At 48.7% G+C, this 57671-nt stretch carries 57 protein-coding genes, 1 tRNA gene and 1 other annotated feature (2 of these 59 cut by a window edge); of the genes, 29 read left to right on the plus strand and 29 right to left on the minus strand.

The features are described from left to right. Positions 1–96: the end of an alanyl-tRNA editing protein gene (locus tag C7E00_RS01450; protein ID WP_105302587.1), read on the plus strand. It extends 1068 nt beyond the left edge of the window; 96 of the gene's 1164 nt are visible here — the last part of the coding sequence; the start codon falls outside the window, past its left edge; it ends in the stop codon at positions 94–96. Next, positions 93–461, plus strand: a complete 369-nt coding sequence (locus tag C7E00_RS01455; RefSeq protein WP_105302588.1) for a hypothetical protein — start codon at positions 93–95, stop codon at positions 459–461. Before C7E00_RS01450 ends, C7E00_RS01455 begins: the two co-directional genes overlap by 4 nt. Here the strand turns inward: C7E00_RS01455 and C7E00_RS01460 are convergent. The 4 genes from C7E00_RS01460 to C7E00_RS01475 form a co-directional block, all read right to left on the minus strand. Next, positions 452–1678 (minus strand): MFS transporter, encoded by a 1227-nt coding sequence (locus tag C7E00_RS01460; RefSeq protein WP_105302589.1) that lies wholly within the window; start codon positions 1676–1678, stop codon positions 452–454. The two genes, C7E00_RS01455 and C7E00_RS01460, sit on opposite strands and share 10 nt — an antisense overlap. Before the next feature lie 309 nt (positions 1679–1987). Next, positions 1988–3103, minus strand: a complete 1116-nt coding sequence (locus C7E00_RS01465) for a cation diffusion facilitator family transporter (RefSeq protein ID WP_204378534.1) — start codon at positions 3101–3103, stop codon at positions 1988–1990. Continuing rightward, positions 3096–3533: a MarR family winged helix-turn-helix transcriptional regulator gene (locus C7E00_RS01470; RefSeq protein WP_105302590.1), complete on the minus strand. Its 438-nt coding sequence runs from the start codon at positions 3531–3533 to the stop codon at positions 3096–3098. The genes C7E00_RS01465 and C7E00_RS01470 overlap by 8 nt, the downstream gene beginning before the upstream one ends. Then, on the minus strand, positions 3530–4072 hold the full coding sequence (locus tag C7E00_RS01475; protein ID WP_105302591.1) for a glutathione peroxidase: 543 nt from the start codon (positions 4070–4072) through the stop codon (positions 3530–3532). Before C7E00_RS01475 ends, C7E00_RS01470 begins: the two co-directional genes overlap by 4 nt. Before the next feature lie 169 nt (positions 4073–4241). On the opposite strand from C7E00_RS01475, the gene C7E00_RS01480 reads away from it, so the two are divergent. From C7E00_RS01480 to C7E00_RS01490, 3 genes are all read left to right on the plus strand, one after another. Continuing rightward, positions 4242–4772: a thioredoxin family protein gene (locus C7E00_RS01480; protein ID WP_105302592.1), complete on the plus strand. Its 531-nt coding sequence runs from the start codon at positions 4242–4244 to the stop codon at positions 4770–4772. Positions 4773–4833: 61 nt separating this feature from the next. After that, entirely contained in the window at positions 4834–5394 is a 561-nt protein-coding gene (locus tag C7E00_RS01485) for a DUF4230 domain-containing protein (protein ID WP_105302593.1), read from the plus strand. Then, positions 5391–6380 carry a serine hydrolase gene (locus C7E00_RS01490; protein ID WP_105302594.1) on the plus strand — a complete coding sequence of 330 codons (990 nt, stop codon included), beginning with the start codon at positions 5391–5393 and terminating at the stop codon, positions 6378–6380. Before C7E00_RS01485 ends, C7E00_RS01490 begins: the two co-directional genes overlap by 4 nt. A 121-nt stretch (positions 6381–6501) precedes the next feature. On the opposite strand, the gene C7E00_RS01495 is transcribed toward C7E00_RS01490, so the two are convergent. Genes C7E00_RS01495 through C7E00_RS01510 form a run of 4 tightly spaced genes read right to left on the minus strand, consistent with a single transcriptional unit; the run spans position 6502 to position 9150 of the window. Beyond that, positions 6502–7182, minus strand: coding sequence for an FAD-dependent thymidylate synthase (locus tag C7E00_RS01495; RefSeq protein ID WP_105302595.1), 681 nt, complete (start codon positions 7180–7182; stop codon positions 6502–6504). Between the two features lie 17 nt (positions 7183–7199). Then, entirely contained in the window at positions 7200–7661 is a 462-nt protein-coding gene (locus C7E00_RS01500) for a DUF4358 domain-containing protein (RefSeq protein WP_105302596.1), read from the minus strand. Continuing rightward, positions 7658–8851, minus strand: coding sequence for a GDSL-type esterase/lipase family protein (locus C7E00_RS01505; RefSeq protein ID WP_105302597.1), 1194 nt, complete (start codon positions 8849–8851; stop codon positions 7658–7660). Before C7E00_RS01505 ends, C7E00_RS01500 begins: the two co-directional genes overlap by 4 nt. Positions 8852–8868: 17 nt before the next feature. Beyond that, a complete protein-coding gene (locus tag C7E00_RS01510; RefSeq protein WP_105302598.1) occupies positions 8869–9150 on the minus strand; it encodes a hypothetical protein in 282 nt (93 codons plus the stop codon). Between the two features lie 212 nt (positions 9151–9362). Between C7E00_RS01510 and C7E00_RS01515 the strand changes: the two genes are divergently transcribed. From C7E00_RS01515 to C7E00_RS01535, 3 genes are all read left to right on the plus strand, one after another. Beyond that, complete coding sequence (locus C7E00_RS01515; protein WP_105302599.1) at positions 9363–10082, plus strand: LytR/AlgR family response regulator transcription factor; 720 nt, start codon at positions 9363–9365, stop codon at positions 10080–10082. After that, on the plus strand, positions 10079–11446 hold the full coding sequence (locus C7E00_RS01520; protein WP_105302600.1) for a sensor histidine kinase: 1368 nt from the start codon (positions 10079–10081) through the stop codon (positions 11444–11446). Before C7E00_RS01515 ends, C7E00_RS01520 begins: the two co-directional genes overlap by 4 nt. Positions 11447–11951: 505 nt before the next feature. Further along, complete coding sequence (locus C7E00_RS01535; RefSeq protein WP_105302603.1) at positions 11952–20327, plus strand: MBG domain-containing protein; 8376 nt, start codon at positions 11952–11954, stop codon at positions 20325–20327. A 121-nt stretch (positions 20328–20448) separates the two neighbouring features. Here the strand turns inward: C7E00_RS01535 and C7E00_RS01540 are convergent. Continuing rightward, positions 20449–20521: transfer RNA gene (locus C7E00_RS01540), tRNA-Thr, on the minus strand. Positions 20522–20604: 83 nt separating this feature from the next. On the opposite strand from C7E00_RS01540, the gene C7E00_RS01545 reads away from it, so the two are divergent. From C7E00_RS01545 to C7E00_RS01560, 4 genes are all read left to right on the plus strand, one after another. After that, the gene (locus C7E00_RS01545) at positions 20605–21486 is read left to right on the plus strand and encodes a DUF7916 family protein (RefSeq protein ID WP_105302604.1); all 882 of its coding nucleotides are present in this window, start codon (positions 20605–20607) and stop codon (positions 21484–21486) included. Between the two features lie 234 nt (positions 21487–21720). Further along, positions 21721–23541: a glutamine--fructose-6-phosphate transaminase (isomerizing) gene (gene glmS / locus C7E00_RS01550; protein WP_105302605.1), complete on the plus strand. Its 1821-nt coding sequence runs from the start codon at positions 21721–21723 to the stop codon at positions 23539–23541. A gap of 38 nt (positions 23542–23579) precedes the next feature. Further along, positions 23580–23768 (plus strand): hypothetical protein, encoded by a 189-nt coding sequence (locus C7E00_RS01555; protein WP_105302606.1) that lies wholly within the window; start codon positions 23580–23582, stop codon positions 23766–23768. 98 nt (positions 23769–23866) lie between these two features. Beyond that, a complete protein-coding gene (locus C7E00_RS01560; protein WP_105302957.1) occupies positions 23867–25225 on the plus strand; it encodes an MATE family efflux transporter in 1359 nt (452 codons plus the stop codon). A 146-nt stretch (positions 25226–25371) separates the two neighbouring features. Here C7E00_RS01560 and C7E00_RS01565 read toward each other — a convergent pair whose 3' ends face one another. Further along, positions 25372–26796: a sensor domain-containing diguanylate cyclase gene (locus C7E00_RS01565; protein ID WP_105302607.1), complete on the minus strand. Its 1425-nt coding sequence runs from the start codon at positions 26794–26796 to the stop codon at positions 25372–25374. 224 nt (positions 26797–27020) lie between these two features. Between C7E00_RS01565 and C7E00_RS01570 the strand changes: the two genes are divergently transcribed. Together C7E00_RS01570 and C7E00_RS01575 are read left to right on the plus strand one after the other, a co-directional pair. After that, on the plus strand, positions 27021–28349 hold the full coding sequence (locus tag C7E00_RS01570) for an IS30 family transposase (protein WP_105302608.1): 1329 nt from the start codon (positions 27021–27023) through the stop codon (positions 28347–28349). Continuing rightward, on the plus strand, positions 28349–28690 hold the full coding sequence (locus tag C7E00_RS01575) for a hypothetical protein (protein WP_105302609.1): 342 nt from the start codon (positions 28349–28351) through the stop codon (positions 28688–28690). Before C7E00_RS01570 ends, C7E00_RS01575 begins: the two co-directional genes overlap by 1 nt. A 278-nt stretch (positions 28691–28968) precedes the next feature. Here the strand turns inward: C7E00_RS01575 and C7E00_RS15960 are convergent, their stop codons facing one another. After that, a complete protein-coding gene (locus C7E00_RS15960) occupies positions 28969–29259 on the minus strand; it encodes a hypothetical protein (RefSeq protein WP_135358127.1) in 291 nt (96 codons plus the stop codon). 73 nt (positions 29260–29332) lie between these two features. After that, positions 29333–29572: a binding site (T-box leader), on the plus strand. 59 nt (positions 29573–29631) lie between these two features. Here C7E00_RS15960 and C7E00_RS01585 point away from each other — a divergent pair. The 11 genes from C7E00_RS01585 (at position 29632) to C7E00_RS01635 (ending at position 40882) form a co-directional block, all read left to right on the plus strand. Then, positions 29632–30648, plus strand: coding sequence for a methionine ABC transporter ATP-binding protein (locus tag C7E00_RS01585; RefSeq protein ID WP_105302611.1), 1017 nt, complete (start codon positions 29632–29634; stop codon positions 30646–30648). After that, on the plus strand, positions 30648–31307 hold the full coding sequence (locus C7E00_RS01590; RefSeq protein WP_105302612.1) for a methionine ABC transporter permease: 660 nt from the start codon (positions 30648–30650) through the stop codon (positions 31305–31307). Before C7E00_RS01585 ends, C7E00_RS01590 begins: the two co-directional genes overlap by 1 nt. Before the next feature lie 19 nt (positions 31308–31326). Beyond that, positions 31327–32217, plus strand: a complete 891-nt coding sequence (locus C7E00_RS01595; protein WP_105302613.1) for a MetQ/NlpA family ABC transporter substrate-binding protein — start codon at positions 31327–31329, stop codon at positions 32215–32217. A gap of 597 nt (positions 32218–32814) precedes the next feature. Then, entirely contained in the window at positions 32815–34014 is a 1200-nt protein-coding gene (locus C7E00_RS01600) for an acetyl-CoA C-acetyltransferase (protein WP_105302958.1), read from the plus strand. A 4-nt stretch (positions 34015–34018) separates the two neighbouring features. After that, complete coding sequence (locus C7E00_RS01605; RefSeq protein WP_105302614.1) at positions 34019–34795, plus strand: enoyl-CoA hydratase-related protein; 777 nt, start codon at positions 34019–34021, stop codon at positions 34793–34795. Positions 34796–34812: 17 nt separating this feature from the next. Then, a complete protein-coding gene (locus C7E00_RS01610; protein ID WP_105302615.1) occupies positions 34813–35712 on the plus strand; it encodes a 3-hydroxyacyl-CoA dehydrogenase family protein in 900 nt (299 codons plus the stop codon). Between the two features lie 70 nt (positions 35713–35782). Continuing rightward, entirely contained in the window at positions 35783–36937 is a 1155-nt protein-coding gene (locus tag C7E00_RS01615; RefSeq protein ID WP_105302616.1) for an acyl-CoA dehydrogenase, read from the plus strand. 15 nt (positions 36938–36952) lie between these two features. Continuing rightward, positions 36953–37741 (plus strand): electron transfer flavoprotein subunit beta/FixA family protein, encoded by a 789-nt coding sequence (locus tag C7E00_RS01620; protein ID WP_105302617.1) that lies wholly within the window; start codon positions 36953–36955, stop codon positions 37739–37741. A 30-nt stretch (positions 37742–37771) separates the two neighbouring features. After that, positions 37772–38833 carry an electron transfer flavoprotein subunit alpha/FixB family protein gene (locus tag C7E00_RS01625; RefSeq protein ID WP_105302618.1) on the plus strand — a complete coding sequence of 354 codons (1062 nt, stop codon included), beginning with the start codon at positions 37772–37774 and terminating at the stop codon, positions 38831–38833. Positions 38834–38843: 10 nt separating this feature from the next. Next, positions 38844–39965 carry a butyrate kinase gene (gene buk, locus C7E00_RS01630; protein ID WP_105302619.1) on the plus strand — a complete coding sequence of 374 codons (1122 nt, stop codon included), beginning with the start codon at positions 38844–38846 and terminating at the stop codon, positions 39963–39965. After that, entirely contained in the window at positions 39962–40882 is a 921-nt protein-coding gene (locus C7E00_RS01635) for a phosphate acyltransferase (protein ID WP_105302620.1), read from the plus strand. Before buk ends, C7E00_RS01635 begins: the two co-directional genes overlap by 4 nt. Before the next feature lie 16 nt (positions 40883–40898). Here the strand turns inward: C7E00_RS01635 and C7E00_RS01640 are convergent, their stop codons facing one another. Together C7E00_RS01640 and C7E00_RS15965 are read right to left on the minus strand one after the other, a co-directional pair. Further along, a complete protein-coding gene (locus tag C7E00_RS01640) occupies positions 40899–41219 on the minus strand; it encodes a hypothetical protein (protein WP_105302621.1) in 321 nt (106 codons plus the stop codon). A gap of 181 nt (positions 41220–41400) precedes the next feature. Beyond that, entirely contained in the window at positions 41401–41595 is a 195-nt protein-coding gene (locus tag C7E00_RS15965; RefSeq protein WP_135358128.1) for a hypothetical protein, read from the minus strand. 119 nt (positions 41596–41714) lie between these two features. Between C7E00_RS15965 and C7E00_RS16580 the strand changes: the two genes are divergently transcribed. Beyond that, on the plus strand, positions 41715–41948 hold the full coding sequence (locus tag C7E00_RS16580) for an HNH endonuclease (RefSeq protein ID WP_154505468.1): 234 nt from the start codon (positions 41715–41717) through the stop codon (positions 41946–41948). On the opposite strand, the gene C7E00_RS01650 is transcribed toward C7E00_RS16580, so the two are convergent. The 11 genes from C7E00_RS01650 to C7E00_RS01700 form a co-directional block, all read right to left on the minus strand. After that, entirely contained in the window at positions 41865–42200 is a 336-nt protein-coding gene (locus C7E00_RS01650; RefSeq protein WP_105302623.1) for a type II toxin-antitoxin system RelE/ParE family toxin, read from the minus strand. The two genes, C7E00_RS16580 and C7E00_RS01650, sit on opposite strands and share 84 nt — an antisense overlap. Before the next feature lie 5 nt (positions 42201–42205). Continuing rightward, positions 42206–42502: a type II toxin-antitoxin system RelB/DinJ family antitoxin gene (locus C7E00_RS01655; RefSeq protein ID WP_105302624.1), complete on the minus strand. Its 297-nt coding sequence runs from the start codon at positions 42500–42502 to the stop codon at positions 42206–42208. A gap of 197 nt (positions 42503–42699) precedes the next feature. Continuing rightward, positions 42700–43437 (minus strand): 2-dehydro-3-deoxy-phosphogluconate aldolase, encoded by a 738-nt coding sequence (dagF, locus tag C7E00_RS01660; protein WP_204378535.1) that lies wholly within the window; start codon positions 43435–43437, stop codon positions 42700–42702. Between the two features lie 31 nt (positions 43438–43468). Then, positions 43469–44131 (minus strand): DUF4310 family protein, encoded by a 663-nt coding sequence (locus C7E00_RS01665; protein ID WP_105302626.1) that lies wholly within the window; start codon positions 44129–44131, stop codon positions 43469–43471. Positions 44132–44143: 12 nt separating this feature from the next. Further along, the gene (locus C7E00_RS01670; protein ID WP_105302627.1) at positions 44144–44869 is read right to left on the minus strand and encodes a DUF4311 domain-containing protein; all 726 of its coding nucleotides are present in this window, start codon (positions 44867–44869) and stop codon (positions 44144–44146) included. After that, positions 44866–45171 carry a DUF4312 family protein gene (locus C7E00_RS01675; protein ID WP_105302628.1) on the minus strand — a complete coding sequence of 102 codons (306 nt, stop codon included), beginning with the start codon at positions 45169–45171 and terminating at the stop codon, positions 44866–44868. Before C7E00_RS01675 ends, C7E00_RS01670 begins: the two co-directional genes overlap by 4 nt. 3 nt (positions 45172–45174) lie before the next feature. Next, positions 45175–45552 carry an SFCGS family glycine-rich protein gene (locus tag C7E00_RS01680; protein ID WP_105302629.1) on the minus strand — a complete coding sequence of 126 codons (378 nt, stop codon included), beginning with the start codon at positions 45550–45552 and terminating at the stop codon, positions 45175–45177. Continuing rightward, on the minus strand, positions 45549–45821 hold the full coding sequence (locus C7E00_RS01685; protein WP_135358129.1) for a hypothetical protein: 273 nt from the start codon (positions 45819–45821) through the stop codon (positions 45549–45551). The genes C7E00_RS01680 and C7E00_RS01685 overlap by 4 nt, the downstream gene beginning before the upstream one ends. Before the next feature lie 73 nt (positions 45822–45894). Beyond that, a complete protein-coding gene (locus C7E00_RS01690; RefSeq protein WP_105302631.1) occupies positions 45895–47013 on the minus strand; it encodes an amidohydrolase/deacetylase family metallohydrolase in 1119 nt (372 codons plus the stop codon). 1 nt (position 47014) lies between these two features. Further along, positions 47015–48787, minus strand: a complete 1773-nt coding sequence (locus C7E00_RS01695; RefSeq protein WP_105302632.1) for a BglG family transcription antiterminator — start codon at positions 48785–48787, stop codon at positions 47015–47017. A 161-nt stretch (positions 48788–48948) separates the two neighbouring features. Then, on the minus strand, positions 48949–50070 hold the full coding sequence (locus C7E00_RS01700; protein WP_105302633.1) for a DgaE family pyridoxal phosphate-dependent ammonia lyase: 1122 nt from the start codon (positions 50068–50070) through the stop codon (positions 48949–48951). Between the two features lie 232 nt (positions 50071–50302). Here C7E00_RS01700 and C7E00_RS01705 point away from each other — a divergent pair, with 232 nt between their 5' ends. From C7E00_RS01705 to C7E00_RS01715, 3 genes are all read left to right on the plus strand, one after another. Continuing rightward, a complete protein-coding gene (locus C7E00_RS01705) occupies positions 50303–50902 on the plus strand; it encodes a bifunctional 4-hydroxy-2-oxoglutarate aldolase/2-dehydro-3-deoxy-phosphogluconate aldolase (protein WP_105302634.1) in 600 nt (199 codons plus the stop codon). 177 nt (positions 50903–51079) lie between these two features. Next, the gene (locus tag C7E00_RS01710; RefSeq protein ID WP_105302635.1) at positions 51080–52321 is read left to right on the plus strand and encodes a glycerate kinase type-2 family protein; all 1242 of its coding nucleotides are present in this window, start codon (positions 51080–51082) and stop codon (positions 52319–52321) included. Next, positions 52318–52857, plus strand: a complete 540-nt coding sequence (locus C7E00_RS01715; protein ID WP_105302636.1) for a hypothetical protein — start codon at positions 52318–52320, stop codon at positions 52855–52857. The genes C7E00_RS01710 and C7E00_RS01715 overlap by 4 nt, the downstream gene beginning before the upstream one ends. Before the next feature lie 12 nt (positions 52858–52869). On the opposite strand, the gene C7E00_RS01720 is transcribed toward C7E00_RS01715, so the two are convergent. The 5 genes from C7E00_RS01720 to larA form a co-directional block, all read right to left on the minus strand. After that, entirely contained in the window at positions 52870–53541 is a 672-nt protein-coding gene (locus tag C7E00_RS01720) for a GntR family transcriptional regulator (protein ID WP_105302637.1), read from the minus strand. An 85-nt stretch (positions 53542–53626) separates the two neighbouring features. Further along, positions 53627–55087, minus strand: a complete 1461-nt coding sequence (locus C7E00_RS01725; RefSeq protein WP_105302638.1) for a GntP family permease — start codon at positions 55085–55087, stop codon at positions 53627–53629. Between the two features lie 27 nt (positions 55088–55114). Next, positions 55115–56278 (minus strand): UxaA family hydrolase, encoded by a 1164-nt coding sequence (locus tag C7E00_RS01730; protein WP_105302639.1) that lies wholly within the window; start codon positions 56276–56278, stop codon positions 55115–55117. Continuing rightward, the gene (locus C7E00_RS01735; RefSeq protein ID WP_105302640.1) at positions 56275–56598 is read right to left on the minus strand and encodes a UxaA family hydrolase; all 324 of its coding nucleotides are present in this window, start codon (positions 56596–56598) and stop codon (positions 56275–56277) included. Before C7E00_RS01735 ends, C7E00_RS01730 begins: the two co-directional genes overlap by 4 nt. A gap of 2 nt (positions 56599–56600) precedes the next feature. Then, positions 56601–57671, minus strand: the 3' portion of a protein-coding gene (gene larA, locus C7E00_RS01740) for a nickel-dependent lactate racemase (protein WP_105302641.1). The gene runs 213 nt beyond the window's last position; only the last 1071 of its 1284 coding nucleotides appear in the window; the start codon falls outside the window, past its right edge — the gene reads right to left on this strand; it ends in the stop codon at positions 56601–56603.

Consider the following 57671-nt stretch of genomic DNA (forward strand, 5'->3'; position numbering starts at 1 on the left):
AATGGCCGCGGCGGGGGCAGTGCAGAGATGATTCAGGGAGCATTGCATGCCGGAAAAGAAGAAATTGAACAGGCTATGAAGGAGCTCGCCGGATGAAAAAAGAGCTGTTTCTGGCAATGATTCTCCTGGCTGGCTGCACACCGGAAGAGCAGAGCGAAAAGCTGGCGGAAGAAACCCGGAATGCAGAACAGATTTCATTTGTTTCCGAGAGCCCGGAAAGTACGTATCTGGAACAGGAGATGACCTTTGAAGCCGGGGATACGCTGCATATCACAACGAATCTGAAAGAGGGAAGCCTTACGGTTTCCCTGCTGGATGAAGAACTGAATCCGGTTTCTTCAGAAGAAGAAATCAGCGGTGAGAATGATTATCATATCAGTCCCGATCCCGGAACTTATATTGTCAGTGCATCGGGAGATGAAGCAGTCGGAAATTTTTCGGTGGGAAAGGATCATTCATAAAGATCCGGATATGCTTTGCGGTCCTGGCGGATCAGCATAAGGCAGAGAAGTGCCGCGATGGCATTGGCGGCAAGCACGAAGGTCCACGCTGCTGCGGGGCTGAAGTGGTCATAAAGGGTTCCGATCGCCAATTCGAATCCGCCTGCCAGAAATGACTGGATGACGGTGGAAAAGCCGCTGATCCTTCCGCGATGGCTGGAAGGAATGCGGTTTGCAGCATAGGGTGCATCGGAGATGGTTTCGAAGATTTCTCCCCAGGTAAAGAGAATGATCGCTGCATAGTAAAACGGGATTCTGCCTTCATTCAGAAGGAAGATGAGATAGCCGAGACCGATCATCAGCAATGCGATGAGAATCTTCTCCGGTTCATGAAAACGAGAAAACCGCCTTGTGATCAGAGGCGTGAACAGAACAACGATCAGGCAATTCAGACTGTTGATGGTGCCGTAGATGACGGCACCATTTTCACCATGGATTCTGCCGAGATCAAGCGGCATCAGATAGCCCCACATCATATATACTGCCTGATAAAGTCCGGTGCAGATCACGAACAGGAGGAGCACTCTGTTTTCTTTCAGAATGGAAAGCAGACTGGCATCTTCTCTGGCAGTCTGGTAGGAGGCTTCTTCGGACTCGTCGTGAACCGGTGTAATGTCATTGATCTTCAGCTGGATCAGAATTGTGGAGCTTGCAATGGCAATGCCGCTGATCAGAAAAGCAAGCCAGAGGTAATTCCGGAACAGAAAACCGCTGATGGTCGGAGAAAGGATCAGACCGAGGTTGGAACCGAGATAAAGCATGGAATATGCCCGCTCCCGATCTTTTGTGTACGTGAGATCAGCAACCAGGGCATTGTAGCTAGGCTGTTCCATGCTCTGGAAAACAGCAGCCGCAATAATCAGAATGATTACGGTCATGGATAATGGCAGAAATGCGCTGATGATGTAGAAAGCGATGGACAGGGAATCAAGCAGGACAATATTCCGCTTCTTGCTGAAACGGTCCGCCAGCTTTCCGCCAAGCAGGTAAGCCGGGATCATGATGATTCCGGCAAGAACGATAATCTGAGAGATCTCACTGGCAGACATCCCCATCTTCTGATTCAGAATCATGGTAAGCATCGGCCAGACCATCGAACCAAGACTGGTGACAATTCTTCCGAGGAAGAGAATATAGATCTGTGAGGGAAGATCTTGATATTGCGATAATAGTTTCATGAAATCATTATAACGGATTCATGGAACAGCGATGGCATGACTGAGAAACTCGAGGGGGGTTCTGGATCTGCGATCTGATTGTTCCGAGTTCTGCTTGATCAATCGTTTTTATCCGGCAGATCGTTTCAGCGTCTCCACAGAAGGTGATACAGAATCTGTGAGGTCGGCAGAACCGGTGTCTTCAGGATGTGATTGAGCCGATAGACAGGGGAACATAAAGAATGATAGTTCAGTCGGATTGCAATGAAACAGAATTGCCCGAATCCATGCGCGGTACGACTGAATGAAAAAGAGCAGGATTTCCTGCTCTTAATCGCTGACATCTACATCCATCTGGATATGAATCGTGTAATCCGGATAGAGGGTCTGCACTTCATTCAGAATCGTCTGATACAAAGCTTTGCGGTCATAGCTGAAGTCAAGCACGACATCGAAGAATATCTGCTTCGTGTCTTCTTCGACATGGAAGCCATGCATCTGAAGAACACCCTCATGATTCATGACTTTTTCGGTAATCTTCGACCTGATCTCTTTGATATGGTCGTCAGCGGTACTGATTGAATAGATTGAGATCCCGGTCAGCGCTACATGAAATTCGTGATAGATCTTTGCAGCAATCTCACGCTCCAGATCATCAATCTGTCCTGCGGTCATCGTATCCGGGATCTCGATATGAACGGAACCGACATACTGATCCGGTCCGTAGGAATTCAGAATCAGATCATAAGCACCGCTGACTTCCGGAAAACTGGCAACCGCTGCTTTGATGGATTTTGAAAGTTCCGGAGAAATCCGTTCGCCGAGAATCGTGCTCAATGTAGACTGCACAAGACCGATTCCTGATTTGATGATCATCACTGCAATGACAGCACCGACCCAGGCTTCAATGGAAATGCTGGTGAATCGGTAAAGCAGAGCGGATGCGAGTACTGAAATCGAGATGATCGCATCATTGGATGCGTCAGATCCGCTTGCTTCAAGCGAACCGCTGCTGACTTGCTTTCCGACTCTGGTGAAGTAGCGGCCAAGCAGGAATTTCACGATAATCGCGGCGACCAGGATCACGAAGGTTACGGAAGCATAGGAAGCGATTTCCGGATGAATGATCTTCTTCACGGAATCTGCCAGAGAAGAAACGCCTGCATACAGAACGATCACGGAAATGATCAGTGCGCTCAGGTATTCCACTCTTCCATAGCCCATCGGGTGTTTCTTGTCAGGCTTCTTTCCGGCAAGCCGGGTTCCGATGATGGTGATCACAGAAGACAATGCATCGCTCAGGTTATTCACCGCATCATTCATGATGGCAATGGAATTGCTCATCGTTCCGACGGCGAACTTGAAGCCGGCCAGCAGGACATTGGCGGCGATGCCGATGGCGCTGGTGCGGATGATGATCTGTTCTCGTGCTTTCTGCTCACTCATGACTCTCATCTCCATTTTTCAGAATCTGATAAAGAAGACGGTAAAGTTCTTCTGCTTCCTCAGACTTCAGCGGAATGCAGGCACCGATTTTCTCGGGGATTTCTTCTGCCTGTTTCTCAAGTTCTTTTCCCTTTCTGGTCAGAGTGATCTTGACGACTCGCTCATCTTCATCGCTGCGGGTACGCCTGATCCATCCTTTCGCTTCCATCTTCTTGAGCAGCGGCGTCAGTGTGCCGCTGTCAAGATAGAGCTTCTCTCCGAGCTGGCTTACGCTGATGCCATCCTGTTCCCATAGCACAAGGAAGATGATGTACTGCGTATAGGTCAGATCAAGCTTCCTGAAATATGGGGTATATAGACCGGTGACCTTTCTGGCACATGCATACAGAGGAAAGCACAGCTGATGATCCAGTCTCAGACGATCACTCATAATAAGCTTTCCACGCAGGCCTTTACTTCTTTCATGTCTGCGGTCGGCTCAAACCGGGCAACAACATTGCCCTTGCGGTCGACGGCAAACTTCGTGAAGTTCCACTTGATATCAGGGTTGTTCTTGTAATCGGGATCAATTTTCTTCAGCATTGCGCTCATGGCAAGTGCCTTTACGCCGTTGCCGAATCCTTCAAATCCTTTCTGGCTCTTCAGATAGCTGTAGAGCGGAAGCTCATTCTCACCGTTGACATCACTCTTCTTCATCTGCGGGAACTCGGTATGATATTTCAAAGTGCAGAACTGATGAATCTCTTCATCAGACCCTGGAGCCTGACCGGCAAACTGGTTGCACGGGATATCGATAATCTCAAGCCCTTTTTCATGATCGTCATGATAGATCTCTTCGAGATCCTTGTACTGCGGAGTAAAACCGCATCCGGTTGCAGTATTCACAATCAGAAGTACTTTGCCTTCATAGTCTTTGAGGGATACGGTGCTGCCATCTGCAGCAGGAACAGTGTAGTCATAGATATTCATAATCTTCTGACCTCCTTTATATTGTCTACAAAAGTATTGTATACAAAATAAATAAAATTGCAAGTATCTGCCGGGATTTCTGCAATCAGAATCAGAAAATGAGAGGATCGACTTTTTCCTGAGGGTGCGGTAAATTATAGAAAATGTTTTCTGTGAACTGGAGGATGGAATGAGAAAACCGGGATTGCTTTGGCTTGCTGGGGTGCTGGTGTTAAGCGGATGTGCCTCGCAGTCTTACGCTGATATGAGCGGTTACAGCCTGGCAAGGCAGACATCCTTCTATGAAACGGAGACCGCGGATTTCCTGAAAGCAATGGAAGACAAGGAAACTATGACGGTATTTTTTGGCTTTGAGAACTGTCCGTTCTGCCAGACGGCTGTTCCGCTGCTCGCGAAGGCGGCAGCAGACACCGGCGGGAAGGTTTTCTATATCAATACCAGACAGGATCCGGAATGGACAAGCAATCAGGATCTGCCTGGATATGATCTTGTGGTTCAGCAGCTCTCGGAGTATCTTCTGACAGATGAGAATGGCGAGGCACAGCTGTATGTTCCTGCCGTCTTCTTCATCCGGGATGGTGCGGTAATCAGTGCGGTGAATGGAACCGGAACGGATGATGCAGAGCTTACAGACAGCGAAGAACTGAAGCTTTACGAGACATATGTGAATGGGTTTCTCGCGGAAAAACAATCCGATTGAGAACTGTGTATACTGAAGAAGCAGATGCAATTCCTGCTGCAGAGAGGGATAAGAGAAAGATATGAATAATGTGATTCTGACAATTCTGGTGATTGCGCTGAGCTTCGCGCTCGGCATGGTGATCAGCCATTCCATGTCAGCCAGGAAGAAAAAAGCGGAGATCACGACGGACTTCCTGGAGTCCAAGCTGAGCGAGTGCAGCGATCTGACGACATGCAGTCTTGAGTATGTGAACCTGGTCAAATATAAGGAAGGTTCCCTGCCTTTATTGACCAGAAGAAGCTTTTCGATGATCTACTCCGCAGTGATCCGGGCGGGGATTGATCTTTCCATGGCAGAGGTTTCTGTAACCCCGCAGAAGATCACGGTGAGGCTGCCGGAGACAACGATCCAGTCCATCGATGTAGATACGGATTCGCTTCGTTTCTATGATGAGCATAATGCGCTGTTCAACTGGAATGACAAAGAGGATATCTCAGAAGCGATCAAAGCAGCGCGGAAAGATGTGGAGCAGAATGCTGACCTGGAGAGGCTGAAGAACCAGGCTCATCGTCAGGCTGTGCTCGTAGTCACGAAGCTGATTGAACCGCTGGCTCAGGGCAGGGAGATCGAAACCGCGTGAGCACCGGACTGAAACACGAACTGAATCAGATCCGAAAAGCCTTCCGGGGGCTGATTGTCTCAGGAGGGCTTTATCTGTTCTGCCTGCTGATTGCAGGAACAGGGAAACCAGCACCCCTTCCCGCAGAAATCAGCTCACAGCCAGCGGAACAGGTAAGCATGATTGTGCCGCTGAGGGAAAGAGACGATGTAACTCTGAGCATGCTGGAAGAGGATCTTGACGGGATCGCGGATTCTGATGAGATTGAATTATCGGATGGGATCACACTGGACGAAGAAACCGAAGCGAAATTGGATGAAGCAGTGGACGAGCTGGAAGAAGCGGGATATTCCGTGAGCTTCATTCTGGAAGATCTCAATTCCGGAGTCCGGCTCTCCTATCAGCCGGATGTGATTTACTATGCAGCTAGTTCGATCAAAGCTTTTTATGTGGCAAGTCTGGCGGCAGAATATCCGCAGGTTGTGAATGCAGAGGCCGATGCCATGAAACGGGCAATTCTGTACAGCGATAATGATGCTTATGAGTATCTCAGGAATACGTACGGGAAAGAATATATCCGCAGCTGGTGCCGGAAAGCAGGGGTCAGAACTGACATTGCAGAAGAGATGTATCCATCCTATTCTGCAAGAGAGCTGGCAAAACTCTGGGCATTGAATTCGGCATGGTTTGAACAGGATGAGATCGGACAGGCGGTATCGTCCTGGTATGAATCTCCGAACTATTCCATCATTTACCCATATTACAGCGAGCTTGGGGTCACAACACGGACCAAAGCGGGATGGATTTCCTATGACGATGGCATGGAAGACTTTGAAGCGACGGTTGATGGCGGCATCATCTATGAACCAGAACATCCGTATCTGCTTGTGATCATGACCGATCTTCCGGAAGACTTTGATGCGTGTGAAGATCTGATGGATGCGCTGGCAGAAGCCCACGAAGATATGCTTGCTGGAACCAAAGTATATCTCAGCCTCTGCAGATAACATAAAAATCCTGCTGGACAGCAGGATTGATTGTTTCTGATCTGCAGGTTACTCATCACCCTGCAGAGACAAGATAGCATTTCTGAACGGTCTCTGATAGCAGAGGCTCGTCAATTCGGGGTTAAATTTCTGTTTTTTTCGGTTTTCTGCCGCAGGACTTTGCCTCGGGACAGAAGCCGGTGACTTCGCACTTGGGAACGAAGTAATGATCAGTCAGGTAACGCCATTCTTCGGAATATTCCGCTAGTGCATGGACCATGTCCTGCATGAGCTGGCGGTATTCCCAGTATGCCCGCGTGCAGAGGCGCTGGTGCGCCATATCGATGAGGTTCCGGAGGTTCGTTCTGAGCACGACTTTGCTTTCCATGCCGAGCGGCAGCAGCATTCCGCAGTCCTCTCTCGGAACGCCAAGTGCTTCCAGCTTCTGCAGGGCATCGGTGATGGAAGAGATTGCTTCATCATAGACTCGCTTTGCCTCAGTATCTCTCTCTACCGAGGGGGGAGTGACATAGGCAAAGCCTTTTTCATAATTGATATATCTGGTGCTTGCCTGGAGACGCGTCGGCGAGCCGCCGATATGCGTATACAGCTCACGGATGACCCGCGCACTGTAGCCATCAAGCACCAGATAGACCTGAGGATATTCCCAGGTTCTTCCATGCCCGGAAGACAGGCAGTTCATGCCGCGCTTATAGTTTTTTTCAGCGTCTTCAATATCTGCATTCCAGCAGACTCCTGCTTCTCGGCCGATCAGGCTGATCGGGTCTCTGGTTGTTTCGCTCTGGATCAGTATTGTTCCCATATTGTTCCTTCCTGTTTTCAGAAAATAGCAGCTGCCTGTTTCTCTACTGCTGTCCGGTCTGCACAGACCGATAGAATCACGAAATGGTCTCTCGTGACAAGATATCCGTCATTCAGCATCTTCAGCTCATCCGGGCTGTACATGGATGCGGTGTTCTGCAGCGAAGAAAGATAATAGCTCATCGCATCATAGATCTCAGCAGCAGTTTCATCATCTGCTGCTTCTGCAACAAACAGTAGCTGCCCATCCTGTTCTTCAGACAGATACCCCTTGGCATCGCTGAAGCTGTCAGGCGAAATCCTGAGCAGGTTCTCAAGCGAAGCAGAGTCTTCTTCTGTCATCGGGACATCATAGCATTCCAGCAGAGCGTCGGCAATTGATGAGACTGTCAGCTCTTCTCTGTCAGCTGGTTTCTCTGTGCGGCAGGCAGAAAGGCTGACCAGGACCATAGCTGCCGTCAGAATCTTCTGAAGTTTCATGGCGCAATGACCTCCCTGGCATAATTGACGAAGATCGGAAACTGAGCAGCGTTCAGATGATATCCGTCTTCGGCATAATAATCACGATATCCGTATCCGTTCTGTTCTTTCAGAACGGTGTCTGCATCAATCATGTGCAGGCCTTTCTTCTCACACAGTTTCAGCAGACAGTAATTGAGCCGGTTGATCAGTTCCTGAGACGCCCCGGATTCATTGTCATCATCTCTGACCGGCCAGAGTGAGCAGATGATCAGCCTGGTGTCTTCAGAAGCATTCAGCAGCTGGTCAATGCAGGTTTCATAAGCTTCTGCTTCCCGGATGGCATCACCTTCCTTGACTTCGGATAAGCCCATTTCGAGAATCAGAATATCGGGCTTCAGAATTTCTGTCCACTGGGTGAGATTCTTATAGGTCATCTCATTGCGGTAGAATACCGGCAGGTCAAACGTGGAAGGACACATAGCATATCTTGCCAAGGCCTGATTGCTGGGCACATGTCCGCTCATGCTCATATTCACGATATTGGAATCCCCGGAGAAGATGACTCCTTCAAAGTCCTGATCAGAGATGGAATCACCGTGCGGACGCAGAATCACTCCGGAAGAATCATAATCTGAGAGATGGAATCTTCCTGGCTGAAAATCTTCATCGCGGATGTCTCCGACGATGAGAGTGAGTCTTCTTGAACTGGAATTGCCGGAAGTATCAGAAGCTATGAGCATGCATTCATAAGTTCCGGCAGTATCAAGATCTGCTCCGCCTCCGATCCTCACGGAAATCTGATCGGGAGAATCATAATTGTCGGCTACGGTATATGCGGGCAGGGAGCAGTCTTCATGGATTTTCGTAAAGACAGTCGGATGATCCGCCATCGTGATGATGGGGGCTTCCACGTCCTTTACTGAGACTTGTCCATGGACCGTGCGAATCGGGATACCAAGGACTTTCAATGTATAGTCTGTCCTGTAGGTGCCGACCCGATCAGGATCGAGATCGGTGCGGACCGCTACGTGACTGCTGATATCTCTTCCGAAGAGCTCTGCCTGGAAGGAAGATGGTTCTGCAGTTTCTTTTCCGTAGATTGCAATGATATCCGGATCCTCCACTGTGAGCAAAGAACCCAGGTACATTGCCGCATAGACACCGGCAATTGCCGCTGCCGCTGTCATGATCTTGCCAGCCGTTTTCATAACCCCTCCCTTTCTCTTCAGGAAAGAAGCTCATCAAGCCAGGAAAGGGCCTGGTTCTTCGCTTCTTCGTAAGTCAGAGGTTCTTCTCCGCTCCATCTGGTTTCGTCGGTTTCGTAATTGTCGTACTGGGCACAATAGCCGCTCTGGGCGTCTTTGTCCATCGGCTTTTCCAGCGCAATCATCAGCTGGGCTTTATGGTGAATCGGATCACCGAGAATGATCCACCGGGAACGGTCTTCCGGTGCGCTCGAAAGCCGTTCCTTCATCTCTTTCAGGGTTTTCACGTACACGATTTCCATATCGTTTTCTCCGGTATTATTGTACCGCACCATGCATCATTGCTCGAATCATTCTGACCAGGAAGCGAAGAAACTGGAAGATTATGGAGCAGCCATAGAAATCGGATGCGGAAATCAGGCGTTTTACGTCGGAAATCTATGCATCCTGCGCTTGTGCATCTTCTTTTTCTGCAGGAAGTTATAAAATAGGACTAACCGAGAGGTGTACCCATATGAGAATTGCATTACTGGAAGATGACCAGCAGGAAAAAGAGGAATTCATCTCTGCGCTTCAGGGATGGGATCCGACCCGCAATGCGGAGTGCTATAACTCAATCGGAGATCTGATTGCGGCAGCAAAGAAGGAGCCGTATTTTTCCATTGCCTTTCTGGATGTGTACCTCCCGAAAGAAAACGGCATGGATGCGGCCAGGCAGATGCGGGAAGTATCCCCGCGGACAGAAGTGGTGTTCACCACGGCCAGCACTTCGCATGCGATCGAAGCGTTTTCGATGAATGCTCTGCATTATCTGGTCAAGCCGATTACGACCGACAAGCTTCGCGATGTATTCGATCGGATCCGGAAGAAGCAGAATGCCAAACCCGCGCTGCTGCTGAAGACCGGAAAGAACTCGCAGATGATCTATCTGGAGGATATTGCTTATATCAGCAGTGACAATCATCAGGTTCAGATCTTTCTTCGCAAGGGCGGAGAGGTTTCTGCGTACATGAGACTTTCTGACATTCAGCAGCAGCTGAATGACAGCTTCCTGAAGGTGCAGAGAGGCATGATTGTCAATGCGGACTTCATTGAGCGCATGCAGAGAGATGTGTGTGTCCTGAAGAACGGGGTTCAGATCATGCTGTCGAGAAAAGACCGTGATGAGATCCGGGCAGCCTATGATGACTTCATTTTCTTCCATCTTTCCGGAAGAACTGGTTTCACGGTATGATCATTCAGTATGTGCTTCAGACGCTGGGATTCTTTCTGCAGATATTCCCGGCTTTTCTGATGACTTTCATCCCATTTGATGAAGAGTCATTCCGATATGACCGGAAAAAGACGGTATGGATTGTGTCTGCTGCCCTGATCGGGGTCACGATTCTGTTCCCGGTTCTTGCATACCTGATGTCTGGAACAGAGCAAGTTGATATTAACATCTATACCGACGTATATATGCTGATCCTGGTGCTTGGTTTCATGGGCACTTATTTCTTCCTGATTCAGGAACCGTTTCAGAAGAAGATGCTGGTCATGGTCCATTCCATCTTCATGGTCGTGGAGCAGTTCCTGGTGCGCTGTCTGCTGCAGCCGCTGCATCCTTCGCTGGTGGTCGGAGGATTTCAGCCGATTGACATCCTGATTCTGCTGTTGATCATGATGATCCTGACCCCGATAGGCTACATCATCAACCGGGATATTCTTCGCAGATATCTGAAGCTCTATAATGCCAGAGTGCTGAAAAGGGAAAGCCTTCTTCTGATCTATCTGATTTTTGCGTATTTTGCGATCATCGTGATTTACATGATCTACTTTCATGCAGTGGATGGAAGGTTTACGGAAATCACACCGCTCTTATTATTCATCGGCTTGATTCTGCTGCTGTATTATGCCTTTCTGATGAGGGAAAGTCTGATCCGCAGCGAACAGGAAGAGATGCGGCGCATTCATGATTCTGCAGTGATGCAGTATCAGAAGATCGAGCACGAAATCGAGGCAGCCCGCCGTCAGCAGCATGATCTGACGCATAATCTGACGAAGCTCTATCAGCTGGCAGATACTGGCGATCCGCAGAAGGTGAAGGCATATAATGAGCAGATCGCAAAGAAAGCAGAACTGGTTACAAAACAGAAGTTCTGCGAGAACCAGGTTCTGAACAATCTGCTTCAGTATTATGTTGGCTGGGCACAGGACAACGAAATCACCTGTGAAGTCATGGCCGATGTGCCGAGAGTGCCCATTGATGCAAATGATCTGACGATCCTGTTCGGCAATATCATGGAGAATGCAATTCTCTCGAATGAAACGGTAGAAGGAGAGAGATGGATCAGGGTCAAGGCGGAAGTCATGGGATCCAGGCTTGCCCTTCTGGTAGAAAATGCTTGTGATCAGATACATCCATCTTCTGACTATCAGCCGGAGAAGACATATCAGAATGCAGATGCCTTCCAGTCTGTCAGATTCGGAAAGAACTATGGTCTCAATGCTGTGAAGGATATCTGTGAGAAGTACGGAGGTTCGGCAAAATTCCGCTTTGACGAATCAAATCATTCCTTTACCTCCAGAATTCTTCTATATCTGAACCATTCTGGCTGAGCTGTCCCCCACTGCCGGATGCCGAAAGGCACCGGCTTTTTTCTGTGCTTCAGGTTCATCCGACGAATCTGAAACCTTTTGCATGGTGGTGGGACAAATCTGGAAACAGAGGCTGATCTCTGCGCAAATCAGAATGTTTTCAGAAATCCAGCTGGATAATACCCTGCAAAATTCATAATTAAACAGCGATAATAAAGCATTTCTGGATCTCTCAGCATATGAATCGCAGACCTGCATGCATGAATTCGCTGATTCGCATTATAAATGTCGAAAATGCCTCAAAACCCTTTTGCAATGCGCTTTTTCTGCACTTCTGTCACAGCCTTCACGCTTGATCTATTGCCTGCGGGACGGACAGCGTGAGATGCATGATCTGCGACGTGAAATGCCGAAATTGGAGGGATGAATTCCAGATAATAGAAAGTGTAAAAAGCTTCTTTTTCTCTACGAGATCCGAGAAATTGCTTTTTGATTGAATGAATTCTCTGTAAGGAGGGGTAAAACTATGGGGAAGAACAGAAAAAAGCATCACTCAATCCTGCAATCATGCTTGAATTCTGCAATTGCACTGGCAATGTTCCTCTCGCCGATCGCCACGATCGTTGCTGAAGACACGGGCATGCCTGCAAGCACGGAGGCACCTGCAGAATCTGCAGCACCTGCAGAGCCGGTTACTGAGGAACCGGTGATCACGACAGCAGCTCCTGCTGAAGAGGCACCTGCTGAGGAGCAGGTACCGGCAGAAGAAACAGCTCCTGTCCAGGAAGCAGCACCTGCACCGACGCCGGCTGCAACGCCAGCTCCAGCTCCTGCGGCGACTCCAGCACCGACGCCAGCTGCGGTCAGTGAACCGACTGTGATTCCTGCAGAAGCTCCGGAAGCATCTGCAGTCCCCGTAGTGGAAGAGATGCCAGCTCCGGCTGAATCGGCTGCTCCGGTAGAAACTGCGGAAGCAGCAGCGCCGGAAGCGACCATGACACCGGAACCGTCAGCGACTCCGGAAGCAACAGCAGCACCTGAACCGGAATACCTGCCTGCAGGTTCTTTCAACGGCTCTACAAGCCAGATGACCGTAACTGTCAGCTATGGTGAAAATACCTTCAGAACTGGCACGGAGATGAAGGTTGCATATGTCTCTCGCTCGGAAGCAATTGCAGCAGCTGAGCAGACCGCGTCTGAAGATCAGGAAGTCATTGATGCCATGGCAGTAGATATTACCTTCATTGGTTCAAATGGCAATGAAGTACAGCCGGAAGGAGCAGTATCGGTATCACTGGAACCGCGCAGAGCACTTGCAAGCACAGAGACCAGTACACAGGAAGTGCTTCATAAAGAGGACAATGGAAATGTACAGGTAGTCGGCAATGCGGATGTATCCGCGGCTGGAGCAGAATTCTCTGCAGACCATTTCTCGATCTATGTTATTTCCAGCAAAGACACTCCAGCAATCGCTACTTATTATTTCCATGATGCAGTCGGAAATCAGATTGGCGATGTACAGAAAGTCAAAGACGGCGAAACGGTTTATGCGCCGACCACACCTGAAAAGACCGGCAGCAAATTCCTTGGCTGGTCCTATACGCAGGGTGTTTCTTCCATTCAGGAAGGAGATCCAGGCGAGTTCGGCACATTAGCAGCATCTGTAAGCACAACGGGAGAGGTCCATCTTTATCCGGTTTTCCAGCAGGCATATTATGTCTTCTTCCTGGACAATCAGGGCAGAGTCAGCACTACGAAGGAAGGCGTCAGCGGAAACGTCATCAGCACTGAAGATGTTACGATTCCGCTGGATTCCACACACTCCGTGACCGGCTGGTACACAGAAGCTGAACTGACCCATAAAGTCGAGTTTGTTACGCTTTCTGACCAGAACGTGACACTGTATCCGAAGGTCGAAGAAGGTCATTATCTGTATTTCTCCAGCGGCGAAGGGGCAAGCTATGTGAAGCCTGTATTCGTTGCGGCAGGAAAGAATACAGTAAAACCGGAAGCACCGAAGAGAACTGGCTATACCTTTAAACATTGGTCTGTCTCTGAAGATGGTTCTGAATATGCATTCGGCAGCACGATTTCAGAAGATACCACTCTGTATGCGGTGTGGGAAGCAAGCACAAATACTAAATATACTGTCATTTACTGGTGGGAGAATGCAAATGACAGCAATTATTCCTACCACGAGAACATAGTTAAAACCGGGACATCCGGAAACAAGATTGATCTGACCGGGATAAGCGGAAGTTATGATGGCTTTACTCTGAATACTGAGAAAACAAACGCAGCAAATGCGGACGCAGTGATTGCCGGTGACGGATCGACGATCGTGAATGTCTACTATTCTCGAAACACCTACGAGATTAAGTTCTTCAAAGCAGAAAGGGAGTGGTTGGGATATTCTTGGAACGAAATGGAGAGACTGCGCATTACCGCCAAATACGGAGCAAACATTTCCGACCGCTGGCCAACCAACACTTCCAAAATCTGGGGCACCAATAAGGGACGGAATGGACAGGGGACACAGCCATATCAAAGCGGTATTTCCACCATGCCCTTTGGCGGCGATGAGTTCTATTATGTCAGCCAATCCGGCGGATATTCTATGAATTTGAAATATTGGGTGGAAGGTTTAAATGGACCCTATACATTAGATCATACAGATAGTTTTAAGACCGATGATCCTAGTAGGTGGTCCACAAGTGCAGAAGATCATTATGATATTGAGGGCTTTACTTATCACTATGAAGATAATGTAGAAGATGGAAGTTACTTCAAGAAGGTATCTAAGTATGTTTATGAAGTGTCTTTCAACTATCGGAGAAATGATTACTCTATTAAATTTGTAAACGGAGACTCAACAAAATCAGAAAAGTTCAAATATGAAGCGGATGTCAGCAAAGTGGATTTAACGGCAGCTCCTGAGCGCCCTGCGGGAATACCTTCTGGTTATGTATTTGCAGGATGGTTTGATAATGAGCTTGGTGTAGGCGATCCTGCAACGCTGACAGGAACAATGCCTGCCCATAATATTACTCTATACGCAAAGTGGGCTGCTCCGGCATACAAAGGAACCGTTCATATGAATCTTGAAGGAACTGGCAATCCGATGCAGTTCATCATCAGTTACAGCAGCAAGATCAATGAAAATGATATGCCGACCGTAAAGGATTCTGATGGGAATATCATTCAGGAAGGCAGCAGTTCCAATACTGTTACTGTCCCTAAAGGACATACATGGGCAGGATGGGCAACAAAGTCCGGCAATGATTACATCATCTATAACTTCAGCACAGAAGTATATAGCGACATTACGCTGTACCCGTACTATATCAACGGCGAGAAATACACAGTTACATATAGCCTTGGCGAAGGTACAGGAACGGCTCCGATTGACAGCAAGCAGTATTCCCAGAATGCGTATGCTGATATTCAGCCGGCATCAGGAATTATTACTCCTCCAGAGGGCATGACATTCCTTTACTGGAGCCACGGTACGGATAAGTATTATCCGGGAGACAAGGTAAAGATCACAGGCAATCTTGAACTTACCGCTGTCTATGGAGATACTTCGGCATTAACATCAATCACTTATCATTCGAACTATCCGACAGAGTCCGGACTGACTGATAGGACCCACGTTGTTGATAACCAGGCAAACAACACTGCGATTACACTGGAAAAAGCCGATTTCATAGCTCCAGCTGGATACTATTTCGCATACTGGATGGATGCTTCTGGAAAGCGGTATGATGTTGGTACAAAAATCGGTATCGATAATAATAGGCCTGCGAATGATCTCTATGCGGTCTGGGAACAGAAGAAAGAGATCACATTAACGGCAAATTCCGAAACATTTACCTATGACGGAACTGAACATACTGCTTCCGGCGTAAAGACAAATACGTTTACGATTGATAATGTTACTTATACCGTAAGCGGCTTTACTACAGAGAATCCAAAAGAAAAGAATGCGGGAACTTATACAAATAATATTCTGAACACCGATTCCATTGTTATTAAGAATGGTGATACTGATGTTAGCTATCAATTCACTGTAAATACCGAAAACGGATCCTTGAAAATAACACCGAAGGCAGTCACAGTCACAGCGGAGAACACGAGCAAGACCTATGGAGCTGCTGATCCTGAGCTGACGGCAACAGTAAGTGGAACGCTGGATAACGATACTGTCAGCTATACGTTAAGCCGCGCTGAAGGCGAAGACGTTGGCACCTATGCAATCACGCCGACCGGCGAAGCAAGCCAGGGCAACTATGCGGTGACTTATGTGCCGGGAACCCTGACCATCAGCAAGTCTGGCACATTGACACTTACCGCTAACGGATACGAAGGCGAATACGATGGCAAGTCTCACGCTGCAAGTGCAACCGCAAGCGTAACGGAAGGCACAACGATTTCGTATCAGGTAGGAAATGGCGAGTGGACAACGGAAGCTCCGAGCATCAAGGATGTCGGCGAGCAGACAGTCAACGTCAAAGCCGAGAATGCAAACTATGAAACGGCAAGTACAACCGTAACGCTGAAGGTAACACCGAAGGCAGTCACAGTCACAGCGGAGAACACGAGCAAGACCTATGGAGCTGCTGATCCTGAGCTGACGGCAACAGTAAGTGGAACGCTGGATAACGATACTGTCAGCTATACGTTAAGCCGCGCTGAAGGCGAAGACGTTGGCACCTATGCAATCACGCCGACCGGCGAAGCAAGCCAGGGCAACTATGCGGTGACTTATGTGCCGGGAACCCTGACCATCAGCAAGTCTGGCACATTGACACTTACCGCTAACGGATACGAAGGCGAATACGATGGCAAGTCTCACGCTGCAAGTGCAACCGCAAGCGTAACGGAAGGCACAACGATTTCGTATCAGGTAGGAAATGGCGAGTGGACAACGGAAGCTCCGAGCATCAAGGATGTCGGCGAGCAGACAGTCAACGTCAAAGCCGAGAATGCAAACTATGAAACGGCAAGTACAACCGTAACGCTGAAGGTAACACCGAAGGCAGTCACAGTCACAGCGGAGAACACGAGCAAGACCTATGGAGCTGCTGATCCTGAGCTGACGGCAACAGTAAGTGGAACGCTGGATAACGATACTGTCAGCTATACGTTAAGCCGCGCTGAAGGCGAAGACGTTGGCACCTATGCAATCACGCCGACCGGCGAAGCAAGCCAGGGCAACTATGCGGTGACTTATGTGCCGGGAACCCTGACCATCAGCAAGTCTGGCACATTGACACTTACCGCTAACGGATACGAAGGCGAATACGATGGCAAGTCTCACGCTGCAAGTGCAACCGCAAGCGTAACGGAAGGCACAACGATTTCGTATCAGGTAGGAAATGGCGAGTGGACAACGGAAGCTCCGAGCATCAAGGATGTCGGCGAGCAGACAGTCAACGTCAAAGCCGAGAATGCAAACTATGAAACGGCAAGTACAACCGTAACGCTGAAGGTAACACCGAAGGCAGTCACAGTCACAGCGGAGAACACGAGCAAGACCTATGGAGCTGCTGATCCTGAGCTGACGGCAACAGTAAGTGGAACGCTGGATAACGATACTGTCAGCTATACGTTAAGCCGCGCTGAAGGCGAAGACGTTGGCACCTATGCAATCACGCCGACCGGCGAAGCAAGCCAGGGCAACTATGCGGTGACTTATGTGCCGGGAACCCTGACCATCAGCAAGTCTGGCACATTGACACTTACCGCTAACGGATACGAAGGCGAATACGATGGCAAGTCTCACGCTGCAAGTGCAACCGCAAGCGTAACGGAAGGCACAACGATTTCGTATCAGGTAGGAAATGGCGAGTGGACAACGGAAGCTCCGAGCATCAAGGATGTCGGCGAGCAGACAGTCAACGTCAAAGCCGAGAATGCAAACTATGAAACGGCAAGTACAACCGTAACGCTGAAGGTAACACCGAAGGCAGTCACAGTCACAGCGGAGAACACGAGCAAGACCTATGGAGCTGCTGATCCTGAGCTGACGGCAACAGTAAGTGGAACGCTGGATAACGATACTGTCAGCTATACGTTAAGCCGCGCTGAAGGCGAAGACGTTGGCACCTATGCAATCACGCCGACCGGCGAAGCAAGCCAGGGCAACTATGCGGTGACTTATGTGCCGGGAACCCTGACCATCAGCAAGTCTGGCACATTGACACTTACCGCTAACGGATACGAAGGCGAATACGATGGCAAGTCTCACGCTGCAAGTGCAACCGCAAGCGTAACGGAAGGCACAACGATTTCGTATCAGGTAGGAAATGGCGAGTGGACAACGGAAGCTCCGAGCATCAAGGATGTCGGCGAGCAGACAGTCAACGTCAAAGCCGAGAATGCAAACTATGAAACGGCAAGTACAACCGTAACGCTGAAGGTAACACCGAAGGCAGTCACAGTCACAGCGGAGAACACGAGCAAGACCTATGGAGCTGCTGATCCTGAGCTGACGGCAACAGTAAGTGGAACGCTGGATAACGATACTGTCAGCTATACGTTAAGCCGCGCTGAAGGCGAAGACGTTGGCACCTATGCAATCACGCCGACCGGCGAAGCAAGCCAGGGCAACTATGCGGTGACTTATGTGCCGGGAACCCTGACCATCAGCAAGTCTGGCACATTGACACTTACCGCTAACGGATACGAAGGCGAATACGATGGCAAGTCTCACGCTGCAAGTGCAACCGCAAGCGTAACGGAAGGCACAACGATTTCGTATCAGGTAGGAAATGGCGAGTGGACAACGGAAGCTCCGAGCATCAAGGATGTCGGCGAGCAGACAGTCAACGTCAAAGCCGAGAATGCAAACTATGAAACGGCAAGTACAACCGTAACGCTGAAGGTAACACCGAAGGCAGTCACAGTCACAGCGGAGAACACGAGCAAGACCTATGGAGCTGCTGATCCTGAGCTGACGGCAACAGTAAGTGGAACGCTGGATAACGATACTGTCAGCTATACGTTAAGCCGCGCTGAAGGCGAAGACGTTGGCACCTATGCAATCACGCCGACCGGCGAAGCAAGCCAGGGCAACTATGCGGTGACTTATGTGCCGGGAACCCTGACCATCAGCAAGTCTGGCACATTGACACTTACCGCTAACGGATACGAAGGCGAATACGATGGCAAGTCTCACGCTGCAAGTGCAACCGCAAGCGTAACGGAAGGCACAACGATTTCGTATCAGGTAGGAAATGGCGAGTGGACAACGGAAGCTCCGAGCATCAAGGATGTCGGCGAGCAGACAGTCAACGTCAAAGCCGAGAATGCAAACTATGAAACGGCAAGTACAACCGTAACGCTGACAGTGAACAAGCGTACGGTGAATCTGAAGTCTGAAAGTGCAAGCAAACAGTATGATGGCACAGCACTGACAGCACCGACCGTAACAGTTTCCGGAGATGGATTTGTAACTGGTGAAGTTTCGAATCTCAAAGCAGTAGGAACGATCACTGATGTCGGCACGGAAGAGAATAGGATCGCTTATGACAAGAAGCTCGGATTCAAGGCGGGAAATTACGAGATCACTGAGCATCTCGGAACGCTGACCATTCTTGCGGCAGACATCTCTGATGATAGAAGATTCGAGGTTGAATCCCTGAATGATCTTGTCTATAACGGACGCGATCAGGCACAGGAACCTGCTGTGACCGATAAGGATTCTGAAAAGACTCTCGTAAAGGATAAAGATTACACTCTGACCTTCAGCGAGGATGTGAAGAATGTCGGTGAAGTTGCGGTAACTGTGAAAGGTATCGGAAACTACACAGGAACTGTGGAGAGAACGTATCGGATCACTCCTGCTTCGATCCTCATCGTGACACCGGATGCAGAGAAGGAATACGATGGAATACCGCTCACTGCGGCTGGGACGATTGAAGGCTTGGTCAATGGCGAGACAGTAAGCTTCGCTGCTACCGGATCTCAGATCTCGGTTGGCAATAGTGAGAATACGTACAGCCTGGTATGGGATGGCACGGCTTCGGAAAGCAACTACACCGTTGAAGCAAAGACCGGAACGCTGACAGTGATTGCTGCGGATATCTCCAATGCGGATAAGTTCACGGTCAGCCAGCCGGAGGATGTCGTCTATAACGGACTTGAGCAGAAACAGCCGGTGACGGTTGAAAGAGTAAAAGCTTCTGCGATGAATGCAGTGGCAAGCTTCTTCTCAGATCTGATTGGCTTCATCCATGCGGATGCAGATGATGCGGTTCTCCTGGAAGGCACGGATTACACTCTTGCGTACAGCGAGAATCTGATTGATGCAGGAACTGTGACGATCACAGTTACCGGTATCGGAAATTACACAGGAACGGTGGAGAGAACATATCAGATTAATCCTGCTCCGCTGACCATTACCACGGGCAGCGCAAGCAAGGCTTATGATGGAAAGGCACTGACCAATGCAGAAGCACATTATGAGGGACTGATGACGGTTCGTGACAGTATCATTGTCACTGCAACCGGTACTCAGACCGCAGTAGGAAGTTCTGCAAATGGATATGCGATTGACTGGGGCAATACGCTGAAAGAAAACTATAAGGTTACCGAAGCTCTCGGAACTCTGACAGTCACTCCGGCACCTGCACCGTCAACCACGCCGACTCCGTCTTCTCCTGCTCCGACGCCGTATGCGCCAGAGACGGGCGGAGAAACTCCATATACTCCGGTGACAGCTGCGGTTCCGTATACTCCGTATACCGGAGCGAGAACACCGTACACGCCGAATACCGGAAGACCGTATACTCCGAATACCAGCGATGATGGTATCCTGAGATGGTTCTGGATGCTCGGAGGTTCCATGATTCTTGCGGCAGCTTCCTATGAAGCGCTGAGAAAGTCCGGAAAGCACTGATCAGCAACAGGAATCAAAGATTCAGAATGACTGAAAGAAAGGTGCATGGAAAATGATCCATGTGCCTTTTCTTATGAGCCGGAAATAGAAAAACTTCCCGGATATCCAGGAAGTTTCTGCGTGCCAGCTATCGGAATCGAACCAACGACCTACTCATTACGAATGAGTTGCTCTACCATCTGAGCTAAGCTGGCATATAAAAACAGCAGAGTTATTATATCTGATAATTCCGGAAGTTTCAATGGCATGATTTCAGGTTCACTGCTATCATGAGCGTATGAATGAAAAAAGCCTTCTGGATTGCACGCCTGGTGAATTTGCGGCAATGAAACGGGAAGAAATCCTTCATGGGATCAGGGCTTCTGATGGCAAAGCATTAGGGGCGATGATCAGCAGTGACGTGACTCCTTATACCGGAGATCTGACCAATGCGGAGCTATGTGCTGCGTCAGGTGCAGAGATTCTGATCCTGGATCATTTCGATGCAGAAAATCCTCATGTGGAAGGGCTGCCGGCGGTGAAACAGCCGATGGATACGGTACGCATGATCAAAAAGCTTACCGGAAGACTGATCGGGGTCAGATTGGCGGCTATGGGTCCTGAGAGGTATCGGAAAAGCGAAGGAATAACTCGCGGAATGCTTGCGACAGCGCAGAATGCTGTGAAAGCTGCCGCGATGGGGGTAAATCTGCTTCTGATCAGCGGGGAGCCTTCCACAATCAAAGATGCGCTGAGGGAAGTGCGGAAAGCAGCTGGCGAAGAGATGGTCCTGTTTGCTGGAGATGGGCAGGCGCAATATGCGGTCCCGACGATTGATGACATCAATGGATATATCAATAACGGAGCTGATGGAGTGCTTCTGCAGGGGCCTGGAACGATGCCTGGATGCACGGAAGAATGGTGTGAACAGAGGATTTCTCACATTCATTACCGCGGGAAGGTGGCAGTGCTTTCAATCGGAAACGGGATGGAGAATACGGACCCTGAGACGGTAAGAAGAATTGCGTTTGCTGCAAAACTTTCTGGGGCTGATCTGCATCTGCTTGGAAACGATGGCCCGATGGGAATGGCCGATCCGGAGGTATTTCTGACGTATTCACTGGCAATCCGGGGGAAGAAGGAGACGCTTCGCAGGATGGCGGTTTCACTGAACAGGTGAAGCGCCGGTCATATTCGTGTATAATAACTTCTGTCGTGGAGATCAGTGACAGAATATAGCGCCTGGACTGCGATCGCAGTTGACGAGGATCGGGTATTTATCGAAAGATTCGGCGGATGACCCGAAGGCTGGATACGGCCTGAGCAATGGGAAAAAACAGCTCGTGAGAGCTGAACAGATCCATTCGGTATCCTCCATGACCAAGTGTTTCCTGGAAATGGAGGATATTTTTTCATGTGCGGAATTACAGGTTTTACCGGCAGAAGTGAAGCGCTGCCATTTTTACTGCAGGGTCTGAGAAAGCTGGAGTATCGCGGTTATGACTCGGCTGGCATTACGCTGGTCAGAGAGAATAGCTTGCGTACGTGGAAGACCAAAGGAAGACTGGCTGAACTGGAGAAGATTGTAGCTCAGGAGAAATGCTCTGAAACGACTGGAATCGGCCATACGCGCTGGGCTACGCATGGAGTACCGAGCAATCTGAATGCACATCCGCATGCAAATGCGGACAATACGATCTCATTAGTTCATAACGGAATTGTTGAAAACTATTCTGCTCTGAGAGAGGAACTGGTGAAAAAGGGATATCGCTTCCAGTCAGAGACAGATAGTGAAGTCATCGTCCTTCTGCTGGATGAGTATTACAAAGAGTCCCATGATCTGCTTTCTGCCTTGAAGAAGACACTGAAGCGGCTGAATGGCTCCTGGGCTCTGTGCGTGGTTTCTGTGTTTGAACCAGACACGATCTATGTTGCAAAGAAAGAGAGCCCTATGGTTCTCGGGAAGACGGCAGAAAGCACGTTCTGTGCCAGCGATGCACCTGCATTGCTGGAATATACCAAAGATATTCTGCCGCTGAATGATGGTGATATGGCAATTCTGAAGCCTGGTTCTCTGGAACTGTTTGATGAGAACGGCCGCAGGAAGGAGCCGCATTTTATCCGGTTCCCTTATGATATTCAGTCTGCCCAGATGGGAGGATATGATTCGTTCCTTTTGAAAGAGATTCATGAGCAGCCGAATGCGATCCGTGAGACTCTGAGGGGAAAACTCAAGGCAAGAAGAATCTCTCTTCCGGAAGTGGAGGGCCTGGATGCTGACTGGCAAAGCATTTCGCAGCTGGTATGGATCGGATGCGGTACTGCCTATCATGCCTGCCTCTATGCGGATCATCTTGCAAAGCAGATGACAGGACTGAGCAGCTCGGCAATTCCGGCAAGCGAATTCCGCTACAGCAATCCGAGGGTTGGAAAAGATACCTTATGTATCTTTGTGTCGCAATCCGGAGAAACAGCAGATACGATGGCTGCGCTGAAGCTGGCAAAAGCTAAGGGATGCATCACCATTGGAATCGTGAATGTACTTGGTTCTTCCATTGCAAGGCTTGCTCATACGGTGGTTTATACGTGCGCTGGGCCGGAAATTTCGGTTGCGAGCACGAAGGCTTATACAACTCAGCTGGTATTGCTTTACGTGCTTGTTCTGAAACTGGCAGAGCTGACCGGAAGATCGGTAAAAGGGATCACGAAGAAGATTGAGAATCTGAAGAACCTTCCGGATGCAGTGGAACAGACGATGAAATACCAGGATACGATGAGAGATCTGGCCGGGCTTCTGAAGGACCAGAGAGATGCTTACTTCATCGGCAGACAGCTTGACTATGCAAGTGCCCTGGAGGGAGCTCTGAAGCTGAAAGAGATTTCCTATGTGCATGCGGATGCGTATTATGCCGGTGAACTGAAACATGGCCCGATTGCATTGATTGAGAAGCATACGGTTGTCATGGCCCTGGCAACACAGCCCGAGGTGGCGATGAAGACGATCTCCAATATTGAAGAGACCATTGCAAGAGGGGCAGAAGTCATCCTGGTGACAGGCAAGGATTATGAAGGCGAACAATTCTCCCATGTGATCCGGATTCCGGAAGTGAGCAGTGATCTGGCACCGGTTCTGACGGCAGTGATACTGCAGCTATTTGCGTATTTCACAGCGAAGGAAAAGGGCTGTGATATTGATAAGCCGAGGAATCTGGCAAAGTCCGTGACCGTAGAATGATTCCGTTTCATTTTTCTGAAATGCGTTAAAATAGAAACATGGAACAAAAACACGGTTACTGGATTCATCATAGAACAGAATCGGATGATGCAGTCGGAGGATTCTTTTATACAAGGGAGTGTGATTGCTCCGTCTGCGGAAAGACATCAAATCTGGAAAAGCCTGTCTGTCCGTATTGCGGTGCGATCATGGATCAGGAAGCACCGGAAGACAAGACAGAGAATTGATGAAATCCCTGGAAATCCATGCTGAAAAGGCGTGGATTTTTCTTTTCTCTTCGGATATCTGCGGGTGTATAGTATTCAGCATATTGAGGGGGACAGAGATGGAAGAGAAAGAAAAGCTGAATATGACAGAGGGGTCTCTGTGGGACAAGATCCTCATTTTTGCTCTGCCGATTGCCGCAACAGGAATTCTTCAGCAGCTTTTCAATGCCGCCGATGTAGCTGTGGTCGGCCAGTTTGTCAGCAAGCAGGCAATGGCGGCAGTCGGAGCGAATTCCTCCGTAGTCAATATCATGGTCACGCTTTTTGTCGGCATTTCGCTTGGCGCAAATGTCGTGATTTCCAGATTTACCGGAAGAACAGACATGGACAGTGTGGAAAAGGCAGCGCATACTGCGATCCTTGTATCATTGATTTCCGGTATTTTCGTTACCATATTCGGAGAACTGATTGCCCGAGGCCTTTTGGAACTGATGACGGTTCCTGAAGATGTCATGGATATGGCAGTGCTTTATCTCAGGGTTTATCTGATCGGAATGCCGGTGATTCTGCTGTATAACTTTGAATCCGCGATCTATCAGAGCCAGGGGGATACGAAGACGCCGTTATTTGCCCTGGTGGTTTCCGGTCTGATCAATGTGGCGCTGAATCTGTTCTTTGTCGTTGTGGTCGGAATGACGGTGGATGGAGTTGCGACCGCAACGGTGATTTCCAATGTGATTTCTTCCGGTCTTCTGTTCTATTTTCTCTGCCGGGGAAAGCTGGCGATCAGGATCAGGAAAGAACTGTTTCACATTGATCACAATCTGCTTGGCATGATGCTGAGAGTAGGACTTCCTGCCGGAATTCAGGGAATGGTATTCTCAATCTCGAATGTGATCATACAGGCAGCGGTGAACTCATTGGGAACAGATGCAGTAGCTGGATCCAGTGCAGCCTTCAATATCGAAATTCTCGGATATTTCCTGGTTAACAGCTTTTCACAGGCATGTACGACTTTTGTCTCTCAGAATTACGGCGCCGGGAAGCTGGATCGCTGCAGAAAAACGCTGAAGACCGCCCTGCTGGAAAGCACTCTGATCGGAGGCGGTTTCTCATTCCTTCTGGTTGCCTTCGGCAGACAGCTTCTGCAGATCTTCAATGGGGATCCGGCAGTCATCAGCTATGGATATGAACGATTATTCTGGATCCTGTGTTTTGAAACGCTGAATGGGGCAATTGATAATATTTCAGGCGCAATGAGAGGATACGGGGAATCCCTGAAGCCTGCGATTGTTGCGTTAGTCGGGATCTGCGGCGTCCGTATTGCATGGGTTTATACCTATTTCAGGACGCATCATACTTTACGGGTTCTGATGATGGCTTATCCGGTCAGCTGGGTCATTACTCTTGCGGTCATGATCGTGATGTACCTGTATCTGAGGGCACATGGATTAGGAGAAAAGAAAGAGATTCTCTGATTGCACAGAATCGAAGAACCTCTTCAGGACTCAGCGCAAGGAAAACCTTCCCGGGGGTTAATATGCAGGCATGTCCTTCAATATGATCGCAGAAACGATGAAGAGAAAAGGATCCTGGAGAATTCATAATCTCTGCATGCATTCTTCTATAAGGCAACAGAAGATCCTTCTCCTTCTTTCTTTGCACGGTAAAGTGCTTCTTCGGCGGCTTTCAGTGTTTCCGCATAAGGGATGAACGGAAGCGCAATCGTGACTCCGGCACAGACGGAAACGTCAAAACTGGTGTACTCTTCCTGAAGAACATCATTGATGTGATCAATCAGGGAACAGGTATTGTGCGTATCCATATAGATGATGCCGATGAATCTGTCATTATCCATGCGTGCAAAGGTTCCCTGCTTTCCTGCCTGCTCCTGAAGAACGCGGGCGATGATGTTGAGCACCGTATCACGGACACGGACAGACTGATTCGTGAAGTTCTTAAGATGATCTGCTTCAATCAGAACAAAGGAAGAGTTGCTGGATTCATGCAGACGAAGCAGATCCTGATAATCTTCTTCAAACAGAGTCCGATTCGGAAGCCCGGTAAGAGAGTCAATGTTTTCAGACTTATGAATCTGGTGGCTCATGGATCGGATCAGCAGTGTGCATACTACGATGCAGCCGAAAGTGATCAGCAGATTCATGAACAGGCTGTTTGTCATGTGATCATTGATCTCACTGATTTCCACCGAACAGTCTTTTGAGATGATGATGTTCCATTTCATCCTGGAATCATTGATGATCACCTGGTACTTGTTTCCATTCCATGCGGCATATGGCTTTCGGGCAGGGCTGCTGATGATCTCCTCCGGGATTCCTGTGAGCTCTTCAACCAGATCTGCGGTTTTGAAACAGGTGGTGTTCCAGGTGAAGGTATTATCTGCATTGCCTGCATTCACCACATAGATTTCCACATTCTGCTCATTTTCTTTCTGGGCGATCAGACGCTGAATTTTATGGATGGAGGTTCCGACGCCGATCACTCCGAGCATGTTTCCGCGATCGTCGACGATCCGGTAATTCACGAACAAGGTGATCTTGTTTCCGGTTGCTTCGGAGTGATCGACCTGGCAGTTATAAAGCGAGGAGGAGCGGACGAAGTTGTAATACCAGCTGTCAAAAGGATTGCTTGCTTCAAGGGCTTTGCTGATGCCGCCCTGGTAGTAATAATTCTTTGACCTCGTGCTGACCAGAAAGGCAATGTCATAATTCCATTCTTGCTGAACGGATCGCAGATATTCCACCAGTTCCTGATCTCCGTCAGTGTTCAGATGCTCTTGTTCGTGATGAAGCCAGTCAATCAGGAATGAGCTTGAAGCCATGGATTTGGATACCGTAATGGACTCATTCACATAAGACTTGATGTCAGAATCGAGCACGTCTGCAGTCAGCGTGACGACATCTTCCGCATTGGCTTTCATCTGCTGACGGCTGAAAGAAGTGTCGGAGAGCGTGATGATCATGAAACCGGCAGCGATGAACACTGCCAGATAGATTACCGGCCAGAACAGACGGAATGATTTCCTCATGAAACTATTCTATAACACGAAGGGGTCAGGAGAAATCCGTTTTACCTATCTGCGGCGGTTTTCTTCACTTGTAAAAGTTAACGCAACCCCAGTATTGCATTAAGTATGTCTGAACAAGAAGTTATAAAGGGCTTGCATTAAGTAGATCTGAAACGGTTCTTCCTTTAACATTTAGATATCAGCCAGATTACTGCCATCTAACGATAGAACTGGAGGAACTGTCTATGGCAGCTTATCGTCGTTTTGATCTGGATAAGCGTATTACGCTTCAGAAGAATCTCTCTGATGGTCTTTCCTTTGCAAAAATAGCTGATGAACTCGGAATGTCTGCTTCTTCTGTTGGCAGAGAAGTAAAGCAGTATCGCACGCTCGTAAACACTTACGGAGTCGGACATACCAACAGATGTATTCATCGCCGGGATTGTTCAATATCCGGAATCTGTCCTGGTCAGTCAGGTATCTGCAGAGACAGGAAATGCAATCATTGCAGAAAACAGAACTGCAATCAGGCATGCAGCAGCTACGGAGAAGAAGTCTGCAGGAAGCTGGATTCACCGCCATATGTATGCAATCAGTGCATAAAGAAGAAGTACTGTCCTCTGAAAAAGTACATGTATTATGCCGATCAAGCGGACAAGAAAGCCAGAGAAATCCGCAAGGAGTCTCGTTCTGGTCTCACATTGACCGAGGACGAGGTGAAGGAGATTGATACTCTTCTATCAGATCGTCTGAAAATGGGGCAGTCAGTCCATCATATCTTTGTCGATGAGCCGGACGTTTTCACCATCAGCGAACATAATGCCTACAATATGATCACTCAGGGTCTGATCTCCGCAAGACCGATTGATCTTCCCCGTGCCGTGCGCATGAAGCCTCGCAGTAAAAAGGCACAGATCGTCAAAGTTGACAAGAAGTGCCGGATCGGAAGAACCTATGAAGACTATCTGAAATTCATGGAAGAACACCCGGATTTTTCTGTTCTGCAGGGTGACAGCGTAGAAGGAAAAAAGGGAGGAAAATGCATTCTGACACTTACATGGGCGAACTGGGACTTCCAGATTGCCTTTCTCAGAGACCATAACAATTCGGCATCTGTTACATCAATTGTCAATCATCTGTATGAATCTCTTGGTGCGGAACTATTCCAGAAAGTGATGCCAGCTGTATGGCTTCTGGATAATGGATCAGAATTTTCCAATCCGTCAGAAATTGAGAAGTTCGGTGTCTATGTGTTCTACTGCGATCCTGGTGCTCCATACCAGAAGCCTAACTGTGAGAATACGCATTCCGTCTTCCGCAGAATCATTCCGAAGGGACATTCATTCAATGATCTGGACCAGGATTTCTTCGATCTTGCGTTCAGTCATACAAATTCGCTGCGCAGGAAGAAGCTGAATGACCACACTCCCTATGAAATGTTCTCGTTTGCCTATGGCGATGACATTGCGGAAAAGTGTTTCCGCATTCATCAGATCCAGGGAAAGGATGTAATTCTGGACCCTTCCCTTGTCAGAATTTATCATGACTCCAGAAGAAAGGAAGGCATCGAGTAATGAAATACACCGTAAGCCTTCCTGAGATCACCAAAGTCATAATGACGAATGCTCCGCAGGAATTGCCTGGAGACGAGAAGGAATCTCTTGTTAGCATCTACATCCAGGACTGCACCGCTCATATCGACTTTTACATCATGAGCTGGCACAGAGAGAGCGGCTGCTTTTTCGCTCTTGTAGATCCTCTTCCTGATCCGCAGGTTCTCGATCTCGAATACGTCAGCTTCTCGTTTCTCAGGGATCATGATCTCTTCTACTCCGTTTATCCAAAGAAGAAACGTCCTCGGTACAAGAAGATTTATAACCGCATTCTGCCGATGAAGTATGAGATTCCCTCATAATCATCTTACCGGCACCACCAAGCACTAAGCATTGAAATCATGGCAGGTTCTGGCTGAACATCCGTCATTATTCCCCGTTGCGCTGACCGTGTCTGAATTTTATCGGCGCAGCAGGGCAGGTTTTACTGCGCTTAAATTGTAACGTATTTGAACACTTTTCCTATCATTTCAGGCAGAAAATCCATAGAAAAGAGACCGGAATTACTTCAGAACCGGTCTCTCACTATTCCTTGTCACACACAGCTTGCGATAACTTCGTAAAACTTGCGTTCAGTTTTTCAATTCACCCTGCGGCGGTTTTCATTGAGATAGCGAGCGTGTTCATATTCCCGGATTTTCTTTTCTTTCCAATGCTGATTCATTTCAATGATGGCGAGTGCTTCATCAGCGATATCTTCCATCCTTGGATGGTCAGCGGATAAGAGATATCCGACCATGCGGCGCATGGCATTCTCGGTCTCCAGTTCTTCTGCTAATGCATAGCCGAATTCTTCCGGATAGCCCATTTTCCGGATCAGCTGACAGATCTGGGCAGTTCTTTCTTCTTTGGTGTATTCCTTTTTGCTCATGGGTTCATTGTAATGTTCCGTGAGAGAATGAGAAAAAAGAAGTTGATTTTCTTCTTCAGAATCGTATACTGATTTCAAAGCCTTGAAGAGAAGAGTAGTCTGCTCTCTGCATTCCAAGAGAGTTCCGGAACTGGTGAAACGGAACAGTGCAGGAACAGAGGAAGATGGTCTCAGAGCTGCAGCACTGAACTGGAGTAAGTGCTGACGGGAGTTCCCGTTACCGGACAGGAGTATGTCTGTACTCAGTGAGTCATCTGCAGTGATGCGGATGAGAAGCAAGGTGGTAACACGAGAGATCAATCCCGTCCTTGAAAGAACCATGGAGTGTTCTTGCAGGGACGGTTTTTGTTTCTATGGGAAAGGAGGAGCAGCATGATTGAACTGAAGCATATCGTCAAGGTGTTTGAGACGAAAAACGACGATATTCATGCGGTCAACGGGGTGGATCTTACGATTCATGATGGTGAAATCTATGGCATCATCGGGTATTCCGGTGCCGGAAAATCCACACTGGTCCGGATTGTCAATCAGCTGGAACGACAGAGTGCCGGCGATGTGATCATCGACGGCCGTACGATGCAGAACCTCAGCAAGAATGAGCTGAGACAGGAAAGGCAGAAGATCGGCATGATCTTCCAGCACTTCAATCTTCTGTGGTCAAGAACCGTGCAGAAGAACATTGAGCTGCCGCTGGAATTTGCCGGAGTGCCGAAGGAAGAACGGGAGAAGAAGGCTGCAGAGCTGATTCATCTCGTAGGACTGGATGGCAGAGAGAACAGCTATCCGAGCGAGCTCTCGGGCGGACAGAAACAGAGAGTAGGAATTGCCAGAGCACTGGCAAATGACCCGAAGATTCTGCTCTCAGATGAAGCAACCTCGGCACTGGATCCGGATACGACGGAACAGATTCTGGATCTTCTGAAGCAGATCAATCAGAAGATGGGAATCACCATTGTGATGATCACTCACCAGATGGAAGTTGTTCAGCAGATCTGTTCCAGAATGGCTGTCATGAGCGAAGGAAAGGTTGTTGAAGAAGGAACTGTCAAAGAACTCTTCGAGCATCCGAAACATGAAATCACGAAGCGCTTTGTTCAGAATGTCAATGCCTCTGAAGAAATTGAAACACTGGCAGAAAACCTTCGGAAGAAATATCCTGATGGAATCCTGCTGAGACTGATCTTTACTTCCGGGACGGATGATCCGGTGATCTCTGATGCGATCCGTCTGGTCAGCTTTCCGGTATCCATTGTGCAGTCTGATATCACCAGCACCAAAGATGGTCCATTCGGAACCACCTACCTTCATCTCTTCCAGGCAAAGGACGAAGAGTATAACAAGTTCGTGGAATACCTCGTGTCGAGGAATGTGAAAGTGGAGGTGCTGTGATGATTGAATCAACGCTGAATGTGGAACAGCTGCTCCAGGCGGTATGGGAAACAGTCTATATGACTTTTGTTTCTCTGTTCTTTGCTGCAGTCTTCGGCCTTCTGATCGGAATTCTGCTCTATTGCACGCAGACCGGAGGACTTCTTCAGAACCGGATCCTGAATCGTATCGTCGATATCATCGTGAATGTTCTGAGAGCCATTCCGTTTCTGATTCTGCTGATCCTCCTCATTCCTCTGACCAGGGCTCTGGTGGGAACCATGCTTGGCGCAAAAGCGGCATTGCCGCCGCTGATATTTGCAAGCACGCCATTCTTTGCGCGAATGTGCGTGATCGCGTTCCAGGATGTGGATAAAGGAACGATTGAAGCGGCAAAGTCCATGGGGGCTACCAATGCTCAGATTATCTTCAAAGTGCTTCTTCCGGAATCCATGCCTGCAATCGTCTCAGGGATTGCAGTAACCGGAATCTCTCTGGTGGGATACACAGCTATGGCCGGTGCGATCGGCGCTGGCGGCCTCGGAAATCTTGCATATATGTATGGCTTTGCAAGACGGAACGACGCCATCCTCTACAGTTCCACGGTGATTATTGTCCTGATCGTATTCGTGATCCAGTGGATCGGCGATGCGGTCGTAAAGAAAATCGATAAACGATAAAACAGGAAAGGGAAAGAAAATGAAAACAGGAAAGTTCACACGAATCATCTCCTCCGCAATTCTCGCATTGTCGCTTGCTGCATGCGGAAGCAGCAGCACTGCAGCTAGTTCCGCACCAGCAGCTGCTTCTGCCTCAGCAGCAGCTTCAGCAGCCGCTTCAGCTGAGCCGCAGACTCTCTCCGTCATCGCTACTGCAAACCCGCATGAAGTCATTCTGAATGCAGCAGCACCGATTCTGCAGGAAAAGTACAATATCAAGCTCAATATCATTGAAACCGAAGATTACTACACTCCGAACAGAGCAGTGAATGATGGCGATGCGGATGCGAACTTCTTCCAGCATGTACCGTTCTTTGATAACGAAGTTGCAGAGAATGGTTATGATCTGGTCAATGTTGCAGGAGTAGAGATTGAACCGTTCGGTTTCTATTCGAAGAAGTACAGCTCACTGGATGAACTCCCTGATGGTGCGCATATCGTCACTTCCAATTCAGTTGCAGACCATGGCCGTATTCTTTCTATCCTTGCAAAGGCAGGGCTCATCACACTGAAAGATGGCGTAGATGAACTGACCGCAACGAAGGAAGACATCGTTGACAATCCTCATAACTTTGATTTCTCAATTGAGGTGAACCCGGAGCAGCTGACCAATACCCTGGATGATGACCAGGCAGATCTCGTTGCCATCAATGGGAACTATGCAATCGCTGCAGGCCTCAAGCCGTCTCAGGATGCACTGCTGCTTGAACAGGCAGATGCTTCCAACCCTTATGTGAATATCCTGGTCACCCGTACAGAACTTAAGGATGATCCTAGAATCAAGGCACTGGCAGAAGTTTTGACCTCTGATGATATCAAGAACTTCATCAGGGAAACCTGGACAGATGGTTCTGTCATTCCAGCAGAATAAGATTGTCTGATCAGAATCTGAATCTGCAGAAGTTCTTCCGGAAACGGAAGGATTTCTGCTTTTTTTTCTTTTCGGCAGGAAGCCCGGAACGATGATCGGAATCATCCGGGTCTCATCTCTTTAGAGGTCTTCATAGGATCGTCATATCTGCACATTCTGCACTTTGAAAAAGAGCTATTTCGGATGAAATCTCTGGCAGAAATGATGGAATGGTCAGAAGACAGTAATTCAAAAAAAGAATGAGTATTTCATGATGCTTGAAATGACAGGCACGTAGAAACGGGTTCATAGATTATGATCGGAGAATTTTTATTTTTCATAAGAGCTGAAATAAGACCATTATCTACGCGTATTTGCACATGAATATTGTCAGATAAGCATGATCTGTCAAAGGATAGCAAAAATTTCGCTTGTTAAATGTAAGCGCTTCAGAAAAACATAAAATGAATTAATTCACAAGCTAAAAACAGAAAATTTGAATGATAGCGGTTACATGTGATTTCTTTAACAATTTGCTCTTGATTCCGGATTCCGGAGTGGTAAGGTAATCACTGTGAAATACATCACAAAGTAAAAATGAAAGAGAAGGATGAGCAGATGGCAAAGAAAATCGTAATTGCAAGTGCATGCAGAACAGCGATCGGCAAGATGGGCGGCGAACTGAGCACGGTCCCGGCAGTGGATCTCGGAGCAGCAGTAATCAGAGAAGCAGTGAAGCGTGCCGGGCTGAAGCCTGAGCAGGTGGATCATGTATATATGGGCAATGTCATCCAGGCAGGTCTGGGACAGAATCCTGCCCGGCAGGCTTCCATCAAAGCAGGTCTTCCGGTTACCTGCCCGGCAGTTACTGTGAACGTGGTATGCGGATCAGGTCTTGATTGCGTGAATATGGCTGCAGAAATGATTCTGGCAGGCGATGCGGATGTGGTAGTAGCCGGCGGCATGGAATCCATGAGCAATGGTCCGTACCTGCTGCCGCATGCAAGATTCGGATATCGGATGAACACGCCGAAGGATGGTCTCGTAGATGCCATGGTGCATGATGCATTATGGGATGCATTTGGAGATTATCACATGATGATCACTGCTGAGAATGTTGCGGAGCAGTGGCATCTGACAAGAGAAGAGCTTGATGAGTTCTCTGCTCATTCCCAGAACAAGGCTTGCGATGCAAGAGATCATGGCAGATTCAAGGATGAGATTGTTCCGATCGAAGTGAATCTTGGCAAAAAGAAAGGCATCGTCACCGTGGATACGGATGAGGGACCTCGTGAAGGCCAGACACCGGAAGTTCTTGCAAAGCTGAAGTGCTGCTCTGGCAAGCAGGGCGGTGTTGTCACTGCCGGCAATGCGTCAGGGATCAATGATGGTGCTGCAGCTCTGGTCGTGATGTCTGAGGAAAAGGCAAAGGAACTTGGCGTGAAGCCGATGGCAACCTGGGTTGCCGGCGGTCTTGGCGGCGTAGATCCTTCCATCATGGGTGTCGGCCCGGTTGCCGCAACGAAGAAAGTTCTTGCGAAGACTGGCCTGACGATTGATGACTTCGATCTCTATGAAGCAAATGAAGCATTTGCAGCACAGAGTGTAGCAGTTGCGAAGGAACTGAAGTTCGATCCGGCAAAGCTGAATGTGAATGGCGGTGCTATTGCATTAGGCCATCCGGTCGGAGCTTCCGGTGCAAGAATTCTCGTTACGCTTCTGTATGCAATGCAGCAGCGCAATGCACATCGCGGTCTTGCAACACTTTGCATCGGCGGCGGCATGGGCTGCGCAACGGTGGTAGAACGCGAGGACTGAGAACATGTCATTCGTGACGTATACAGCAGAAGGTGCGGTCGGAACGATTGCTGTGAATCGTCCCCAGGCACTGAATGCATTGAATTCCGAAGTGCTTGAAGATCTGAGCAGAGCACTGGATCAGGTTGATCAGAGCGTGATCCGCTGCCTGATCATCACCGGCACCGGAGAAAAATCATTTGTTGCCGGTGCGGATATCGGGGAGATGAGCTCTCTGAACGAAGAAGAAGGAAAAGCATTTTCGAAAAAAGGAAATGATCTGTTCCGAAGGATCGAGACGTTCCCGATTCCGGTGATTGCAGCAGTCAATGGCTATGCATTAGGCGGCGGCTGCGAGCTGGCAATGTCCTGCGACTTCCGGATTGCTTCAGAAAATGCAGTATTCGGACAGCCTGAGACAGGACTTGGAATCACGCCGGGATTCGGCGGAACGCAGCGGCTGGCCAGACTGATCGGTCCTGGCTATGCGAAGCAGATGATCTATACGGCGCGCAATATCAAAGCTGACGAAGCGTTGCGGATCGGACTTGTGAACAAGGTTGTTCCGCTTGCGGATCTGTTAGCGGAAACTGGAAAGCTTGCTGGTCAGGTTGCGGCGAATGCTCCGATTGCAGTGCGTTATGCAAAGGCAGATATCAACGAAGGTCTGGAGCTTGGCATGGATGAAGCGACAGCTCTGGAAGAGAAGCGCTTCGGTGCATGCTTCACAACACATGATCAGAAGGAAGGCATGAACGCATTCCTGGAAAAGCGCAGAGAAAAGACATTCACGAATAACTGAAAAGAGGATGAGATGATATGAAGGTAGCAGTAATCGGAGCCGGCACGATGGGCCGGGGTATTGCTCAGACATTTGCACAGTGCCCGGAAGTAGACAAAGTATATCTCTGTGATCTGGAAGTGGAATATGCAGAGTCCGGACTGAATCGGATTGTCAGTGCTTTTTCGAAGAGAATCTCCAAGGGGAAGATGACCCAGGAAGAGGCAGGAAACATTCTTGCCAAGATCCAGACTGGTACAGATGAAATCGCAGTGGATCCGGATCTCGTTGTGGAAGCAGTCATCGAGAACATGGAGCTGAAGAAGAAGCTCTTCAAGCATATGCAGAATGAAGTTGTCAGAAATCCGGACTGCATCTATGCGACGAATACGTCCTCGCTTTCCATCACGGAAATCGGCGCAGGTCTCAAGAAGCCGGTCGTCGGCATGCACTTCTTCAATCCGGCTCCGGTCATGAAGCTGGTGGAAGTCATCGCCGGTCTGAATACTCCGGAAGAAACAGTTCAGAAGATCATTGAGATTGCCGGACTGCTCGGCAAGACTCCGGTACAGGTCGAAGAGAGTGCCGGCTTCGTGGTCAACCGGATCCTGATCCCGATGATCAACGAAGGTATTCAGGTCTATTCAGATGGCATTGCGGACATCACCGGAATTGATACGGCAATGAAGCTTGGCTGCAACCATCCGATGGGACCGCTGGAACTGGCGGATTATATCGGCCTGGATGTTGTCCTTGCCATCATGAATGTGCTGTATACCGAGAGCGGAGATTCCAAGTATCGCCCGGCTCAGCTGCTGAAGAAAATGGTGCGTGCAGGCCATCTTGGCGTAAAGAGCGGAATTGGGTTCTACAATTACGCAGATGGCGGAAAAGTCGCAGTCGACCAGAAGAAGCCTGCGGCAGAAGCTGCTAAATAATACTCTGAAAGCGCCGGAATGGTCTGCCGGCGCTTTCGGTTGAATAGAATAGAAGACGGAGGTCATAGCAATGGATTTTCAGCTGGATCAGAAACATGAGATGGCGCGCAGACTGTTTCAGCAGTTTGCGGAGAACGAAGTAAAACCTCATGCAATTGAAGTGGATGAAGAAGAACGGTTCCCGCGCGAGAATATCGAGAAGATGGCAAAGTACGGATTCCTCGGAATTCCGTTTGATCGGAAGTACGGGGGTCAGGGATGTGACCCGCTGACGTATGTGATGTGTGTGGAAGAGCTGGCAAAAGTATGCGGCACGACTGCAGTAGCACTGTCTGCGCATACATCGCTTTGTGCAGATCCGATTGCCCAGTTCGGTACGGAAGCACAGAAGCAGAAGTACCTGGTTCCGCTTGCGAAGGGCGAAAAGCTCGGCGCATTCGGCCTGACTGAACCAGGTGCAGGAACGGATGCTCAGGGGGTTCAGACCAGAGCCGTGCTCGATGGCGACAGCTGGGTGCTGAATGGTTCCAAGTGCTTCATCACGAATGGCAAAGAGGCAGATGTCTATATCATCATTGCCTATACCGACATTGTCACAGATGCCAAGGGCAGAAAGAAGAAGCTCTTCTCTGCCTTCATCGTCGAGAAGGGAACGCCTGGCTTCACGTTCGGAACCAAGGAGAAGAAGATGGGCATCCGCGGTTCGGCAACCTATGAACTGATTTTCCAGAACTGCAGAATTCCGAAGGAAAACCTGCTTGGTCAGCAGGGCAAAGGATTCCCTCTGGCGATGCATACGCTGGATGGCGGCAGAATCGGAATCGCTGCCCAGGCGCTTGGTCTGGCCGAAGGCGCATTCGATCGCACGCTTGCTTATGTGAAGACCAGAAAGCAGTTCGGCAGACCTCTGTCTATGTTCCAGAATACGCAGTTTGTTCTGGCCGATCTTGCAACGGAGATCGAAGCTTCCAAGCTTCTGGTTTACCGCGCTGCGGAAGCGAAAGCGACCAAGGATCGCTTCTCGGAAGAAGCAGCGATGGCAAAGCTTTCTGCGGCAAGAACCGCAATGGATGTCACGACTCGCTGCGTGCAGCTGATGGGCGGCTATGGCTATATCCGTGATTATGAAGTAGAGCGCATGATGCGTGATGCCAAGATCACGGAGATCTATGAAGGAACATCTGAAGTCCAGGAAATGGTGATTTCCGGTGCGCTTCTGAAGTAAAGGGAGGACAGGAAAATGAAGATCGTAGTTTGCGTGAAGCAGGTTCCGGATACCATGGGAGGCGTGAAGTTCAAGCCGGATGGAACCCTGGACCGGCAGGCAATGATGTCGATCATGAATCCGGATGACAAGTCTGCCCTGGAAGCAGCACTTCGCATCAAGGATCAGGATCCGGAAAATGTAACTGTCACAGCACTGACCATGGGTCTGCCGAAGGCAGATGCAGTGCTGCGTGAAGCAATGGCTATGGGGGCAGATGCCGGACTTCTGATCACGGATCGGGTGCTCGGCGGTGCTGATACCTGGGCAACTTCTTCCACGATTGCTGGTGCACTCAAGAACATGGAATATGATCTGGTTATCACCGGACGCCAGGCAATTGATGGTGATACGGCTCAGGTCGGACCGGAAATTGCAGAACATCTCGGACTGCCATGCATCTCGTATGCGTCTGAGATCACCGTGGAAGGCGATACGGTTACGGCTAAGCGTCAGTTCGATGACCGCTATCATATCGAGCGGGCAAAGCTTCCGGCACTGGTCACGGTGCTTGGCGAAGCAGTGACGCCGAGATATATGACACCTGGCGGAATCTTCAAGGCATTTGATCAGCAGGTTACCGTATGGGGCCGAAAGGATCTGAATGTCGATGATTCCAATATCGGTCTCAAAGGTTCTCCGACCATGATCGCAAAAGCAAGCGATAAGGTCGCAAAAGGCAAAGGCGTGAAGGTGACTCCGGAGTCTTCAGAAGAAGCGGCAGATGATATCCTGAATCTGCTTCAGGACAAGCACATCATCTGAGGATCAGGACAGAAAGGCTGGAGAAGAGAAATGGACTTAAGTGAATATAAAGGCGTATTCATCTACGCACAGGAAACCGACGGAAAGATTTCCCCGATCTCCCTGGAACTGCTCGGCAAGGCAAAGGAACTTGCAGCAAATCTTGAAGAGAAGAAAGTCACTGCAGTGCTGCTCGGATATCATGTTTCCGGACTGACCGATGAGCTTGCAGAATATGGCGCAGACCGTGTCATTGTGGTCGATGATCCTGCTCTGGAAGAATATACGAGCGAACCGTATGCGCATGCACTGGCATCGGTGATTGATACGTACAAGCCGGAAATACTGCTGATCGGCGCTACTGCAATCGGCAGAGATCTCGGCCCGCGGGTCAGTGCTCGTGTGCATACCGGCCTGACTGCAGACTGCACTGGTCTTGAGATCGGCGATTATCCGCTGACCGCAGTGCCAGGACATGAAGCAGATCAGAAACACGGACAGCTGCTGATGACTCGTCCGGCATTCGGGGGCAATACGATCGCTACCATTGCCTGCCCGAACTTCCGTCCGCAGATGGCTACCGTGCGTCCGGGTGTCATGAAGAAGGCAGAACCGAAGCCGGGTGCCAAGGCAGAGGTTGTGAACTACAACCCTGGCTTCGAGAAGAACAACTGCTGGGTAGAGATTCTGAAAGTCGTGAAGGAGGTCTCCAAGGCTGCGGATATCCAGGATGCCAAGATCCTCGTATCCGGAGGCAGAGGCGTCGGTTCCAAGGAGAACTTCAGCATTCTGCAGGATCTTGCGGATGCCCTGCATGGAACGGTTGCCTGCTCCAGAGCAGCAGTTGATGCTGGCTGGATGCCTAAGGAACTTCAGGTCGGCCAGACTGGCAAGACCGTCAGACCGAATGTCTATTTTGCCATCGGTATTTCCGGTGCCATTCAGCATGTTGCGGGCATGGAAGAGTCTGGCTTGATCATTGCGATCAACAATGATCCGAATGCGCCGATCTTCGATACTGCGGACTATGGCATCGTGGGAGATCTGAACCAGGTCGTTCCGTTACTGACAAAGAAGATCAAGGCGGCACTGGCAGAAAAAGCGGCTGCCTGAGGAATTGCGTATGAGTGAGAAAGTCTATCGGATTTTCGTGATCAATCCAGGGTCTACTTCGACGAAGCTGTCATTGTTCGAGAATGAGAAGAAAGTGTTTGAGGACAATGTGTTCCATGATTCAACGGTTCTGAGATCCCTGGGTGATATCAATAACCAGCTGAATTACCGTATGGAGGTCATTGAGGAGTTCCTGAAGGAACATCATATCGATCTGACCGGTCTTGATGCGGTAGTAGGCAGAGGCGGACCGTGCTATCCGCTGGAGAGCGGTACGTATGAGATCAACCAGCAGATGGTGGAAGATACCCGCAATCATGTGGCGGGACTGTATCACGCATCCATGCTCGGGGTTCAGATGGCTGAAGTGATTCATGAGAAGTACGGAGCCAGAATGTTCACGGTGGATCCTACGGTTGTGGATGAATACTGTGATCTGGCAAGAATCACCGGCGTGAAAGGAGTCTATCGCCGTCCTGCTTCGCATGTGCTGAACACGAAGGAAGCAGGCAGAAGATATGCAGCATCCATCGGGAAGAAGTATGAAGATCTGAATCTGATCATCTGCCATATCGATGGCGGCATCACGATCTCGGCACATGCGCATGGCAAGATGATTGACGGCAATAACGGAGGCGGCGGCGAAGGGCCGTTCACGCCAACGAGAATGGGCTCCATGGCAATCACGACCCTGCTGGCCGATATGAAAGACGTGAATCGGGATCAGCTGAAGGTATTATGCAGTGCAGGCGGAGGCTTCTCGAGCTGGTTCAATACGTCAGATTCCGATAAGATCCATGCCAGAGTAGATGCGAAGGATCCGGAAGCTTCCAGAGTCTGGAATGCGATGATCTATCAGATCTGCAAGTGGATCGGAGCGATGGCAACGGTACTCAAGGGTAACGTCGATGGCATTGTTCTGACTGGCGGACTGATGCGGTTTGATGATATCACGGAAGGCATCCGGAAGTCCTGCGAGTGGATTGCACCGATTGCAGTGTATCCGGGAGAATTCGAGCAGGAAGCACTGGCATATAATGCGCTTAAGGTATTAAGGGGCGAGATGGAGCCGAAGCACTATACCGGAAAGCCGGTATGGACAGGCTTCCATGATGAGGAAACGAAGAAATGAGTCGCAGTTTTGAAGAGCTGATGAATCAGTTTTCTTCCTGCAGGAAGAAAGTGCTGTCAGTTGCCTGCGCTCAGGATGAGCCGGTGCTGGAAGCAGTGAAGGAAGCACATGAGAAGGGCATCGTTGATGCAATTCTCGTGGGTGATGAAGCAGGAATCCGGTCGATCGGAACTAAGATCGGCATGAATCTCGATGAGTATCAGATTATCGATGAGAAAGATCCGAAGGAAGCAGCCCACCATGCTGTATCGCTTGTCCATGATGGCAAAGCAGATATGTACATGAAGGGAATTCTTCCGACCAAGGATTTCCTGAAGAGCGTGCTGGATAAGGAAGCAGGACTGCGGAAGAACAAAGTATTGTCTCATGTAGTCGTATTTGAGATTCCGGGCATCGATCATCTGCTGTTCCTGTCAGATGTGGCATTCATTCCGTACCCGACTCTCGATGATAAGAAAGAGATGATCCGCTACTGTGTGGAGATTGCCAATGCCTGCGGAGTGGATAACCCGAAAGTAGCACCGCTGGCAGCGGTCGAAGTTGTGAATCCGAAGATGCCGGCAACGGTAGAAGCAGAACAGCTTCATGAAGCAAATGAAGCCGGAGAGCTCACCGGATGCGTCGTCGATGGACCGCTTTCTCTGGATATTGCCCTGTATGAACAGGCGGCAATTGAAAAAGGCGCACAGGACAGACCGTGTGCCGGAAAGAGCGATATTCTGATCTTCCCGGATATCCATGCGGGCAATATTACCTATAAGGCAATTCAGCACATGGTGCCGGGAGTCAAAGCTGGCTGCATCCTGACGGGCACGGCAGCACCGGTCATTCTGACGTCCCGCTCGGATACGAAGGATGTCAAAGTGAATTCGATCTGCCTGGCGGCAATCCTTTCTGAACATCAGAAGAACCACTGAACCTGAGGCATTTGCTTCAGGTTTTTCTATGCCTGGTCTGCAGATAAGAGGAAAGCTCGCGCAGAGACTGAGAAAGCAGATAGATCGCTGCACAGAGAAAACAGAGGCCGTTGGCCAGAAAGATCAGGAACAGGAGAATGCTGAAGGAAAAGAATTCATCCGAGAAGATGATCAGCGGAAAGGCAATCATCAGGATCGAAACTGAAAGGATGAGCCGCCAGAATACCGCGGAGAGATGCCCTGCATGATTCAGAAACAGAACAGAGATCAGGGCAAGCAGAGCTCCGGCAAGCGCAGACAGAAGCAAGATCGGAGAAACGATTGCAGAAAACATCATTGCCACTTCTCCTCCCCAGGCACGAATATCATAGAATGAACGGTTTCCGGAAAGATCACAGGCATGTAAAGGGTCTGAAAAGATCTGGCGTGAACATCTTTTGCAGGAGTGTCCATCCTGGTATTCCTTCATGCAGGAATGTTCTAAAATACTGATATAGGAGCAGTTTGTCTATGATCATTCAGGAGGAGGCGATACAGATCATCCGGATTGCATTGCATGAAGCAAGACCGGATGAAGCACTGAAACGAGCAGGCTCTTCAATTCCTGTTTCCATATTTCGCTCTGGTATTAATTCAACCGTAGGACTGTTATCATCAAGATAATCCCATCCAGCCATAATTCCCATATCTGATGGTAATGGGTCTTTGTACATTACGCTCATATAACGATCAGAATCTAATCTGCCATTGTAAAAATCTGTATTTCCAATATAAAGCAGTCCAAAATTCAAGTGAGTAAATACAGCGCGGCAGGTATGAAGTGGCCGAGGAGGTGAACCACATCCTCCCACTCTCCGAGGGTGGGACGAATGATGAGAGCAACCTCGAAAGTTTATGCTGGAGTTGCTACAAGAAGATCCACGGGAAGCGCGGCGATATAGAAAGGCAGCCCCCACATCTCTCAAAAGAAACTGCCTTTGTCTCAATGATCGATAGGAATTTTCTTAAGCGCCTTAAGCTGGTCTCTTTTTGCGTAAATTACGTTCATAACATATACTCTGCCTGATGATTCGTCTAGCCTGTAGTAGATATAGAAATTTTTAGCGATGATCTTATGGACACCTCGACTATGCCAAGGCTCCTTATCAATCGGAGCAATACTTACTGTCATATACGACAGCTTCTCGATCTCTCTGCGAATTACCCGAATGTAATCCAGTGCAACATCCGGCACAAGAAGCGTATAAGCTATGTAATCTCTGATCTCCAGAAGATCAGCCTCGGCATCGGGAGTAATGACTATTTCGAAAGAATCCACTAATTTTATTTTAAACTCCTTTCGAGATCATCAAAAACATCTTTCACCGGTCTACCATCACCGGCAACAGACTGAGCATAGCTACGGGACAATTTCGCATCAAGTCGGTCTTCCGACATGCTATCTATTGTTTCCGGTTCCGCAGGCACTGTTAACGAAAACGGGATGCCTTTGTGATAGATAATCTGGCGATACAGCGAATTGATAACGACTGATGATGGAACCCCCAGCTTCTGCAGAATATCCTCTGCTTCAATTTTGATATTCGTTTCAACGCGAGCGCTAACTGTTGAATCTTTCATGGTAAGCACCTTCCTTTGGCCAAATTGTAATGCATTGTTATGCTGGCTGCAATACAACTTAACGGGCGGAGTGGTCTGTATCTCTAAATCCGGTTCGCCAAACGATCTGCGCCCCCTGACGTGCGCGTTTTTCAATTTACAAGCAAAAAAAGCAGAAGATGGTTTCTTGCCAACTTCTGCTTCTCTTTTTCTAGAAACTAAGCTAATTCCTCTTCCAGGATCTTTACCAATTTCTTGACATCCTCAACCCTGGTAAGTCCTGTCTCCTTATCAATAATACTGGAGTATACATGAGGAATGAATCTTCTTACGTTCTGCTGCAGGCAGATATCAACAATTTCACGGAAATTGTCTAAGTCAATTCCACCTGTCGGTTCAAACCATAGGCCTTTTCTGCCGCAAGCTTCAGCAACTGCGACCACTTCCTCACGATGAGCAAGCCCATGCATCGGGAAGAACTTGATGCTGGAACCGCCCATATCGCGAATCATGTCGATTGCAGTATCAACAGGAACGTCTGCTCCTTTTTCTGACTTGCTTGAGATAGGTCCAGTGGAAATCCGGATAATACCAGGAGTGCCTGTCAGTGTGCACATAGCATTGACAATTGCATCATCATTCCCTACGTTTGCACGCGTTGCACTGACATAAGTAAATGCCTGATTATAATGCTTGCACTTCACTGCTTTTGCAACTGCAGCAACATCATAGCACTGCGCAGGGTTTCCATTTCCGAGACCTACTGAAAGGTTTCCATTGAGCACTTCGTTGTACTTCTGCATATCAACGATTGCATCATCGACACACTGATAGTTTGCAGTCAGTACTCCCACAAGGGCATGGCCTTCGGAAGCCTTGTAAATCTCTTCGGCATTTTCAATTGAACCGCCAAGAACGTTAATGCACGCTCTGTCTTTAATCCATAATTCTGACATTGATTTCATTCCTCTTTCTCAAAAATAGCTCTTACATCATAATAGCGCCAAGAATCATTGCGCCGATAATAGCACCGCCTGTAATGTCTTTGCCCCACTTGTAGAAAATAGCAGCACCGATAATTGAGCCAATACCGACCCATGCGTTATAAGAGCAAGCAGCGATAATGATCATCGGGCCAAGGAACCGTCCAGTACGGTTGCCAGCGCCCATCATGATATCTGTTCCGCCAACTGCAATTCCCTTCGGAACGAATTTGCGGATCGCCATAATGATCACGCCAAGAACTGCACCGATTGCAAAGCCAACAATGAGAGCCAGGCCGAAGTTATGCAGCGGAGCCTCAATGCCCATAGAAAGCATTAGCGCCGGGATACCAATTCCGACACCGGTCTGGAGAGATCCGCCGATATCCAGAAGTCCGACCAGCGGTCCTTCAAGAATACGCGCAATCAGAAATCCAGCCGCAAAACCTGCAGCAGCAGAATAGTCACCTGTGCTCATGCCATCGCTGAGCATGGCAGTGATGGAAACCTCATTGAATGCACCGGTATGGTAGTTGATGAACATGAAGGTACCCGCGAAGATGGCCGCCGCAGCACCAGCAATCAGCAGGATGAAGGTATTATCCTTCATTAAGAAATCATTCAGTCTGTCAATCCAGGCCTTTTTAGCATTGTTATTTTCACTCATGGCAGTATCTCCTTATGCTCCAAATGTAAACAGGTTTGTCCAGAATCCGCGGAAGTAACCAATCGCGAAGAACATGACTATAACGATTGCAAGCATGATCTTGAAGATCTTTGAAGAATAGCCATTGTTCTCTGCGGTCTTCCCGATCAGAATGCCAAGAACAACACCAGGTACTGCATTTCCGGAAATTGCCGCGGATACGCCGCCGAGGATCGTTCCCCAGAGACCCGTGAACTTGCCGCCATCAATTGCAGCAAGCCAGAACACTGCAGGCATTACCGGATTGATCAGCCAGGATGTTGCAGGACTCAGTACATTTGCAGCAATTGTAGAAAGCTTTTCCGGAATCAGGGATGCCAGAGTATTCAGGAATGTAACGACTACAGCTCCAACTGCAGCACCCATGCACATCATTCTTGCAGGATTCCACAGAGTCTGCTTGACATCTCTGTTCTTCAGCAGCAGAAGACCAGCAGCCCAGTTAGGAACAATACGATGCATCACATCCTGAGTGAGGGAACCAGCTGCAACGGTCTGCGCAGCAGCATTGAAGAAGAAACCCAGTCCGAATGATAGATGAGCTGCAGGATCCCCTGCACATGCATTCAGTTCCCCTAATGTTCTGAATGCGCCCATTGACTGAATCTCCGGTGCATAGTTCATTCGAGCAGCACCAGCAGCGATGCAGCCTCCGCCAATCGCACCAATGATCAGCGAATAGATGACAATCTGTATCATTTGATATCCTCCTCTTTCAGATCCAGATAATCTATGACTACCATTATGCGTGCCTTAATGGTAAAGTCCTTTTTCTCGCGGGGCCAAAACAGGAACAGGAAGCGTTCTGTGTACTTATTGACCTTTACATCCTCGAAGTAAACTTCCTCAGCTTTCAGATTGATCAGAGGTTTTCCGCCAAGATCCTCATAAGCCTTGCTTCTCATCTGATTAAAAAGTGAGCCGACAACATTCACGTATTTGTCGCCGGAAGCTGTTACTTCATAGGAACGCTTCATTGTTTTCAGAAGCTGATCCTGCATGGGTTATTTTCCGCTTTCTTTGATCAGTGCTTCTGTGATTTTGTAGCCAACTTCTTCTGTATCGTTAAACCTCATGCCGATCAGACGATACCCTTCATGAACTGCCTGTGCAGCAGCTTCTGCACTGTCAAGCTGACTCTTCTGCTTCCATCCAAGCAGAGTGCTTGCAGTAATTGCACCAGCGCCGCCGGATCCGCACTGACTGATTCCGAGATCAGCATTATTCTGTTTCATCGTCATTCCCAGCTTCATGTCTGCTGCCATTCCCGGAATAACAATCACCTTTCCGTCTACCCCAGCATCTTTGAAGGCTTTCTCAGCACCGTCTTTGATCTTGCTGCCTCCGCCCATTCTGGTTCCGATTACAATTGTTAAGCTCATTTTCCTGCCTCCTCCGAATTAATCATGAAATGAGTTGATAACAGAAATGTTTCAATTCCTGTCAATTCAATCCCGCAGTCTTTTCTCAGCCTTTCCTTTACTTCATTTGCTTTTTCCCAGGAATCAGCGGTAATCTGCGTTTGGTCATAAGGATTATCCGCATCCTTGAGCATGTTTCCTCTGACCACTCTGGTTGATAATTCAACCACATGGTTGTCAGCAACTTTTTCGAAATTATCATCTGAATAATGGATTCCCTGTTTCTGCATTTCTTCCTCAATTTCAGAAGCCACCTTCAGAATCTCGCCTTTATCAGAGCCGGCTTTCTCATCTATCAGCTGTTTATAGAATTTCACTTTCCTCACCTCTGCTGATAATCAGGTTCATTGGTTCAATCTTCTTGTACATGTGCAGTTTGTTGCCCATCGAATCAAGCACATCTTCGCTGCAATCTGCATATCTGAAGATAAACACATCGCCAACATAACCTTGCTTCAGAACGCCAAGGTTTCTGAGGTGAAAATTCTCTGCTGGAGCCCTGGTAACCTTATCGACCGCAAGGCTAAGCGTTTCGCCGCAGTTGATCAGCTTTGATACACAAAGGACATTGCTGTAAACCGGTCCGTTATAGTTTCTCTTATGAAGATCAGATGAGATCGTATCGCAATCAAACCCAAGCTCTAATGCTTTCTGATAGGTACTGAAGCAGAAGCTCTCTTCCCCGTGGCCGACATCAAACTTTACTCCTCTTTTCCTTGCAGCTACTGCTTCAGGAAGAATCTGTCCATTCTGAATCAATCCGCCAGGTTTTCCATGGTAAGCATGCGTGATACTGTCGCCGCTTTGCAGACAGTCGAGAACTTCTGTTAATGCCGGAGGATAATGCCCGACATGAACAAGAACCGGGATCCCTAATTCATGTGCCAGATCAGCGGTAAGACGGATCGGCGTAATACCCATCTTCCCTACAACTGACTGCGATGCTCTTGCTTTTAATCCCACGATCGTATCCGGATACTTCTTTACCAGTTTTCTGACGCCATCAGGATCAAGTTTTTCAAGACTATCAAGTTCATGTCCTACTTCTATCCCGCGCTTAGATAAATTCAGCAAAGAGAACACTTTGGTTTTTGCTTTATCAATGTAGTTTGTCTTAAAGTCTTCAAAAGTTTCCGGCCCGGCAGTACCTGCATCAAAGATTGTGCTTGACCAGCGCTGAATACCAAGTGTGTCAGGATCCATGCCAAGCTTCCCGATCGGATAACAATGTGTATGAATATCGATAAATCCGGGACTGACGAAATTACTCTGAGCATCGATTACAGTTTCAGCTCTCGTTTCATCTATCTGCTTGGAAATTTCCTCGATCACACCGTTTCTGATCAGAATATCTCCATCAAGAATGTGATCATTTTTGGTGTCGACCATCAGCCGTCCATTTTTTACCAGTACACTTTTCATATCAGTTTCCCCTCAGTATATAAACGTAGAATGCTACCCTTTCTCCTTCACTGATCTGCACGCCTAACACTTGTTCCGTCTTCTTGAAGAAGCCATCCATTAATGCTGTAATTTCCGGGTATTTTTTCCTGTAACTCAACAGTTGCTTTCCTGCCATATCATTTGCTTCCTCATCCGGAGAACACCATCTCGGGATTGCAAAGATCAGGTGAATCAGCAAGGCATTGATTACTTCCGTACTCAGATGGAATTCATTCGGAAGATCATTCAAAGTGTCAATTAACGCAAGCAATGCAGCTCCGATGCTCTCTGAGGCTTTTTTCAATTCACCTGAATCAATTGCTGGATTCAATGCGCCGGTTTCAAGAGGAGCATTTTTCGGATGAATTCCGCCATGGACATAGGAATCGATCAGATCAAGATCCAGGTCATTCAGCATAGCCGTCACTACAACCACCGGAATAGAGGCTTCCCGTATCGGAACAGTCGAAATGATGAAGTCAGCCCCTTTGGTATCAGATAGGGCATGATAGGCACTGTCTAAGCCAACTATCTCAAGATCCGGGAACCGATCAGCAATCTTTGAAGCAAAAACACTGGATAACCCTTTCCCGGTAGCACATACCACTAATACTTTTTTCGATTCATGAGGCTTATGCTGCGTATCCTGATAGATATAAATTGCAACATAGCTGACTTCACTTTCACTCAGTTCATGACCACCGCAGAACTTCCATCCTTGGGCAGCATCTTTCGCAATTTCGAAGGCTTCCCGATAGTTTGTTTTGATGTTTATCAGCATCGGATTTTCCGGAGGTTCGATTCCATATACCAGGCATTTCGCAAGCTGATTCAGGTGTCTCTTCAGATCTCTGGATAGGTCTGATTTTGACAGCCAGACATCTCTTTTTCGACATTCTTGTTCAATCCGATCAATCAAGCCATCCGTTTCTTCTGCTGTCTTCTGCTGAAGAATCCCATCTTCTGACACCACAACTCCGCAATGGATCATGTGGCGAACCATGCATGCAAGCTCTTTGCCGTTAGATTCAATTCCGAGTTCTTTTAAAAGGAAAGCGGCATAAAGAGTTTCATCATGATCCAGGAATTTTGTATCATAAGTGGTGCCTGAGTTTTTTTTACGGATCAGAGAAACCTCGCAATAGGAAGTCAGGTCACGAAACCCTTTTGCAGTAATCCATACATCAAATGCCTCGTTCGCCTTTTTTACAGCATCATTGACTCCTTGTCTCTCATCATCTGAAAGCGTGAAGCTCTGAAATAAAATGGAAGAATACTGAATCGCTTTTTCCCGAAGGAAATATTCATCGCCGCTGAGCCTTACTCCCTTTCTGCCGAATTCGAAGTTTATCCCGGCATGCTGCGAATTGAAATCTTTCAGTGATTTATTCAGCGTTCCTTTTGAACTGTTCACTTTCAGAGTCAGACTATCTAATGTTTCGTATCCCCCTTTCCCGAATAGGAGACAGAAGCTCTTAGCCGCCAGATCTTCATTGATAATCTGTTCATCATTCAGTTTGCCTGAGTTAAGCAGATTGATGCATTCTGGGATCTGAGTCGCTATTATGTAATATCCATCTCCGCTCTTGCTCTCAAGACAAATGCCGTATTCAGCAAGCTCCTCGCGAATAGTCTTGATATCATAACGAATGCTTCGTTCGCTTTTGCCGAATTCAGCAATTAATTCATTGAGAGCGACAGGATCTCGTGATTCAAGAATCCTGTTCAAAATTTCTATCTGCCTTCTTTTCAACTTCTTTTTCCTTTGTCTAAAGTTTAATGGCCGTCCATCAGAATAAGCATTCAGGATTCTTGCAGTACACTTTATTTTTCTGCAAAATCCATATCTAATCTAGAGGATCAGGAATGATCGGAATCAATCTGCCAGGCAGCTGCCGGAAGAAGGTGATCAGATCACCGGCCTTCGTGAATTCTCTTCAGAACTTCCAGAATCTCATCGAGATCTTTTACTGAGGCAAGCGGTCTGGGATCGACTGCAAGAGATCCTTGCTTTGCCATATGATCGCGAAGATAGATTTTCGGGTTCTCTTCATGAAGACGTTTATTCAGCTCAACTGCATCAATTCCATATTCTTCTTTTTTCACTGTGATCTTGGAGCGGAAAATCTGACGACCTGCTTCATCCTGAATAATGGAAGCGCTCAGCCCTGGGATCTTAGCAATTTTCTCATTGAATGCCTTAAGATCATCGGTAGAAACAATTGGCTTATAACCACCGTTCTTCTGATATGCAGTCACCGCGGCAAGCAAGCCCATGCAGTTTTCTTTGCCGATCTTCATCACTCTGCCTATTCCTTTATACTGAAGACGCATCGCTTCTGCATACTCGTGAGTTTGGCATTCAACAAAACCGGATGTGCATCCGCTTACTGCTTTCGCTCCTGAATAGCAGACAAAGGTTGCTCCCATCTTGTAATATCTTTCAAGATCTTCTTCTGCACTTGCATCAACAATGATCGGAAGATTATTCTTTTTTGCAATCGCAATCATCTCTTCCGGCCTTAACATGTTTTTCTGGACGCAATGGTGGCTCTTCACGAAGAATAGCGCAAGTGTATTCTCGTTAATTGCATTTTCTACATCTGAAGCAGTGGAGCCATTGGAAAACCCTGCTTCGACTACTTTGCCCCCGCCGGTTTCAATCATGAGCTGGATCGGAGCACCGAAGTCAATATTCTGTCCGCGGAGCAGAATGACCTCGCGCTTTGAGGTCTTTGCAGCAGTCTGAGTAAGTGTTTTGACTTTAGCAATATCATTTCCGCAGATCAGCGACGCTACAGCAAGAGCGATTCCTGCTGAAGCAGACTCCGTTGGGCATACATCTTCACAATGAAGCACTTCTGCAAGTCTTGCACCAACTGTGCGATAAAGATCATCAATCACGACATAGTTCTGAGCTGCTTCTTTCATTACAGCAGCAACATCGTCACTGATAGTTGATACTCCAAGTGCGGTCATTCTTCCATCTGCATTAATGACAGGTGAAAGGCCATATTGTTTGTAAATATTATCCATACTTCCTCCCTGACGTAGTTCATCATCATCTGATTCAAGGAAAGGTTCAACATCCGAAAACTGCAGAAAAAATCTACTTCTGCAATTTTCAATAACTCTTTACTGGTCGCAGACGATATATGGTTTTCCTGGAAAACTGGTTTCATTCAGCAGGATCTGAACAAAACCAGTTTTCATAAGTCAAGTTTTCGAATACTAAAATCTCGAAATAATATCAGGAGGATCTGAAAACATGAATCATCTGAAAATATACAGACGCTTGCTTCCGCTTGTGACTTTTCAGAACTTAGAAGATTGCAAGCCTTTGGCATCTGTTCTTATTCATGCGGGAATCCCACAGCTTGAAATTGCCTTTCGCTCAGAATATGCAGCAGATGCGATCAGAATTATTTCTGAAATTGATGGCATTCAGGTAGGAGCCGGAACCGTTCTGACTAATCATCAGGCAGAAGAAGCAATTGCAGCAGGAGCTTCATTTCTGATTTCTCCAGGTTTTTCAGAAGATGTGGCAAAAACCGCGATCAGAAAGAACGTCGAATACTTTCCCGGCGTCGTAACCCCCGGCGAAGTAATGAAAGCAAGTGAATATGGTTTTCAGACTCTGAAGTTCTTTCCAGCGGAAAGCTATGGGGGTCTGAAAACAATTCAATCTCTTCATGGTCCCTTTCCGAATATCACATTTATTCCCACGGGAGGAATTAATTTAGACAATTACAAGTCTTATCTGAAACAAAGCTACATTGCTGCAGTAGGAGGATCTTTTATCATTCCAGAAGAATTCCTCAATTCCAGAAACTGGACCGGGCTTGAGTCATATATCAGATCACTGTAATTGCGTATAGCTGTTTCATTGACAATACCACAGGTGAATCTTGAAGATTTCTTGTAAACTGTTACCAATGCAGAACAGGCGAAAAGATCTGGCGTGAACATCTTTTGCAGGAGTGTCCATCCTGGTATTCCTTCATGCAGGAATGTTCTAAAATACTGATATAGGAGCAGTTTGTCTATGATCATTCAGGAAGAAGCGATGCAGATCATCCGGACTGCATTGCATGAAGCAAGACCGGATGAAGCAGTGAAACGGGCATTGAAGGAACTTCCGGACGTATCCGGAAGAATCATTCTGGTTGCCTTCGGAAAAGCAGCCTGGTCTATGTCGGAAGCAGCAGAGAGCGTGCTTCAGGATCGCATCAGCGAAGGTATCTGCATCACGAAGTACGGACATGTGCAGAAAGAGATTCCGCAGGTACAATGCTATGAGGCAGGTCATCCGGTCCCGGATGAGAACAGCTTTTCTGCCACCAGAAAAGCAGAACAGCTGGTCAGCGGTCTGAAACCGGAAGATCTGGTACTGCTTCTGGTTTCCGGAGGAGGCAGTGCACTGTTTGAAGATCCGCTGATTTCGCCGGAAGAACTGCAGGATATCACAAAACAGCTGCTTGCCTGCGGAGCAGATATTACAGAGATCAATATCATCCGCAAGCGCCTTTCTGACGTGAAGGGCGGGAAGTTTGCTGAGAAGTGCAGACCGGCAAGAGTCTTCTCGATCGTGCTTTCTGATATCATCGGCGATCCGCTGGATTCGATCGCTTCCGGACCTGCATATCCGGATTCGCATACGTGTGAGGAAGCACTTGCCATTGCAAAGAAATATGCGCTGAATCTGTCTAAGAAAGCATGGAGTCTTCTGGAGGTCGAGACGCCGAAGAAGCTGGATTATGTGGAGACCAGGATTACCGGCAGCGTGAAGCAGCTGTGCAGAAGCGCAGAGAAGAAGTGCCGGGAACTTGGCTATGAGCCGGTTTTCCTGACTGCTTCGCTGAATTGCGAAGCAAAGGAGGCTGGAAGCTTCCTGGCATCTATTGCAAGAGATCATCAGAACATTGAGCGTTCGACAGCCTGGATTCTCGGCGGAGAGACGATTGTTCATCTGCATGGTTCGGGAAAAGGCGGAAGGAACCAGGAGCTGGTGCTTTCTGCAGCAGAAGGAATCCGTGACTGCAGAGATACCTGCATCTTCTCCATCGGCAGTGACGGAACGGATGGTCCTACGGATGCGGCAGGGGGAATTGCGGATGAGCATACGTGTGCGATGCTGAAGGAACAGGGTATTCTGATTCCGCAAGTGCTTGCGGAGAATGACAGCTACCATGCCCTGAAGAAAGCGGGCGGTCTTGTGATTACAGGACCTACAGGGACCAATGTCAATGATCTGACCGTTCTTCTGATCCGGAGGCAGGCATCATGATCGGAACAGCAGGAGAATACCGGATCTTCCGGGTTTCAAAGGGAACGAGAATTGAGAAGGATGTGGAAACGGATCTCGGCAAGCGGGAAGATCTGTGCAGAGAGGCAGTATCCAGGAAGCTTCCGGTATATGCAGTCTATCTGAAGGAAAACCTGAAGGCATGTTATGCATTCCAGGCAGAAGACCATCAGTATCAGTGCGGAAAAGAGTGGACCGCCGAGAGAATTCCTTCCAGGATCCAGGCAGAAATTGATCTCTGCATCTGCAGAGATCTGATCTCAGTTCTGGCATGGAAGAGCGGGTGGAGTGCAGAGTTCCATGGTCATATGGTGACTGTGAAGCGCAGTGCACTCATGATTCAGATCTTAGAAGGCATCTGCTTCGGAGCAGTGATGGGATTGATTCTGTGGCTGGCACTGAAGAAGGTGAATGTTTCTGCATTGATGGGATGTGCGTGGGCTGCAGCAAACATCATTCTGTTTCTGAATCATGAGATTGAGAAACAGAAGAATTCGTATCAGTTTCCGGTTTCATGAAAGAAAACCAGCTCACTCGCTGGCTTTCTCGTTTTCTGCCTGTTCGCGCAGATGATCAATGACCTGGTCTCTGGCCAGGGCAAGATGCCTGGAATTGACTTTGCAGGCGTCTTTTTTTCTGCCGTTCAGAAGATTCTCGAGGATCTCGGAATGTTCCTGCTCGGATTCATCGAACCGCTTCTTGCTGGTAAGAGAAATGATGCGGAACTGATGATTCTGGTTTTCTGCTTTCTCATAGAGCGCGGTCATGAGATCATTGGAATTCATCTCAACGATCTGATGATGGAACTGTGCATCAAGACGGATATATGCTTCGAGGTCTCCGCTCTTATGCAGTTTCTGAAATTGTCTGATTTCGTCTTCGAGTTCTTTCTGATGTGAAAGGATGACTTCGGAATCCGTGTGGATCATTGCGTAGTTCTCAATGGCTTCCCGGACTTCGAAGATGTTCTCGATATCCTTCGGCGTATAGGTTCTGACGAAGATGCCTTTATTTGGGGTGACGGTAGCGATGCCGTCCGCTGCTAACATGCGAAGAGCTTCGCGCACCGGAGAGCGGCTGATGCCGAGTTCTTCGGCAATCGTCTTTTCCTGCAGCCACGTTCCGGATGGATAGCGGCCGGAAAAAATATCTTCTTTGATGATTTCGTAAGCCTGCTGGCTGATGGTTGTGATCTGTTTCATAAGCTACAAGGATATGATACACCAAAGGAAACGAAAACTGCATGGATGCTTCCTGAGAAAAGCATCCATGCAGTCCGGGTGAAACTCAGTGTATGAAGAGACTCAGGATGATCAGCAGCACGGAACCGAATAACGGCACCAGGATTGTGCTGATGGTCCAGGTCTTCAGAGAGGTGTTGATATCCAGCCCTGAGAAGTTCGTTACTACATGGAAGTAGGAGTCATTCAGGAAGGACGGGCACATCGTAGTAAGGCAGAGAGCCATTCCGGCAAGATACGGATTGATGCTCAGAGTACCAAGCATCGGAGCGATGATTGCCGAACCGGTAATCATCGCAGTAGTTCCGGATCCCTGCGGGAATCTCATGATTGTTCCGATCAGGAGCGGTACCAGGATCGGAAGCACGCCTGCATTGACAATGCCCTGAGCCATGATCTGAGCAGCCCCGGTTGCTTTGACGACCGCACCGAGAGCTCCGCCAGCAGCAGTGATGAATACAATCGGGCCTGCATCTTTGAGGGCGTCGCCCATCATGCCCTGGATTTCCTTGTTTGTCTTGCCTTCGGTCAGGCAGAATGCACCGAGACATACGGAGAGGAATAATGCGATCACCGGATTGCCGAGGAAAGTGATGATCTGACCGAACATGGAAGTTTTCATTGCGGTCTGGGAAACGATCGTATTTGCGAGAATCAGGAATACCGGCAGCAGAAGAATCAGGAAGGAGATTCCGGCTCCAGGGAGTTTCTCTGTGGTGAGGAGTTCTTCGAAATCGTTGTTTTCCAGTTCCTTGCCGCTGTCAAGCTTCTTTGAAATCTTCTGCAGAACCGCATACTGTGCTTCCGTATACTTGCTCGGATCGATTTCTTCCGGCACTACGAACTTTCCTTCATACTTCTTTCCGTAATAGCGGAAGAGATACACAGAGAAGATGAACAGCGGAACTGAGAAGGCAAGACCGCAGAGAATGAAGATTCCAAGATCGATATTGATTCCTTCATTCTGGAAGGTCGAAACAACCGCCAGAGGTCCTGGGGTAGGCGGAACCATGAAGTGAGTAATATAGAGCCCCATTCCGAGAATGCCGCCCAGCTGAACCATGGACTTCTTGGTCAGACGGGAGAATTCCTTTGCCAGAGACGACAGGATGACGAAGCCGCTGTCGCAGAATACCGGAATGGAAACTACGAAACCGGTAAGGCCGAGCACGACATCAGCACGCTTGACGCCGACGACCTTGAGAATGCTGAGGGCCATGCGCTTTGCCGCACCGCTCTTCTCAAGGAAGATGCCCATGATGCAGCCAAGGCCGATCACGATGCCGATACTGGTCATCGTTCCGCCGAAGCCTGAGGTAACGGTGGAGATCGCAACGCTCAGAAGGCTGCCGCCCTCATTGCCGGTTCCGACCAGCAGTGCATTTCCGGAGAGAATGGCAATCAGAATTGCCGAAATAATCATTGCCGGGAATGGGTGAAGTCTTGTCTTGATAATCAGCACCATCATGATCACGATGCCGATGATCATCGCTAATACTGGATTCATAAATGATTCTATCCTCCTTGTTTTCGATCAGATGACCGGGCCGAGACAGTGAATATCGATGGCTGAGAAGTACTGGATCGCTTCGTTCTTGGTCATTTCTCCATTCAGGACGCGGACCAGCTTTGCGATCGCTTCTTCTCCGACCTGCTCAATTGTCTTTTCGCCGGTAATGATCAGTCCTGCATTCAGATCCATGTCGTTCTGCATCCGTTCATAAGTGTTCGGATTTCCGCAGATCTTGATTACAGGCATGCTCGGAAAGCCCTGCGGGGCACCTCTGCCGGTAGAGAAGCACATGAACTGTGCTCCGGTAGCTGCCATTCCGGTCAGGATCTCAGGTTCCCGCCCCGGTGTATCCTTGATCCACAGCCCCTTCTGAGTTGTGACATGTTCCGGATACTCCAGCACGCCCTGAATCGGGCGGCTTCCGCTTTTCACAATTGCGCCGAGACTCTTCTCTTCAATGGACGACAGACCGCCGGCAATATTGCCTGGCGTCGGCTGGCCCCTGCGCATATCGCAGCCGACACTCTTTGCCCGTGTCTCCATGTTGTTGACGATCTCATAGATCTTATCGGCGACCTGCTTGTTGACCGCTCTGCGGGCAAGCAGATGCTCGCCGCCGAGGAACTCGGTCGTTTCTCCGAAGATGACCGTTGCTCCAAGGTCTACCAGATGATCTGCCACATAGCCGATCACGCAGTTGCTGGCCATACCGCTCGTGGTATCGCTGGCGCCGCACTTGATCGCCATGACAATCTCACTCATATCTGCTTCGGTACGCTGCATGCCGGAGATCTCAATGACAAGCTTTCTGGCAATATCCGTACCGGCCTGAATTGCCTTGGAAACACCGCCGAGTTCCTGGATATGGATGATCTCTACCGGCTTTCCGGTTGCCTTCAGTTCCTTGTACATGCGTTCATGGTCGGTGCCCTCGCAGCCGAGAGAGACAATCAGAACTGCCCCGACATTCGGACTCTTGCCAAGGGAGATCAGCGTTTCCGTGACCCGATCAAGATCTGGCGGCAGCTGGCAGCATCCCTGATGATGCAGGTAGACAACGGTTCCTTGAACTTCATGGGCAATCGCATTCGCCACATCATTGGCACATGTCACCGACGGAATGATGGCAACATAATTTCTGGAACCCACAGACCCATCCGGTCTGCGATAGCCATACCATTTCATTCCTTTCTGCCTCCTTTTTCCCAGTCTCCTCTGCCGCGCATGCTTTCAAGATTATGCACATGCACGTATTCGCCTTTTACGATATCGGCACTTGCCATGCCAATCTCTTCTCCGTACTTGATGATCAGCTCGCCTTTATGAATCGGCTTCAGAGCGATCTTGTGGCCATACGGAATATCGCCGATGACCTTAACCTCTTCCATGTTTCCTCTCGGATCGCGTACTTCTACAACCATTCCGTCTGTGATGCCGTTTGCGAAGATCGTTGCGACATTATCTTTGTCATTGACCTTCAGGGCGATTTTCTTTTCTTCTGCCATGCTTACTTTCCCTCCGGTGCTACTGCCAGAACGCTGACGCCGTCCGGAATCACAACTACGCTGGCATCCTGGCCTTTCATTTCAAGCGCAATCTTCAGTGCTTCATCTGCAGACTTCGCAGGAATCATATTGCAAGCCCGGACTGTTTCCTCATCAAGCTTGGAAACCAGAATCATCTTGTGCTTATGCAGAATGCGGGCATAGATCTGCGGACACCACTGCTCCGGGATCGTTTCCTTGGAAGGAATCTTCGAGAGATACGCATCAATCTCTTCCGGCGTGCCCATGCGGATCAGCTCTGCAAAATGCGTTCCGCCCATGCCGTCCACACAGCTGCAGCACATGATGATAACTCCATCATCGCCTGCACATGCCTCAGCCGTTGCGACAGCTTTCGGACTCTGATACAGGTTCTGATCCAGCGGATAGCCGCCATTGGAAGTCACGACGATGTCACCGGTGATGCTTTCGCACTGGCTCCACTTGCGGATGAAGGCAACGCCCTCCGCATGTGCCTGCTCCAGATCGCCTGCCCATGCGGCAATGACTTTCTTCTCTGCATTCAATGCGACGTTCAGGATATACTGCACATTCACCATGCGGGCAGCTCTGACCATGTCTTCGTGAATCGGATTATGTTCGAGGACACCGGTCTTTGCATAAGGACTCGCAATGGCTTTGTAAGAATGATTCTCATTGACCGTCTCAGCCGAGCAGACACCAGGCAGTATGCTCTTTCTGCCGCCGGAGAAGCCGGCAAAAAAGTGAGGCTCAATAAACCCTTCGGTAATCAGCAGATCAGCCTCTGCCGCGAGCTTGTTGACATGGAACTCTGCTCCGGACGGAAGCACGCCCATCATCACGAACTGATCCGGTTCAAAAGCTTTGTTGACCACGATCTTCTCATGATCGACGATCTCATCGCCGAACATCCGGCGCTGTTCTTCTTCGGTGGTAGGCCGATGCAGACCAGTCGCAATCAGAATCGTGATATCCGCATCCGGATTACCTTTGCGGATTGCAGCAAGTTCCAGCGGAAGGGTGATCTTACTCGGGACTGCCCGGGTATGATC

This window comes from Anaerolactibacter massiliensis, from assembly GCF_900290205.1.
GTDB lineage: Bacteria > Bacillota_I > Bacilli_A > Erysipelotrichales > Erysipelotrichaceae > Bulleidia > Bulleidia intestinalis.

Excerpts from the sequence above, each read along its gene's own strand:
- C7E00_RS01455 (WP_105302588.1), top strand. The coding sequence starts at position 93 with ATGAAAAAAGAGCTGTTTCTGGCAATGATTCTCCTGGCTGGCTGCACA.
- C7E00_RS01460 (WP_105302589.1), bottom strand. The coding sequence starts at position 1,678 with ATGAAACTATTATCGCAATATCAAGATCTTCCCTCACAGATCTATATT.
- C7E00_RS01465 (WP_204378534.1), bottom strand. The coding sequence starts at position 3,103 with ATGAGTGAGCAGAAAGCACGAGAACAGATCATCATCCGCACCAGCGCC.
- C7E00_RS01470 (WP_105302590.1), bottom strand. The coding sequence starts at position 3,533 with ATGAGTGATCGTCTGAGACTGGATCATCAGCTGTGCTTTCCTCTGTAT.
- C7E00_RS01475 (WP_105302591.1), bottom strand. The coding sequence starts at position 4,072 with ATGAATATCTATGACTACACTGTTCCTGCTGCAGATGGCAGCACCGTA.
- C7E00_RS01480 (WP_105302592.1), top strand. The coding sequence starts at position 4,242 with ATGAGAAAACCGGGATTGCTTTGGCTTGCTGGGGTGCTGGTGTTAAGC.
- C7E00_RS01485 (WP_105302593.1), top strand. The coding sequence starts at position 4,834 with ATGAATAATGTGATTCTGACAATTCTGGTGATTGCGCTGAGCTTCGCG.
- C7E00_RS01495 (WP_105302595.1), bottom strand. The coding sequence starts at position 7,182 with ATGGGAACAATACTGATCCAGAGCGAAACAACCAGAGACCCGATCAGC.
- C7E00_RS01500 (WP_105302596.1), bottom strand. The coding sequence starts at position 7,661 with ATGAAACTTCAGAAGATTCTGACGGCAGCTATGGTCCTGGTCAGCCTT.
- C7E00_RS01505 (WP_105302597.1), bottom strand. The coding sequence starts at position 8,851 with ATGAAAACGGCTGGCAAGATCATGACAGCGGCAGCGGCAATTGCCGGT.
- C7E00_RS01510 (WP_105302598.1), bottom strand. The coding sequence starts at position 9,150 with ATGGAAATCGTGTACGTGAAAACCCTGAAAGAGATGAAGGAACGGCTT.
- C7E00_RS01515 (WP_105302599.1), top strand. The coding sequence starts at position 9,363 with ATGAGAATTGCATTACTGGAAGATGACCAGCAGGAAAAAGAGGAATTC.
- C7E00_RS01520 (WP_105302600.1), top strand. The coding sequence starts at position 10,079 with ATGATCATTCAGTATGTGCTTCAGACGCTGGGATTCTTTCTGCAGATA.
- C7E00_RS01535 (WP_105302603.1), top strand. The coding sequence starts at position 11,952 with ATGGGGAAGAACAGAAAAAAGCATCACTCAATCCTGCAATCATGCTTG.
- C7E00_RS01545 (WP_105302604.1), top strand. The coding sequence starts at position 20,605 with ATGAATGAAAAAAGCCTTCTGGATTGCACGCCTGGTGAATTTGCGGCA.
- glmS (WP_105302605.1), top strand. The coding sequence starts at position 21,721 with ATGTGCGGAATTACAGGTTTTACCGGCAGAAGTGAAGCGCTGCCATTT.
- C7E00_RS01555 (WP_105302606.1), top strand. The coding sequence starts at position 23,580 with ATGGAACAAAAACACGGTTACTGGATTCATCATAGAACAGAATCGGAT.
- C7E00_RS01560 (WP_105302957.1), top strand. The coding sequence starts at position 23,867 with ATGGAAGAGAAAGAAAAGCTGAATATGACAGAGGGGTCTCTGTGGGAC.
- C7E00_RS01565 (WP_105302607.1), bottom strand. The coding sequence starts at position 26,796 with ATGAGGAAATCATTCCGTCTGTTCTGGCCGGTAATCTATCTGGCAGTG.
- C7E00_RS01570 (WP_105302608.1), top strand. The coding sequence starts at position 27,021 with ATGGCAGCTTATCGTCGTTTTGATCTGGATAAGCGTATTACGCTTCAG.
- C7E00_RS01575 (WP_105302609.1), top strand. The coding sequence starts at position 28,349 with ATGAAATACACCGTAAGCCTTCCTGAGATCACCAAAGTCATAATGACG.
- C7E00_RS15960 (WP_135358127.1), bottom strand. The coding sequence starts at position 29,259 with ATGAGCAAAAAGGAATACACCAAAGAAGAAAGAACTGCCCAGATCTGT.
- C7E00_RS01585 (WP_105302611.1), top strand. The coding sequence starts at position 29,632 with ATGATTGAACTGAAGCATATCGTCAAGGTGTTTGAGACGAAAAACGAC.
- C7E00_RS01590 (WP_105302612.1), top strand. The coding sequence starts at position 30,648 with ATGATTGAATCAACGCTGAATGTGGAACAGCTGCTCCAGGCGGTATGG.
- C7E00_RS01595 (WP_105302613.1), top strand. The coding sequence starts at position 31,327 with ATGAAAACAGGAAAGTTCACACGAATCATCTCCTCCGCAATTCTCGCA.
- C7E00_RS01600 (WP_105302958.1), top strand. The coding sequence starts at position 32,815 with ATGGCAAAGAAAATCGTAATTGCAAGTGCATGCAGAACAGCGATCGGC.
- C7E00_RS01605 (WP_105302614.1), top strand. The coding sequence starts at position 34,019 with ATGTCATTCGTGACGTATACAGCAGAAGGTGCGGTCGGAACGATTGCT.
- C7E00_RS01610 (WP_105302615.1), top strand. The coding sequence starts at position 34,813 with ATGAAGGTAGCAGTAATCGGAGCCGGCACGATGGGCCGGGGTATTGCT.
- C7E00_RS01615 (WP_105302616.1), top strand. The coding sequence starts at position 35,783 with ATGGATTTTCAGCTGGATCAGAAACATGAGATGGCGCGCAGACTGTTT.
- C7E00_RS01620 (WP_105302617.1), top strand. The coding sequence starts at position 36,953 with ATGAAGATCGTAGTTTGCGTGAAGCAGGTTCCGGATACCATGGGAGGC.
- C7E00_RS01625 (WP_105302618.1), top strand. The coding sequence starts at position 37,772 with ATGGACTTAAGTGAATATAAAGGCGTATTCATCTACGCACAGGAAACC.
- buk (WP_105302619.1), top strand. The coding sequence starts at position 38,844 with ATGAGTGAGAAAGTCTATCGGATTTTCGTGATCAATCCAGGGTCTACT.
- C7E00_RS01635 (WP_105302620.1), top strand. The coding sequence starts at position 39,962 with ATGAGTCGCAGTTTTGAAGAGCTGATGAATCAGTTTTCTTCCTGCAGG.
- C7E00_RS01640 (WP_105302621.1), bottom strand. The coding sequence starts at position 41,219 with ATGATGTTTTCTGCAATCGTTTCTCCGATCTTGCTTCTGTCTGCGCTT.
- C7E00_RS15965 (WP_135358128.1), bottom strand. The coding sequence starts at position 41,595 with ATGTACAAAGACCCATTACCATCAGATATGGGAATTATGGCTGGATGG.
- C7E00_RS01655 (WP_105302624.1), bottom strand. The coding sequence starts at position 42,502 with ATGAAAGATTCAACAGTTAGCGCTCGCGTTGAAACGAATATCAAAATT.
- dagF (WP_204378535.1), bottom strand. The coding sequence starts at position 43,437 with ATGTCAGAATTATGGATTAAAGACAGAGCGTGCATTAACGTTCTTGGC.
- C7E00_RS01665 (WP_105302626.1), bottom strand. The coding sequence starts at position 44,131 with ATGAGTGAAAATAACAATGCTAAAAAGGCCTGGATTGACAGACTGAAT.
- C7E00_RS01670 (WP_105302627.1), bottom strand. The coding sequence starts at position 44,869 with ATGATACAGATTGTCATCTATTCGCTGATCATTGGTGCGATTGGCGGA.
- C7E00_RS01675 (WP_105302628.1), bottom strand. The coding sequence starts at position 45,171 with ATGCAGGATCAGCTTCTGAAAACAATGAAGCGTTCCTATGAAGTAACA.
- C7E00_RS01680 (WP_105302629.1), bottom strand. The coding sequence starts at position 45,552 with ATGAGCTTAACAATTGTAATCGGAACCAGAATGGGCGGAGGCAGCAAG.
- C7E00_RS01685 (WP_135358129.1), bottom strand. The coding sequence starts at position 45,821 with ATGCAGAAACAGGGAATCCATTATTCAGATGATAATTTCGAAAAAGTT.
- C7E00_RS01690 (WP_105302631.1), bottom strand. The coding sequence starts at position 47,013 with ATGAAAAGTGTACTGGTAAAAAATGGACGGCTGATGGTCGACACCAAA.
- C7E00_RS01700 (WP_105302633.1), bottom strand. The coding sequence starts at position 50,070 with ATGGATAATATTTACAAACAATATGGCCTTTCACCTGTCATTAATGCA.
- C7E00_RS01705 (WP_105302634.1), top strand. The coding sequence starts at position 50,303 with ATGAATCATCTGAAAATATACAGACGCTTGCTTCCGCTTGTGACTTTT.
- C7E00_RS01710 (WP_105302635.1), top strand. The coding sequence starts at position 51,080 with ATGATCATTCAGGAAGAAGCGATGCAGATCATCCGGACTGCATTGCAT.
- C7E00_RS01715 (WP_105302636.1), top strand. The coding sequence starts at position 52,318 with ATGATCGGAACAGCAGGAGAATACCGGATCTTCCGGGTTTCAAAGGGA.
- C7E00_RS01720 (WP_105302637.1), bottom strand. The coding sequence starts at position 53,541 with ATGAAACAGATCACAACCATCAGCCAGCAGGCTTACGAAATCATCAAA.
- C7E00_RS01725 (WP_105302638.1), bottom strand. The coding sequence starts at position 55,087 with ATGAATCCAGTATTAGCGATGATCATCGGCATCGTGATCATGATGGTG.
- C7E00_RS01730 (WP_105302639.1), bottom strand. The coding sequence starts at position 56,278 with ATGAAATGGTATGGCTATCGCAGACCGGATGGGTCTGTGGGTTCCAGA.
- C7E00_RS01735 (WP_105302640.1), bottom strand. The coding sequence starts at position 56,598 with ATGGCAGAAGAAAAGAAAATCGCCCTGAAGGTCAATGACAAAGATAAT.